This window comes from Tamlana sp. 2_MG-2023 (assembly GCF_030548465.1).
Lineage (GTDB): Bacteria > Bacteroidota > Bacteroidia > Flavobacteriales > Flavobacteriaceae > Pseudotamlana.
The window spans coordinates 1-56,861 of the sequence record NZ_JAUOSF010000012.1; the positions used below are offsets into that span (position 1 = coordinate 1).

45 protein-coding genes are annotated in these 56,861 nt (G+C 34.1%); 24 read left to right on the top strand and 21 right to left on the bottom strand.

Translation table 11 applies throughout. The features are described 5' to 3' along the window. Positions 1 to 171 precede the first annotated feature (171 nt). A complete protein-coding gene (locus tag Q4566_RS14915; RefSeq protein WP_303422896.1) occupies positions 172 to 960 on the bottom strand; it encodes a DUF6090 family protein in 789 nt (262 codons plus the stop codon). A gap of 547 nt (positions 961 to 1,507) precedes the next feature. On the opposite strand from Q4566_RS14915, the gene Q4566_RS14920 reads away from it, so the two are divergent. Beyond that, positions 1,508 to 2,311 (top strand): SDR family oxidoreductase, encoded by an 804-nt coding sequence (locus Q4566_RS14920; protein ID WP_303422899.1) that lies wholly within the window; start codon positions 1,508 to 1,510, stop codon positions 2,309 to 2,311. Between the two features lies 1 nt (position 2,312). Here Q4566_RS14920 and Q4566_RS14925 read toward each other — a convergent pair whose 3' ends face one another. Further along, complete coding sequence (locus Q4566_RS14925; protein WP_303422901.1) at positions 2,313 to 3,734, bottom strand: hypothetical protein; 1,422 nt, start codon at positions 3,732 to 3,734, stop codon at positions 2,313 to 2,315. A gap of 182 nt (positions 3,735 to 3,916) precedes the next feature. On the opposite strand from Q4566_RS14925, the gene Q4566_RS14930 reads away from it, so the two are divergent. Next, on the top strand, positions 3,917 to 5,536 hold the full coding sequence (locus tag Q4566_RS14930) for an ABC-F family ATP-binding cassette domain-containing protein (RefSeq protein ID WP_303422902.1): 1,620 nt from the start codon (positions 3,917 to 3,919) through the stop codon (positions 5,534 to 5,536). Between the two features lie 837 nt (positions 5,537 to 6,373). On the opposite strand, the gene Q4566_RS14935 is transcribed toward Q4566_RS14930, so the two are convergent. From Q4566_RS14935 to nhaC, 4 genes are all read right to left on the bottom strand, one after another. Further along, on the bottom strand, positions 6,374 to 6,631 hold the full coding sequence (locus Q4566_RS14935) for a DUF6952 family protein (RefSeq protein ID WP_303422905.1): 258 nt from the start codon (positions 6,629 to 6,631) through the stop codon (positions 6,374 to 6,376). Next, positions 6,612 to 6,926 carry a co-chaperone YbbN gene (locus Q4566_RS14940; protein ID WP_303422908.1) on the bottom strand — a complete coding sequence of 105 codons (315 nt, stop codon included), beginning with the start codon at positions 6,924 to 6,926 and terminating at the stop codon, positions 6,612 to 6,614. Before Q4566_RS14940 ends, Q4566_RS14935 begins: the two co-directional genes overlap by 20 nt. A gap of 14 nt (positions 6,927 to 6,940) precedes the next feature. After that, positions 6,941 to 7,579 carry a peroxiredoxin gene (locus Q4566_RS14945; protein WP_150937908.1) on the bottom strand — a complete coding sequence of 213 codons (639 nt, stop codon included), beginning with the start codon at positions 7,577 to 7,579 and terminating at the stop codon, positions 6,941 to 6,943. Positions 7,580 to 7,717: 138 nt separating this feature from the next. After that, entirely contained in the window at positions 7,718 to 9,184 is a 1,467-nt protein-coding gene (nhaC, locus tag Q4566_RS14950) for a Na+/H+ antiporter NhaC (protein WP_303422918.1), read from the bottom strand. 1,012 nt (positions 9,185 to 10,196) lie between these two features. On the opposite strand from nhaC, the gene Q4566_RS14955 reads away from it, so the two are divergent. The 4 genes from Q4566_RS14955 to Q4566_RS14970 all read left to right on the top strand — a co-directional run bounded on the left by Q4566_RS14955 (position 10,197) and on the right by Q4566_RS14970 (position 13,562). Beyond that, positions 10,197 to 10,712, top strand: a complete 516-nt coding sequence (locus tag Q4566_RS14955; RefSeq protein ID WP_303422921.1) for a hypothetical protein — start codon at positions 10,197 to 10,199, stop codon at positions 10,710 to 10,712. Positions 10,713 to 10,721: 9 nt separating this feature from the next. Continuing rightward, complete coding sequence (locus Q4566_RS14960) at positions 10,722 to 11,447, top strand: hypothetical protein (RefSeq protein ID WP_303422924.1); 726 nt, start codon at positions 10,722 to 10,724, stop codon at positions 11,445 to 11,447. A 51-nt stretch (positions 11,448 to 11,498) separates the two neighbouring features. Beyond that, a complete protein-coding gene (locus Q4566_RS14965; protein ID WP_303422927.1) occupies positions 11,499 to 11,990 on the top strand; it encodes a hypothetical protein in 492 nt (163 codons plus the stop codon). A 747-nt stretch (positions 11,991 to 12,737) separates the two neighbouring features. Next, positions 12,738 to 13,562 carry a sensor histidine kinase gene (locus tag Q4566_RS14970; RefSeq protein ID WP_303422931.1) on the top strand — a complete coding sequence of 275 codons (825 nt, stop codon included), beginning with the start codon at positions 12,738 to 12,740 and terminating at the stop codon, positions 13,560 to 13,562. A gap of 352 nt (positions 13,563 to 13,914) precedes the next feature. Here Q4566_RS14970 and Q4566_RS14975 read toward each other — a convergent pair whose 3' ends face one another. The 4 genes from Q4566_RS14975 to Q4566_RS14990 form a co-directional block, all read right to left on the bottom strand. Then, the gene (locus tag Q4566_RS14975) at positions 13,915 to 14,619 is read right to left on the bottom strand and encodes an RluA family pseudouridine synthase (protein ID WP_303422934.1); all 705 of its coding nucleotides are present in this window, start codon (positions 14,617 to 14,619) and stop codon (positions 13,915 to 13,917) included. A 218-nt stretch (positions 14,620 to 14,837) separates the two neighbouring features. Next, positions 14,838 to 15,656: a 3-methyl-2-oxobutanoate hydroxymethyltransferase gene (gene panB, locus Q4566_RS14980; RefSeq protein WP_303422937.1), complete on the bottom strand. Its 819-nt coding sequence runs from the start codon at positions 15,654 to 15,656 to the stop codon at positions 14,838 to 14,840. A gap of 169 nt (positions 15,657 to 15,825) precedes the next feature. After that, the gene (locus tag Q4566_RS14985; protein ID WP_303422941.1) at positions 15,826 to 17,247 is read right to left on the bottom strand and encodes an L-serine ammonia-lyase; all 1,422 of its coding nucleotides are present in this window, start codon (positions 17,245 to 17,247) and stop codon (positions 15,826 to 15,828) included. Positions 17,248 to 17,494: 247 nt separating this feature from the next. Continuing rightward, positions 17,495 to 21,352, bottom strand: a complete 3,858-nt coding sequence (locus Q4566_RS14990) for a T9SS type A sorting domain-containing protein (protein ID WP_303422944.1) — start codon at positions 21,350 to 21,352, stop codon at positions 17,495 to 17,497. 239 nt (positions 21,353 to 21,591) lie between these two features. Between Q4566_RS14990 and Q4566_RS14995 the strand changes: the two genes are divergently transcribed. Beyond that, entirely contained in the window at positions 21,592 to 22,050 is a 459-nt protein-coding gene (locus Q4566_RS14995) for a hypothetical protein (protein WP_303422947.1), read from the top strand. 1 nt (position 22,051) lies between these two features. After that, positions 22,052 to 23,347, top strand: coding sequence for a type VI secretion system contractile sheath protein TssC (locus Q4566_RS15000; protein WP_303422950.1), 1,296 nt, complete (start codon positions 22,052 to 22,054; stop codon positions 23,345 to 23,347). A gap of 27 nt (positions 23,348 to 23,374) precedes the next feature. On the opposite strand, the gene Q4566_RS15005 is transcribed toward Q4566_RS15000, so the two are convergent. The 11 genes from Q4566_RS15005 to Q4566_RS15055 all read right to left on the bottom strand — a co-directional run bounded on the left by Q4566_RS15005 (position 23,375) and on the right by Q4566_RS15055 (position 36,205). Beyond that, complete coding sequence (locus tag Q4566_RS15005) at positions 23,375 to 23,950, bottom strand: hypothetical protein (protein ID WP_303422953.1); 576 nt, start codon at positions 23,948 to 23,950, stop codon at positions 23,375 to 23,377. A 6-nt stretch (positions 23,951 to 23,956) separates the two neighbouring features. Further along, positions 23,957 to 24,784 (bottom strand): hypothetical protein, encoded by an 828-nt coding sequence (locus Q4566_RS15010; protein ID WP_303422956.1) that lies wholly within the window; start codon positions 24,782 to 24,784, stop codon positions 23,957 to 23,959. Positions 24,785 to 24,808: 24 nt separating this feature from the next. After that, positions 24,809 to 25,288: a hypothetical protein gene (locus tag Q4566_RS15015; protein WP_303422959.1), complete on the bottom strand. Its 480-nt coding sequence runs from the start codon at positions 25,286 to 25,288 to the stop codon at positions 24,809 to 24,811. Beyond that, positions 25,285 to 25,917: a hypothetical protein gene (locus Q4566_RS15020; RefSeq protein ID WP_303422962.1), complete on the bottom strand. Its 633-nt coding sequence runs from the start codon at positions 25,915 to 25,917 to the stop codon at positions 25,285 to 25,287. Before Q4566_RS15020 ends, Q4566_RS15015 begins: the two co-directional genes overlap by 4 nt. A gap of 1 nt (position 25,918) precedes the next feature. Beyond that, positions 25,919 to 26,173, bottom strand: coding sequence for a hypothetical protein (locus Q4566_RS15025; protein WP_303422965.1), 255 nt, complete (start codon positions 26,171 to 26,173; stop codon positions 25,919 to 25,921). 181 nt (positions 26,174 to 26,354) lie between these two features. Next, on the bottom strand, positions 26,355 to 26,930 hold the full coding sequence (locus Q4566_RS15030) for a hypothetical protein (protein WP_303422968.1): 576 nt from the start codon (positions 26,928 to 26,930) through the stop codon (positions 26,355 to 26,357). A gap of 8 nt (positions 26,931 to 26,938) precedes the next feature. Continuing rightward, positions 26,939 to 28,348 (bottom strand): hypothetical protein, encoded by a 1,410-nt coding sequence (locus Q4566_RS15035; RefSeq protein WP_303422971.1) that lies wholly within the window; start codon positions 28,346 to 28,348, stop codon positions 26,939 to 26,941. Between the two features lie 3 nt (positions 28,349 to 28,351). Beyond that, complete coding sequence (gene tssD, locus Q4566_RS15040; RefSeq protein WP_303422974.1) at positions 28,352 to 29,047, bottom strand: type VI secretion system tube protein TssD; 696 nt, start codon at positions 29,045 to 29,047, stop codon at positions 28,352 to 28,354. Positions 29,048 to 29,148: 101 nt separating this feature from the next. Beyond that, positions 29,149 to 30,585, bottom strand: a complete 1,437-nt coding sequence (locus Q4566_RS15045) for a DUF5689 domain-containing protein (protein ID WP_303422977.1) — start codon at positions 30,583 to 30,585, stop codon at positions 29,149 to 29,151. Between the two features lie 12 nt (positions 30,586 to 30,597). Beyond that, complete coding sequence (locus Q4566_RS15050; protein WP_303422980.1) at positions 30,598 to 33,717, bottom strand: carboxypeptidase regulatory-like domain-containing protein; 3,120 nt, start codon at positions 33,715 to 33,717, stop codon at positions 30,598 to 30,600. Between the two features lie 43 nt (positions 33,718 to 33,760). Beyond that, complete coding sequence (locus Q4566_RS15055) at positions 33,761 to 36,205, bottom strand: AAA family ATPase (protein ID WP_303422983.1); 2,445 nt, start codon at positions 36,203 to 36,205, stop codon at positions 33,761 to 33,763. Between the two features lie 281 nt (positions 36,206 to 36,486). Between Q4566_RS15055 and tssD (Q4566_RS15060) the strand changes: the two genes are divergently transcribed. The 16 genes from tssD (Q4566_RS15060) to Q4566_RS15135 all read left to right on the top strand — a co-directional run. Beyond that, positions 36,487 to 36,876 carry a type VI secretion system tube protein TssD gene (gene tssD, locus Q4566_RS15060; RefSeq protein ID WP_303422986.1) on the top strand — a complete coding sequence of 130 codons (390 nt, stop codon included), beginning with the start codon at positions 36,487 to 36,489 and terminating at the stop codon, positions 36,874 to 36,876. Positions 36,877 to 37,026: 150 nt separating this feature from the next. Next, positions 37,027 to 37,479 carry a hypothetical protein gene (locus tag Q4566_RS15065; RefSeq protein ID WP_303422988.1) on the top strand — a complete coding sequence of 151 codons (453 nt, stop codon included), beginning with the start codon at positions 37,027 to 37,029 and terminating at the stop codon, positions 37,477 to 37,479. A gap of 13 nt (positions 37,480 to 37,492) precedes the next feature. Continuing rightward, the gene (locus Q4566_RS15070; RefSeq protein WP_303422990.1) at positions 37,493 to 38,845 is read left to right on the top strand and encodes a DUF5458 family protein; all 1,353 of its coding nucleotides are present in this window, start codon (positions 37,493 to 37,495) and stop codon (positions 38,843 to 38,845) included. A gap of 111 nt (positions 38,846 to 38,956) precedes the next feature. Then, a complete protein-coding gene (locus tag Q4566_RS15075; protein ID WP_303422993.1) occupies positions 38,957 to 39,388 on the top strand; it encodes a GPW/gp25 family protein in 432 nt (143 codons plus the stop codon). 5 nt (positions 39,389 to 39,393) lie between these two features. Beyond that, positions 39,394 to 41,232: a type VI secretion system baseplate subunit TssF gene (locus Q4566_RS15080; protein ID WP_303422996.1), complete on the top strand. Its 1,839-nt coding sequence runs from the start codon at positions 39,394 to 39,396 to the stop codon at positions 41,230 to 41,232. A 14-nt stretch (positions 41,233 to 41,246) separates the two neighbouring features. Then, a complete protein-coding gene (locus tag Q4566_RS15085) occupies positions 41,247 to 42,236 on the top strand; it encodes a PKD domain-containing protein (protein WP_303423000.1) in 990 nt (329 codons plus the stop codon). Continuing rightward, on the top strand, positions 42,236 to 43,387 hold the full coding sequence (locus tag Q4566_RS15090; protein WP_303423003.1) for a hypothetical protein: 1,152 nt from the start codon (positions 42,236 to 42,238) through the stop codon (positions 43,385 to 43,387). The genes Q4566_RS15085 and Q4566_RS15090 overlap by 1 nt, the downstream gene beginning before the upstream one ends. A 39-nt stretch (positions 43,388 to 43,426) precedes the next feature. Next, complete coding sequence (tssO, locus tag Q4566_RS15095) at positions 43,427 to 43,936, top strand: type VI secretion system TssO (RefSeq protein ID WP_303423006.1); 510 nt, start codon at positions 43,427 to 43,429, stop codon at positions 43,934 to 43,936. 27 nt (positions 43,937 to 43,963) lie between these two features. After that, complete coding sequence (locus Q4566_RS15100; RefSeq protein WP_303423009.1) at positions 43,964 to 45,790, top strand: type VI secretion system Vgr family protein; 1,827 nt, start codon at positions 43,964 to 43,966, stop codon at positions 45,788 to 45,790. A 279-nt stretch (positions 45,791 to 46,069) separates the two neighbouring features. Then, positions 46,070 to 46,669 carry a cytochrome c nitrite reductase small subunit gene (gene nrfH / locus Q4566_RS15105; RefSeq protein WP_303423012.1) on the top strand — a complete coding sequence of 200 codons (600 nt, stop codon included), beginning with the start codon at positions 46,070 to 46,072 and terminating at the stop codon, positions 46,667 to 46,669. 14 nt (positions 46,670 to 46,683) lie between these two features. Further along, a complete protein-coding gene (nrfA, locus tag Q4566_RS15110) occupies positions 46,684 to 48,180 on the top strand; it encodes an ammonia-forming cytochrome c nitrite reductase (RefSeq protein ID WP_303423014.1) in 1,497 nt (498 codons plus the stop codon). A 94-nt stretch (positions 48,181 to 48,274) separates the two neighbouring features. Next, positions 48,275 to 51,424 carry a cytochrome c biogenesis protein gene (gene ccsA, locus Q4566_RS15115; protein WP_303423017.1) on the top strand — a complete coding sequence of 1,050 codons (3,150 nt, stop codon included), beginning with the start codon at positions 48,275 to 48,277 and terminating at the stop codon, positions 51,422 to 51,424. A 147-nt stretch (positions 51,425 to 51,571) separates the two neighbouring features. Continuing rightward, positions 51,572 to 52,015: a hypothetical protein gene (locus Q4566_RS15120; RefSeq protein WP_303423020.1), complete on the top strand. Its 444-nt coding sequence runs from the start codon at positions 51,572 to 51,574 to the stop codon at positions 52,013 to 52,015. A gap of 372 nt (positions 52,016 to 52,387) precedes the next feature. Continuing rightward, on the top strand, positions 52,388 to 53,704 hold the full coding sequence (locus tag Q4566_RS15125) for a hypothetical protein (RefSeq protein WP_303423023.1): 1,317 nt from the start codon (positions 52,388 to 52,390) through the stop codon (positions 53,702 to 53,704). 215 nt (positions 53,705 to 53,919) lie between these two features. Next, positions 53,920 to 55,389: a gliding motility-associated C-terminal domain-containing protein gene (locus Q4566_RS15130; protein ID WP_303423025.1), complete on the top strand. Its 1,470-nt coding sequence runs from the start codon at positions 53,920 to 53,922 to the stop codon at positions 55,387 to 55,389. Between the two features lies 1 nt (position 55,390). Continuing rightward, positions 55,391 to 56,861, top strand: a 1,471-nt coding sequence (locus Q4566_RS15135) for a PorP/SprF family type IX secretion system membrane protein (RefSeq protein WP_303423028.1), incomplete at its 3' end; no start/stop codon positions are given.

The window sequence follows — 56,861 nt, forward strand, 5'->3', positions numbered from 1 at the left end:
CTTCGTCTCATAATACTGTTCAAATTTAAAAATTATTATTCTACTTTTAAACAGTTCGATTTTAGGGGAAGCTTACAGAGGAGTAGACTTCCCCTTTTTAGGACACGTTAAAAATTCGATAAATAATTATTGTTTAGCCTGGGTTTAATGAAGAATTTAAATTTTTTAAACTTAAAGAGTCGCTATTTCTTTTTCGGTGAGTGCTATTAATTTTTTATTTCTTTCCTTTGAGTTGATAGCGCTTAAAATAGTCCACCCAGATTCCCGTATCATGCGTTTTATTATGCCTATTCTTCCTGGGTTATTTCTTATTAAACTAATGGGGTCAGCTAATTTATTTGTATCGGTAGTTATATAACCATCCTTTGCTAAAGATACTTGAAAATCTAAAGCCAAAGATTGTACTTTGCCATTAAAATCATTTTGTTTGAATGCGTAATAGTTGTTGATTGCTATTTTTAATTTGGGGTTAATTCGAGAATACATTCCCGTGCTTTTTAACTCTTCTAAAGTAGCTCCTTCCATGGGTGGAAATTGTGCCCTATGCATCATACTATAAGTCAGTTGAATGAATTCTTCATCATAGACCGTGGGTATTTTTTTGTTCCAATATGGAATGGGTTTAAAAGGGGGGATTTCCGTTTTACGATCTGCTACTGGGTCATACATATTGGTGCCTTCCATAATTAATAAATATTTCATTGAATAATATTTAAAACTATGACTTTCAACAAAAAATTCTAGCACACGTTGCTCATTGGTTAACTCATCGATTAAATTATTTAGATATGTTTTAACGGCTATGTTATTTAATCTATTTTCATTCCAATTATTTATTTGAAGGGCTATAACTATTCCAATAACCACCAAAATAATTTCACCAATAGCATATTTTAAGTACTTTCCAGTCTTACCTTCCATGAGTAAGTTCTTTCTAATTTTTCTGAAGAATTTTATCATCTTTATTAAGTGATTATATGGTTAAGTAACGGTTTGTGACGTCACTTAAGCCGCTAATTTTGAATATTAAACGGAATAAATAAAAGGCACCGTTTTAAACGCCTTTAAATGGGTTTAATATCTAGTACAGGTTGACTGTATCACGTGTTGCAAATAATTATAAAAAGAGATAGGGAGAAGTTGTTAATAATCTTGATAACAGATTATTATAGTTAAATGTAGTTAAAATTTTTAAATGAAACTGATTTTGTGATGATTTTAATGGACGAAAAATAAAATGTAATTAGGGAGACTTGATTCTAATGATAGAGATTAGTAGCTAGTTATATACTTTTAAGTTGATTTTTACACTTTGCTAATCTAAAGCAGCGCAGTCAAAATCGATTAGATGTAAAAAGTTACTAATTTTATCTGAGTAGGATTTGACATTCTACTTAAAATTCAATTTTAGAATACCAAACTAACTACTGATTTCTAAACCTATTTTTACTAAATGCTCCTCCTAAATAATTATTGTATTTTTACGGCTTCAAAATTTTAGAATTGCATGGCGAAAGTTGTTTTGATTACTGGAGGATCTTCAGGTATTGGTAAATCCATAGGGATATTTTTAAGTGAGAAAGGATTTGTAGTTTACGGAACTAGTAGAAGTCCTGAAAAGTATACAGAAAGTCCGTTTCCAATTTTAGGCTTAGATGTTAAAGACAATCAAACCATTAACCAAACCGTTGAAACCATCATTCAAAATGAGGGAAGACTCGATGTTGTTGTTAACAACGCCGGTGCGGGGATTACAGGGCCTATTGAAGAAATTCCTGAAGCCGAGATTAAAAATAATTTTGAAACTAATTTTTTCGGACCCATACGTGTTATTAAAGCGGTGCTTCCACACATGCGAAAGCAGGGGGAAGGTTTAATTATCAATATAACTTCTATTGCAGGGTATATGGGCTTGCCTTATCGAGGTGTTTATAGTGCGAGCAAAGGTGCTTTAGAGTTGCTTACTGAAGCTTATAGAATGGAATTGAAAGATTTTAATATTGAAATGACCAATGTAGCACCCGGAGATTTTGCCACTAATATCGCTGCAGGGCGTTATCATGCACCACTTTTAGAGGATTCGCCATATAAAAAACCTTATGGTCATACTTTAGATTTAATGAATACGCATGTTGACCATGGAAGCAATCCAAATATGATGGCCGAAGCGGTTTACAAAGTCATTCAAACTAAAAAGCCTAAAGTACACTATAAAATAGGCGCTTTTATGCAGAAATTCTCCATCGTTTTAAAGCGTATTTTACCAGATACGGTTTATGAAAAGCTTCTAATGAATCATTATAAGTTGTAGATTATCTATTGATTAGCCCTAATAAATTATCTTCAAATTTATAAGAGAAAATATTAGAATTACTATCAATAATCTTCTTGTCTTTATCTACAATGATCACTTTAGTAATAGGGTAGATAATAAGTTTTTCTGAGGCCACTTCAGAATTTTCAAATTGATATTCTTCCGCGTGGTTGAAATTAAAAGTGTCCAATATTTTCTTTGCCTTAGCTATACCAAAGTCATTAATGTTTATTGAAATGAAATTTACATCAGGATATTTAATTTTTAATTCCTTGATTTTATAATGACTGTCTTTAAAGTGTTCGTAATAAACATTAGACCAAAAAGTAATAACGGTTAGTTCTTTAATCACCGAATTTAAAGTTAAAGCATTATTGTTGTAATCTACAAGGTTAACCGTGGGAAGGGTAGACCCGTTTTTTAAACGGTGAATAGATTGTGCATAGCGTGACATGCGTTCTTTTTCAGAAGCATTACTACTTTTAGCTCTATAAAAATTTAGAATTTTCTTGTTATTTTCTTCGTTATCGCTTTTCGATAAGTATTTTAAAGTAAAATGATATAGTAAATCATCTTTAATCAAACTATTTGTAACTAGGCTATCTACCAATTTTAAACGGCCATAATTATAACAAAAGGCATGGGCTTCACGTGATTTTCCTGGATCGTGATTTTTGTGTACTTTGAGTGCAAGATTACTTAAATTATGCTTTAAAAACGTCTGGTAATTCGGGTAGTCACTAAAAACAGTATCATTGTAATTAATCGTTTTTCTATAGTTATAGAAATCGGCGGGTAAGCCTTTTAAGTTTTTTGCTTTATTTCTTCCATGGTGCGCAAATGGATAAACCTCTTTATTGCTATAGTAACTGTACCTATTATTAGCTTCTATGATTTGAACAAATAGCGGAGACGGTTCATATTTACTAATAAATCTTTCTAAATTAGTATCCTTAATTGCTTTTATAGAATCAATTTTCTTCTCGTATTCCAAAGGAGGTAACTGACTTAATCTTACGATATCTTTTTCTTCTTTTTCATGAAAAAGAAAGTCTTCAATTAGGTAGTTGTTTTTCTTGTCACCTTTTCCTGTAAAAACTAAAGATTCATCAAAATCTAGAGTATTTAATCTGAAAAACACACTGTCTTTAGGTTCTAATAAAACAATTTGTGATTCAAGCCCATGTTTAAAAGTGTAAAGTCCAGGCTGTAGTGAGTCAATTTTATAAATAAATCGATTAACACCATTAAGTTTTACCGTATCAAGAATGGATTGATTTTTAGATAAAACCACATAATTCGTACTCGGGTTAATAATTTCACCCCCAATATACGCACAACTATTTGCCGCATTATCAGCATTTTTTTCACAGCTAAAAAAGGCAAGTAGTAAAACTATAAATGAAAAATAAAATCTCATAAATGTATTAGGTGTCTTTGGATGTGGCAAAAGTATACCATGTAAAGGGATTCGGCTGTTAAGAGGCTGTTAAAAGTTGATTTTCCTACAATTTTAGACACATTCTACACAATAAAATTGAGGGTTTTAAGTTTCGTCTTACCGATTCATTTTTCTACTTTTGCAAAAATTTAATTTAAGTTATGTTATCAGTATCAAATCTTTCTGTCCAATTTGGAAAACGCGTGCTTTTTGATGAAGTGAATACCACTTTTAATAATGGCAACTGCTACGGTATTATTGGAGCCAATGGTTCAGGGAAATCAACGTTTTTAAAGATTATTTCTGGAAAAATGGATCCTACCTCAGGACATGTGTCTTTAGAATCCGGAAAACGTATGTCGGTACTAGAGCAAAATCATAATTTATATGATGAGCATACGGTTTTAGAAACCATTTTAATGGGAAATAAGCCGTTGTTTAAAATTAAAACTGAAATTGATGCGCTTTACGCAGATTATTCTGATGAAAACGCCGAAAAAATAGGGGAGTTACAAGTTCAATTTGAGGAAATGGACGGGTGGAATGCCGATAGTAATGCGGCTTCTATGCTATCGAACTTAGGAATTAAAGAAGAATTTCACCACGCCATGATGGCCGATTTGGATGGTAAACAAAAAGTACGTGTGTTATTAGCACAGGCTTTATTTGGAAATCCAGATGTGCTTATTATGGATGAGCCTACCAACGACTTGGATTACGAAACCATTTCTTGGTTAGAAAATTTCTTAGCTAATTATGACAATTGTGTGATTGTGGTATCTCACGATAGACACTTTTTAGATGCGGTTTGTACACATATTTCTGATATTGACTTCGGAAAAATAAACCACTACTCTGGAAACTATACGTTTTGGTATGAGTCTTCGCAATTAGCAGCAAGACAACATGCACAGCAAAACAAAAAAGCTGAAGAGAAGAAAAAAGAATTAGAAGAATTTATACGTCGTTTTTCTGCCAACGTAGCAAAAAGTAAACAAGCTACCAGTAGAAAGAAAATGATTGATAAATTGAATATTGCCGATATCCGTCGTACCAGTCGTAGATATCCTGCTATTATTTTTGAACGTGAAAGAGAAGCAGGTGATCAAATATTAAATGTTGAAGGTTTAGCGGCTTCTATCGATGGCGAAACTTTATTTAAGGATATTGATTTAAACCTTGCAAAAGGCGATAAAGTGGTGGTGTTTTCTAGAGATTCTAGAGCTACAACTGCTTTTTATCAAATTTTAAATGATAATGAAAAAGCTGATGCTGGTAAATTCATGTGGGGTGTGACGACAACACAGTCGTATTTACCACTAGATAATAGTGAGTTTTTTGATAACGACTTAACGCTTATTGATTGGTTACGCCGATGGGCAACGACTGAAGAAGAGCGTGAAGAAGTTAATATTCGTGGTTTCCTTGGGAAAATGATTTTTAGTGGAGAAGAAGCCTTTAAAAAATCGTCTGTACTATCAGGGGGAGAAAAAGTAAGATGTATGTTATCTCGAATGATGATGATGCGTGCTAACGTATTACAACTTGATGAGCCAACCAATCACTTAGACTTAGAAAGTATTACCGCTTTTAATAACTCATTAAAAAACTTTAAAGGCACCATCTTGTTTACAACACACGATCATGAGTTTGCACAAACGGTTGCTAACCGTGTTGTAGAATTAACTCCAAATGGCGTTATTGACCGTTACACCACGTTCGACGAGTACATGCAAAACCCAAAGATTAAAGAGTTACGTAATAAAATGTATACTGTTTAGGTTTTATTAAAGTTATAAATTATAAAGAGGGTTGGACTAGTTTTAGTTTGACCCTTTTTTTTTGAATGAAAAGTGAATAATTAAAAATGAAAAATTGACGGGAGACCGAAGACGGAATGCTGAAGTTGTCGTTCGCGACGAAAGACGGTATTTATTAAATTAATAATTAAAAAGGAACAGTTAAAAATTTAACCATTCTAAAGTCGGTTACACGAATAAACAATTCAACATACAGAAAGATAACCTTATTGATTCCAAAGGCTATACAAAAATATGAACAAAACCGGTGTTCAAGCGGAGACGAGAAGGTGTCATTAATTGTAATACAACAGCTGAACTTTTAGACGTACAAGAAGTCAATGGTCAACAGTCAAAGGTCAACAGTTAATTTGGAGTTTTCAGTCATAGTTAAACAAACAAACATTTCTACAATTAATAATTAAAAAGTAAAAGTTAAAAATTTTAACGTCGGTTACACGATTGAATACTTAAACAAATAAACGTAATCCAAATAATCAATAATAACTAATCAATATTCAATTTCACGTTCAACCCTCTTCTGTCATCCGTCATCGGTCAAAATTAATCAATCTTCAATCCGTACAACTTTCATCAACTTCAACGTCGGTTACACGGTTAAACAATTCAACAAATAAACATTCCCCAAATAATCAATAAAAAATAATCAATTTTCAATTCCTAGGTCTTCGGTCAAAAATCCACAAAAAAAACAGCCCAGAAATAAATTCCAGGCTGTTTTAATAAAATGTTTGATAAGTTTCGAAAATTAATTTTCAGGATAGCGATAAATAATCACCACTTTTGTTTCCCTGAAAACTAACTATCTATCGATCCCATAACACGCTTCATAAAGCCGTTTAGAGCTTCTTTTTTAGGCGTGCCTTCTTTGATCATTTTGTTAACTTCAACGGCTCCGTACATGTTAGAAATAAGCTCGCCAATAACGTCCAATTCTTCGTCTTTTAAAGAAGGTACTTCGGTTAAAGCTTCTAGCGTTTCGATGGTTTCAATTACGAAATCCTCGTCATTCTCCTCAATAAATTGAGTAAGATGTTTAATTACTGGTAACTTCATCGACTAATTCTTTTAAGACGTCAAACTTGTTCGTTTGAACTTGGTTTAAAAATGCTCCATTTTTGAAAGTGGCAAAAGTTGGTAAATTATCCACGTTTGCTAATTTTCTTGATTCTGGAAATTTTTCAGCATCGGCAATAACAAAAGAAACGTTTTCATTTTCTGTTGCTAACTTCTTAAATTTAGGTTTCATAATGCGGCAGTTACCACACCAAGTGGCAGAGAACTGTACGACTACAGTATCATTACTTGAAACTAATTCGCCTAAATTATCTTTATCTAATTCTTGAACCATGAGATTTATTTTTTTTAGTGAGAAGCTAAATATTCAGCAGTACCCTTAGCGTTAGCTTGCATAGCATCTTTTCCTTCTTCCCAGTTTGCAGGACAAACTTCACCTTTTTCTTGAACATGCGTTAAAGCATCTACTAAACGAATGTACTCGCCAACATTTCTTCCTAAAGGCATGTTGTTGATGCTTTCGTGTTGCACCACACCATCTTCGTCAATAATGTAAGTTGCTCTGTATGTTACGTTATCACCTTCAACTTGTACAGTACCTGTAGCTTCGTCAAAAGTTTCGTTTGTAATATCTAAAATACCTAAAATACTAGAAAGGTTACGGTTGCTATCTGCAAGAATAGGGTAAGTAACACCTTCAATTCCACCGTTGTCTTTTGAAGCACTTAACCATGCAAAGTGTACTTCTGGCGTATCACAAGAAGCACCGATAACAATAGTGTTACGTTTTTCAAATTCTGGTAAAGCTGCTTGAAAAGCATGTAATTCTGTCGGACAAACAAAAGTAAAATCTTTTGGGTACCAAAATAAAACTACTTTTTTCTTGTTGTTTTTTGCTTCTTCTAGAACGTTTACTTTAAAAGTATCGCCCATTTCATTCATGGCGTCTACGTTTAAATCTGGGAAAGTTTTTCCTACTAATGACATATTTTTGTATTTAAATTATTAATTGTTTTCTCTTGCAAATTTAGCACAGTTATTAGATTTTTTAGGAATATAAAATCCTAAAAATTTATTAAAGTATAGATTTTAATTATAGTGTTTTTTAAACTGAATAGTTTTCAGTTATTTAGAAGAAAGTTGCTTGATTTTAATATTTAAAGCCGCGAATAATAAAGTGGTAAACGGACTCAACCAATTGAAAATAGCATACATAAAATATTCACCCACACCCACGCCTAAAACACCAGATTGGTAGGCCCCACAGGTATTCCAAGGAATTAAAACAGAAGTTACCGTACCAGAATCTTCCAAAGTACGACTTAAATTTTCTGGCGCCAGTTTTTTATCTTCGTAAGCTTGTTTAAACATTTTACCAGGAATTACGATGGCTAAATATTGATCGGAAGCAATAATGTTTAAACCCAAACAGCTTAAAACAGTACTTGCAAATAATCCGAAAATTGAAGAAGCTACAGATAGTAAGGCCTTTGTAATACGCGCCAATGCTCCAATGCCGTCCATAACGCCACCAAAAACCATGGCGCATATAATTAAACAGATGGTCCATAGCATGCCTTTCATACCACCAGAAGCAAAAAGCTCGTTTAATTTTTCATTTTCAGTTGTGATTTGAATATCGGTTAGAATGGAGGTGATAATCGTGGAAATTTTAGAATCGCCTAAATCATTTAAAACATGCGGTTGAAAAACAAACGCAAAAATAGCAGCTAGTAAGACGCCAGTTAATAAAGCAACCAATGGTTTTGTTTTAAGTAAAATAAGCCCAACGACAACCACAGGTACGGCAAATAACCAAGGTGTAATGTTGAATGTTGTTTCTATGGTGTCTAATAAATTACTAACATCGGCATTACCAGTGGTTTCTGTGGTAGCACTTAAAATACCGAAAACAATTAAGGTTACCACTATCGTGGGAATGGTGGTAATGGCCATATAACGAATATGGGTAAACAAATCGGTTCCAGCCATAGCAGGAGCGAGGTTGGTGGTATCACTTAAAGGCGACATTTTATCACCAAAATAGGCGCCTGAAATCACAGCACCAGCAATCATACCAGGGTTGATGCCTAAAGCAGTACCGATGCCCACTAAAGCAATACCCACGGTTGCCGAAGTGGTCCATGAACTTCCCGTTGCAATAGAAATCACTGCAGCAATAACGACCGAGGCCGGTAAAAATATTTGCGGACTTAAAACCTGTAAACCATAATACACCATAGCGGGAATCACACCACTAACAAGCCAAGTACCTGCCAGTGCACCCACTAAAAAGAGAATCATAATTGGCACAAAAACACTTTTTAGGTTTTCCCAAATTTCTTGTAGCATGCGTTTAAAAGTCACTTTATTAAAAAAGCCTACTAAAGCCGCCACAAAGGCACCAATTAAAAGAATGTATTGGTTGGAATATGCGCCAAACATTTCACCATCGGCGAAAAAAATGTTGTAAGCTAAAAAGCCCATTAGAATCACCACAGGAATTATAGCTTCAGTGAAATTAAGGGCTTTATTATCTATAATATGTTGTCCGTCAGCATTAATTTCTGAAATATTCTTATCGTCTTCCATAGGGTGATTTTAGCACCGTAATGTTACGATTTTCGTAGATGTTATGCAAGATTCCTGTTTCAAGATTCAAGTTTGAAGATTCAAGTTAAGGCGTTGCCAGTCGCAGTCGCAGTCTCAGTTTTCAGTTATACGAATAAACATTTCAACAATTAATAATTAAAAAGGAAAAGTTAAAAATTCAACGGAAGGTCAACAGTCACAGTCACAGTCACAGTCACAGTTGTCATTCCGACGCTAGGAGGAATCTTGCTTCAACTTTAGTACCGGTTACACGATTCAACAAATAAACAATTTTGCCGTCAACAGTCAAAGGTCAAAGGTAAACAGTCAAAGGTCAACAGTCAAAGGTCAAGAGTCAAAGGTCAACAGTCAAAGGTCAAAGGCCAACAGTCAATAGTCAAAGGCCAACAGTTTATTTATAGTTTTCAGTCACAGTCACAGTTTCCAGTTGTCATTCCGACGCTAGGAGGAATCTTGCTCCAACTTTGTACCGGTTACACGATTAAACGATTCAACAAATAAACAATTTTGCCGTCTTCCGTCAACAGTCAACAGTCAAAGGTCAAAGGTCAAAGGTCAAAAGTCAACAGTCAAAGGTCAAAGGTCAACAGTCAAAGGTCAACAGTTTATTTATAGTTTTCAGTCACAGTCACAGTCACAGTCGCGGTTTCCAGTTGTCATTCCGATGCTAGGAGGAATCTTGCTTCAACTTTGTACTGGTTACACGATTAAACAAATAAACAATTTTGCCGTCTTCCATGTTCGGTCAACAGTCAAAGGTCAAAGGTCAACAGCCAAAGGTCAAAGGTCAAAGGTCAAAGGTCAAGAGTCAAAGGTCAGAGGTCAACAGTCAACAGTCAACAGTCAACAGTCAACAGTCAACAGTCAACAGTCAACAGTCAACAGTCAACAGTCAACAGTCAAAGATCAACTGTTAACAATCAAAACCTTACAAAATAGAATCTTTTTATTACTTTTAGCATTTATTAACCAAACCAAAATTATTTTACAAATGAAAAAATTAGTACTAGTGGTGTTGGGCTTTATATTAGGAGCCGCAATTACTTATTATTTTTGTCCGCGACCTTTAGAAGAATCAGTTGAAGAAACTAAAATCGTAAAACCAAATGGTTTAATTACGATTGACGAAGCTAAAGATTTAAACAACAACTGGACGAAGTTTAGAAAAGGAGCTGTTGATTCTGCATCTGCAAAGCAGGGCAGAAAAAAAGACACCCGTTCTACAAGTTGGGATTTAGAAGAAGTTGAAAACTACATCGCTTACGCGAAAAACCAAGCTGATAGTTTAGGTTACGACATGACAGGTTTACGTGTATACCTAGGGGTTTATGGTAAAAACCAAGGCCAAGCCAAGAAAAATTTATCAACTATGTTTATGGTGCCAACAGGAAAAAAGAATCAAGCTAAAGCAAGTACAATAGGCTTAAGTCTGCAAAATGGTGGAGGTACTATACCTATAGAAGCATTGAACAAAAGTTCTGGAGGTAGTGATGGTTTTCCTGATTAATTTTTTTCTGTGATTGAATTTTTACATCAAAATTATTTATACCTCGCACTTGGTGTTGAGTTTTTGGCAGCTGCTATAGGGTTGCTGTTGTATAAACACTATGCTCATACGGCTGCCAAATATTTTATTATATTCTTAGTTTATATATTTATTGTTGATTTATTAGGTGTATACACGCATTTTGTTAAAGAAAATAAAGTATTAAGTTTTTTATTAGACACTGTTTATGAGAAAAACTATTGGTTATTCACTTTAACTTGGGATATAGGTGCTGTTTTATTTTACAGCCTTTATTACCGTAAAATTTTACAAAATAGACTGTCTAAAATAATTGTTGTAGGAATTTCTATTCTCTTTTTTTTATTCTCTTTAATGTATATAACTAGCCATTGGAATTCTTTTTTTACTGGGTTTTATGACAGTATCATAGTGTTTGGAGGCTTTGTTATTGTAGTATGTACTTCACTTTATTTTATAGAAATTCTACTGAGTGAAAAGATATTGTATTTTTATAAAGATTTAAATTTTTATATCAGTGTTGCTATTTTTGTATGGTGGATTGTCATTACCCCCTTAACCTTTTATGATGTGTATTATACCTATGAGGTTGGTAGTAAAGTTAGGGACTGGGATTATGTTCATTTAAGGCATCAAATTTACATTCTCGCCAATTTATTCATGTACCTCACATTCACGTTTGCTTTAATTTGGTGTAAACCGCCAAAACAAGATTAGTTTTTGTAAGTTTATTTTTGTTAAATTTGTTATAACTAAATAAATTAATTGATGAAACGTATTTTAAAATTAAGTATGGTAGGTCTTGTGGCCTGCGGGGTATTATGGTCTTGTTCGCAAGATGAAACAGTAGCAACCGAAACCGCTAACTATTACATTCCTGATGGGGTAATTAGCACCGATTACGCGAAAAGTTTAAACCAAGCTTGGAACGCAAAAAATGCTGCTATTTACAGTAAAGCAGGCATGACCAAGACAGACGAAAACCAATCGTTCTGGTGGTCTCTAGAAGACTTACGCAATTATTTGGCTTACGCCGAACAAGAAGCTAAAGAAAAAGGGTATCAAATGGATGGTGTACGCGTGTATTTAGCCGCTTACCCAGAAAAAGGGAATGAGAACACCTTGTTTTTTGCACCAACAGGTTATGAAACAGCTGCAAAAGCAAGTTTTTTAAATTTTAGTTTCCAAAATGGTGGAGGTACTATACCTATAGAACCATTGAACAGAGGTGGTGGAGGTACTGATGGTTTTCCTAATTAAGAGCATTGTTTTAGAGCGATAAGGTAGTTAAAACCGTAAATAAAAGAAGTCCTATTTTCAAAATGTTAAGTTTTGTTTGTTGGGCTTTTTTTTGTGTTAGTTTTCAGTCACAGTCTCAGTATCAGTCTCAGTTTCAGTTTTCAGTTGCACGATTCAACATTTCTACAATTAATAATAAAAGTTAAAAATTCACCATTCTAACGTCCGTTACACGATTAAAACAATTCCATAAATAAACAATTTTGCCGTCATCGGTCAATAATCAATAATAACTAGTCAATATTCAATTTCAAGGTCTCCTGTCTTCTGTCATCCGTCAAAATACCACCAACTAAAAAAATCTGTGCAAATCTGTGAAATCTGTGTCTAAAAAACGCTCTGTGAGTCTCTTGCTTTTTTTTACTCTTGGTGACACTTGTTAAAAACGAGCGCTAGCGTAGGATTCAACAATTAATAATTAAAAAGGAAAAGTTAAAAATTTACTATTCTAACGTCGGTTACACGAATAAACGATTCCACAACTAAACAATTTTGCTGTCATCGGTCAATAATCAATAACAACTAGTCAATATTCAATTTCAAGGACTCCTGTCATCCGTCATCGGTCAAAATACCACCAACTAATAATAACCAATTTTATTCGATATATTTACACGCGTTATTAAAATCCCTAAATAACTAAATTGATATTACAGCAGAACCTCATGTTTTTAAGAGGCAAAGCGAAACAGGTTAAATGATACACTTATGCTCTTTATAGTAATCACCGAAGCTGGAGAACGTTTAGCAAGTACATCTGCCGAACGTTATCTGTTAATCTATATGGTTAACGTTATCGCAGTAATTGTGATGCTTTTTATAACGTTTTTCGTGATGTTTAATATTAGGAAAAACAAACTACTTCAAGAACAACTGCGCCAAAAACAAGCTTTTGAGTCGGAAATAGCAAACGCTAAAGCTGAAACACAAGAACAAATTCTAAAGGATATAGGTTGGGAGTTACACGATAGTGTTGGGCAATTATTAATTTTAGGTAATATGCAAATTGGTCCTGTTGGTATGAAGATGCCAGAGGAGTTTCAGCACCATGTGGCTGAGTTACAACACACTTTAAAATCTAGTTTAAGCGAAGTTCGATCGCTATCTAAAAGCTTAAATGGTGAAGTTGTTTTAGATGCCGGTTTTGTAAAGTCCATAAAAAATGAGCTTGATCGCCTTGAAAGAATGCGTTTTGATACTGCCAGATTGCATGTTGTTGGAGATCAAGTGCCCATGACCAAAAACAAGGACGAAGTGGTGCTTTTTAGAATTATTCAAGAATTTTTATCGAACTCTGTAAAATACTCCAAGGCTAAAAATATAAACATTATTTTAGATTATGAACACGATTATTTAGTTGTAAGAGCTTTTGATGACGGTGAAGGTTTTGATATTAAAAAAATAGAAAAGGGGTCTGGCTTAATAAATATGCAAAGCCGAGCGAAACTTATAAATGCGGAACTCGAACTTCATAGTGAACCTGGAAATGGCGTGGAGTTGATGATACGTTATCCTTTGGCTGTTGACTTTTGACTTTTGACCCTTGACTCTTGACTGTTGACTATTGACTATTGACTATTGACTTTTGACCCTTGACCATTGACCATTGACTGTTGGCTATTGACCTTTGACGGAGGATTTTCAAATTGATTATTTGGGGTGATGTTTATTTGTTGAATTGTGTAAGCGGTACTTAATCGGGGAGATTCCTCCTAGCGTCGGAATGACAACTGGAAACTGGGACTGCGACTGTTGAGCTTTGACCTTTGACTATTGACTATTGACTGTTGACTATTGACGGAAGAGCGTGAAAATGATTACTTCTTTCATTGGAACAAATTAACCTCAAACTAGAAACTAAAAACCAATAACTATCAACCAACAACTAATTGTCGCAAGCCTTCCAAATTACGTCTTCTGGCAAAGGTGCATCAACGGCTATAGGTTCTTTTTTTACGGGATGGATAAACGCTATATGTTTCGCATGTAAATGGATGCTGGCATCTTTGTTACTACGGTCGAAACCATATTTTAAATCGCCTTTTATGGCGCAGCCTATGGTTGACAGTTGGGAACGGATTTGATGATGCCTTCCGGTTTCTAAATTGATTTCAAGTAAAAAGTAACGGTCTAGTTTTTTTATCACTTCGTAATGAAGTATTGCTTTTTTGCTGCCTGTTACTTCGTTACGGTGTGCTTTAGACTTGTTGTTTTTAGGATTTTTAACTAACCAATGGGTTAGGGTGTCGGCCGTTTTTGGCGGGGCGTTTTTTACAACCGCCCAATAGGTTTTTTGAATATCTTTTGAAAGGAATAATTTATTAAGCCTTGGTAACACCTTACTTGTTTTTGCAAAAATAACCACTCCCGTTGTTGGACGGTCTAAGCGGTGCACGGTGCCTAAATACACGTTTCCAGGCTTGTTGTATTTGTCTTTTATGTATTCCTTAACGACATCACTTAAAGGTTTGTCGCCCGTTTTATCGCCTTGTACAATATCGCCAGCACGTTTGTTAACGATAATAATGTGATTGTCTTCGAAAAGTACTTGAAGATTGGATTTATTAGAAAGTATTTTTTCGGTTTTCAAGGGTGGAGCGTTTTAAAGCTAATAGTTTGTTGTACGAGTCGTTTAAAGTTTTTTAAGCTAGTATGCTTGAAGCGTTCTCGACTGCGCTCGAACTGACAGAGTCGTTATTACTTTGTTTACTTTTAAATGGTATGTCAAATCGAGCGCAGTCGAGATTGTTTTTCAGGTATTAATTTCAGTATTATATGTGTTTGAAAATCTTAACTTCTAGGCCAATTTTAATATTTTTCCTCTTGATTTGGGAAATCCTGAGTTTTTACATCATCAACATATTGTCCGATTGCTGAAGTCATATCGTCGTATAAATTTAAATAACGACGTAAAAATCTTGGGTGAAATTCGTGGGTCATGCCTAACATATCGTGAAGGACTAATACTTGTCCGTCTACATCTGGACCAGCACCAATACCTATAATTGGAATGTTTACACTTTCGGCAACTTCTTTAGCCAGAGTTGCAGGTATTTTTTCTAGAACGATAGCATAACAACCAATACGCTCTAACATTTTAGCATCGGCGATAAGGCGTTTTGCTTCTTCTTCCTCTTTAGCACGTACGGTATAAGTTCCGAATTTATAAATGGATTGGGGCGTTAAACCTAAATGCCCCATTACAGGAATTCCGGCGTTTAATATACGTTTTATCGATTCTTTAATTTCTTTACCACCTTCTAGTTTTACAGAATGCGCACGACTTTCTTTCATGATTCTAATGGCAGAGCGCAGGGCTTCTTTAGGATCACTTTGGTAGCTTCCAAAAGGTAAATCGACCACAATTAAGGCACGATTTGCAGCACGAACTACTGAAGAGCCGTGGTAAATCATTTGGTCTAAAGTAATGGGCAAGGTGGTTTCGTAACCTGCCATCACATTACTTGCAGAGTCTCCAACTAAAATAACATCAACGCCAGCGCCGTCAACAATTTTGGCCATGGTGTAATCGTATGCGGTAAGCATCGATATTTTTTCGCCACGGGCTTTCATATCTACCAATGTTTTTACGGTAACGCGTTTGTATTCTTTTTTTGCTGTAGACATTTTTCTATATAAATTTTATGAAGTGTAAAAATACTAAATAAAGCAGATATGGCTAAACTTTTCTTAGTAAACCTCGTCGCGCAAGGGATAGGAGTGGAAAGCCCACAGGGAGGTACGACCGCGGACTTGCAGCGTATAGCCCGACCCTTGTGGTTGCGCCCAAATGCTTTTAACAATCGGTTAAGTTAACACCTACTGCTAAACCACCTTCGCTAGTTTCTTTGTATTTGCTGCTCATGTCTTTGGCGGTTTCCCACATGGTTGAAACCACTTTATCTAGAGGCACTTTTACGTTTTCGGGGTTGGTGTCTAGAGCTAATTCGGCAGCGTTAATGGCTTTTATGGCGCCCATGGCATTGCGCTCGATACAAGGGATTTGTACGAGGCCGCCAATAGGATCGCAGGTAAGGCCCAGGTGGTGTTCCATGGCAATTTCGGCAGCCACAAGCACTTGCTCGGGTGATCCGCCAAGAAGCTCACACAAAGCGCCGGCAGCCATAGCTGATGATACACCTATTTCGGCTTGACAACCTCCCATGGCGGCACTTATGGTCGCACCTTTTTTAAAGATGCTGCCAATTTCGCCTGCAACGAGTAAAAAACGTTTGATGTCTTCAAAATTACCATCGTGATTTTCGATAACCAAATAATACATAAGCACTGATGGAATGACACCTGCGCTTCCGTTTGTTGGTGCTGTAACCACACGCCCTAGCGCGGCATTCACCTCGTTAACGGCTAAAGCAAAACAGCTCACCCATTTTAGGATTTGGCGGAATTTGACTTCGGTTTGCCTGATGGAATAAATCCATTCGACTGGCGTGGTGTAAGGCGCACTGCCTTTTATATTTTTATGGATGTCGAAGGCGCGTCGTTGCACGTTTAAACCTCCAGGAAGTTTACCTTCGGTATGGCAGCCCAGATACATGCTCTCAAGCATGGTATCCCAAATGCGCTTTAATTCGAAGTCAATAGCTTCTTCGCTGCGTATTGATTTTTCATTTTCTAAAACAATTTCTGAAATGGATTTATTCCAGGTTTTACAAAACTCAAGCAGTTCCGTGCCTTTATCGACAGGATAAGGAAAACTACATTTTATTTCGAAATTCTTTTTTGAATTGTTTTTGGTTTCCTTCACTACAAACCCACCACCAATGGAGTAGAAGGTAGAGCGGTGTTTTTTACCATTTATAACTGTTGAAAATGTAAGTCCGTTAGCATGAAATGGCAGGAACTTTTTATTGAATACGATATCGGTGCTCGGGTTGAAATCTATCGTTTTTTCATTGTTTAAAACCAGGGTATTGCTGCTTTTAATATCTGCAATGATTTGATTGATATTTTCAGTAGGCATGGTTTCTGGGTTAGCACCAGTAAGCCCTAACATGACCGCGAAATCTGTGGCATGACCTTTCCCAGTTAGGGATAAGGAACCGTATAAATCAATTTTTATGCTGTCTATGTTTTCAAATAAATTGGCTTTTTTTAGCTCGGCAATCCATTGTTCGGCAGCACGCCAAGGCCCCAAAGTATGGGAGCTAGAAGGACCAACACCAATTTTAAGCATGTCAAAAACAGAGATACATTCCATAGGGCAGCATTTTTCTGCAAATATATTGTTTTTAAAAGGGATTTCAGTCTGTAAAATTTGCTGTGATTAGTAAAATGCGTGAAAAATGAAAGAGACTGTCTTGGAAGTAGAATTTTCGTCAACCTGAACTTGTTTCAGGTTCTCATAATGATAAGTAATCAGTATGATGAGATTCTGAAACAAGTTCAGAATGACGTGATTCGTTACTCCTTAGACAGTCTCTTCTAAGTAAAATCTATTAAGTTGCTTATTTCTTCACAATCTTAATCGCTTTATTTAACGCTGCAATACGTAAAATATAGATTCCAGAAGGTAGGTTTGATACAAAATCAAGTGTTGTTTTTCCACTTGAAAGTTCCATAGTTTGGTTATAAACCGAAGTTCCTAAAATATCTATAATTTGAACGTTTGATGTTACAGGCGCTTGTAAGTTTAACTGAAGGTGTAAAGCATCGTTAAACGGTACAGGGAATACTTTTACGGTATTCAATTCTGCGATGTTTTCTTTATGGCTTAATAGTGGTCCTTGATTTCCTGGAGAACCTACAGCGGCTTCGTTAGCATCGTTTACTGCAGTTGCTACAGAGAAATAAGCAGCTTCAGCGATTACGCTAAAGGCTCCTTTTTCAACGTTGTATGATTTTCCTGGAGCAGAAGCCGTGTCTGGAAAAGCTTGAGCATCTACTATATTCCCAACAGTTGTTGGATCTCCAATCCATAGGGTAACGGTATCGCCACCGCCACCAAGACCGGCACCAGCATAAGTTCCAATTTGCACATCAGTAAGGTTATAAACACCACCCCAAACGGCTATAAATTCATCAGCATTGGAATCATCAATAGCAATTACCGATTCACCAGGTTGGATAGACGTTATACCATTAATTAACACAGCAGATGCAGGATCTTGAGAATCATCGTCAAAATATAAACCACCAGAAGCTGGAGTCCATGCTAGTGGCCCGTTGTTTGTGATTTCGAACCAGTCTGCAGTTAAGTTACTTCCTTGGTCGTTTCCAGCCCAGATTTCTGTAATACTTAAGATAGGTCCAACAAGTTTGTTATTAGCAAGACGTGTATTTAGTGATTCACCTTCTACTGGTGTTCCTGTGAAACCTGTAAAACCTTCACCATCAAAATCATTCCTTACCCAGTCGCTAGCGCTATCAGTATCTAATCCATTCGGGATACGTGAGGCACCACCAACAGTTGAGGCATCGCCATCATAATTTGGCATTAAAGCTACAGCATAGGTATATTCATTTGCACCACCGTTTGAAATAGCGATACCATCTACAATCGTTGTCCAATATGTCGCATCAATAACACCATTATCGGTAGTATCGATATCGTCACCATAGGTTCCTGTGTAGTTTTCAACAAGTAAAAGGGTAATGGTTCCGTTTTCAATGTCATCATTTAGGAACGCTGTAGACCAAAAACCATTTTCGTCTGTAGTTCCTAAGTTGTGAGCCGTACTAATCGTTCCTGTATTCCCTGCTTCGCCGTTAACAATTAGTAGACTGTAAGCTGAATAATCGGTAAAAGGCGCACCAAATATTTCAATAAACTCAGCGGTATTATTACCAACATGGTTTGCTACGAATTCGTTAATTACAGGCGTTTGGATGACTGGTTGCGCTACAGGGCCTAAAGTCACAATATCTGTTCTAAATTTTTTCCACTCTTCGCGTTGGCCTTTATTCTCTTCACCATCGTTATAGATTACGGTAGCACCAAGATCTACTAATAACTTAATACTATCTGTATCACCATCGACTCCTAAAAAAGTAGAACTAGGTAAGCTGGCAATACCTTCAAAAGAACCCTGTGTATTTAATGCCGTTAAATCGGCGCTACGCATTTCTGGAGCATCTGTGGCAACACCCGTCCACGTGTATAATTTAAAATCAGATTGAATGTTAAAAGGACCACCAATTAAAACACAACCACCATCGTTACACTCCATACTTCTTAAAGATCTTCCGTTAAGGTCTAAAAATATTGGCGTACCGAAAGTAGCTGAACCAGCAGCCATACCTGGTAAACTTGTAAAGTTCGTTACCGGAATAACAATCGCTTTGTTTTCTGAAGTAGAACTTCTTAAACCTAAATAAGCTGTTGTTGTACTGTTTGGAGCTAAGGCTAAAGCTTCAATTTCTATTACGTTAGTTAACCCGAAGTAATTCGCACCTAAACCATGATCGTTGTTGGTATCCCAAGCCACTAAATCGTCGTGTAGGCTGTTGTATTTATCGCCGTAAGTTAGGTTTGAATTCGCTCCTGAACCAGAAACTTCGGTAGTAAAGATTACAGATCTATCAGCTTCTGAAGTAGAACCCGTCCAAAAAATGGTATTGTTTAATCTGAAAGAACCTTCTAAATCAGCTTCTTCAGTAGAACCTAAATCGGCATTGAAATCTATTGATTTTAAAGGTAAACCTGATTGTGTGCCATCGTATAATCTGATGGTTTGATCTTCATCATCACCAATCCAGATGTAGTCATCTTCAACTGTAATTCCGGTAGATCCATCAGAAGCCCCAGTATAAAAACGACTTGTGCTAGGTGAAACAGAAGCCTCAGAAGCCGCATAATTGATGGTGTAAGTAGCCGTGTTTAAATCGGTATCTTGAACCGTAACAGTAATGGTAGTAAATCCTAAAGCTATAGGTGTAATTTTTAATAAATGATTGGCATCAGCACCAGTTAAAACTAAATTTGCATTAGGAACCACTGACTCGTCACTACTAGAAACCGACACTTGTAAATCGGCCACAGGCGTTTCAATATCTGAGATAATAAAAGGAATTCCGTAAATGCTAGTAGGATCTGTAGGATCGTTTACCACACCACTCGCAGAACCTATATTTTGTTCTGGTAAATCTAAGAAGTTAGAAAGCTTAGCTGTATCAACCGTAATCGTTAATGTAGGGATAGTAAATGCTAAAGGTCCTTGATTTCCAGGAGAAGCGATTGCCGCTTGACCTTCGTTATTAACGGTTGTGTTGGTTGCACCAGCGTTAGATGTATTACCAACAGTACTATACGTACCAAATTCAACATCGTATGATTGTCCTCCAAAACCTGCTGTGCTTGGGTAAGTGGCATAATCAATAATGTTTGCAGTTGCCAAAGGATCACCTAAGAAAAGGGTCACACCATCGCCGTTCTTACCTAATCCGGAACCGTCGTTAAATCCGACTTGAATATCGGTCATGTCATAATCTAATGTCCAAAGGTTTTTAAAATCGTTGGCTTTAGTAGCGTCACCTAAAATCACGATAACACGTTCACCAGGTTGAATCGATGCAATACCTTCAATGATAGCCGCATTAGCAGGATCTTGAGAATCGTCGTCATAATATAGGTTACCATCAGTACTGGCTACCCATGCTGTTAAACCGTTGTTTTTGATTTCAAACCAGTCTTCTGTTAAATTACCACCAGGATTGTTTCCAGGCCAGATTTCTGTTACGATTAAATCGAAACCAGCAGCTAAAGGCCCTTGGTTACAAGGAGACCCGATAGCCGATTGGCCTTCGTTGTTTTTTGTTTGTGTCGTAGCAGCAGCATTGTTAGCGTTTGCAGCCGTACTAAAAGCAGCTAAAGCTACATCATATGATTGTCCGCCATTTGCATCAGCATTAGGGTAAGCTTGAAAGTCAATGATGTTACTTGTTACTGTAGGATCACCTAAGAATAAAGTCACAGCATCACCGCCACCACCAAGACCAGAGCCATCTGTAAATCCGATTTCAATACCAGATAAGTTGTAGTCTTTAGACCATACAGCGCTAAATTCAGTAATATCAGTACTTTTTCCTATAATCACTATAACGTGGGCACCAGGTTGAATTTGTGAAATACCTTCGATAATTGCAGCTTTAGTAGGGTCTTGCGAATCATCGTCATAATATAAATCGGCATCAACACTAGATAACCAAGCTGTTGATCCTGTATTGGTTATTTCAAACCAATCTGAGGTTAAATTATCACCCGGTTCGTTACCTGGCCAGATTTCGGTTACTTTTAAAGAGGCTTGGGAAACCCCAATAAAACATGTAAGCAAAAGCATGCTTAGTAGCGTAATTTTTTTATTCATTTTTATGTTTTTTGGTTAAGGGCGCAATGTAGGTTAGCAAGTTTATGGTTATAAAAACTAAAGATTACAATACGGTTACTAGTTGCGTGTAAACGTTAATTTAATGTTTGGAATTTGACTTAAAAGTGAACTTTGACACAACACTGAATTTACATGTATGAATTATATTATAAACAGTAGGAGATTTTTTATTAATCAATACGAATACCATATATTTAGGGTTTTAAAATTTAAAGCATATGGCAATTGGATATGGTTTAGAACGTAATGCTAAACATAAAGAAGGGGTTCAAGAATTACCCCCAAATAGAACACTTTTGGTACAGAAGTTTACAGATTTAGCGCCGCTACTTCCTAAGGTTGTAGTAGGATTGCAAACTCCACAAGCTGTTTTTGATTATTATAAACCAAATATTCATATGGTTTTTGAAGATTTGGAAGGTAGACAGGTAAAGGAAAGGATAGATTTTAGTAATGTGTCAGATTTCGAACCGGCCAGTATTACCTCAAGAAGTACTTTTTTAAAAAGGCTGGAACAAAAGAAAATGAATTATTTTGATATGTTAAAGGCACTGCAAAGTGATGAGACCCTAAAGCAGGTTTTTCAGGATAGTGCTTCTAAAAATTTGCTTTTACAGCGGATAAAAGCACTTAAAGTAGAATTAAAAGGCGGCAACTCTGAAAGAACATACGAATAGCATGATTGAAAACGTACACTTAGAAGAAGTTAATTACAAATTTCTAGAAACGCATATTCCTAATTTAAAATATATGGATGCTGAAAAGCCTTTGGAAAAACATCATTTTTTAACTTCAAGAGAAAATCAAGAGACTAGAGCGGAACTTTTAGAAACTTTAGAGTTTTGGGAGGATATTCTAGAAAGTCATGAAGCACTTGAAGACATAGTCGCTTCTACAAAAGAGAAAATTATTAGCACTGAAAGTATTTACCAAAAGAACTTAAAGCGTGTTGTAAATCGCGCGAATGATTTGGAAGTGGCTTATAAAGGGCTGACTTTATTTTTTGAAAACGCTCAAGCTGAAAAAATAAATAATTTAAGTATTCTTAATGCCGATTTAGACCAGCTGAAGGACTTAGATAATCCCATATTTATCGAAGTCGTTCGTGATGCTTTTGTTGACGCTTACGATCGTTTAGATTTGTGTGATCATTATGCGCTTTTAGTAATTCCAGGCTATTTAGGAAGTCCGATGGTATTAGATAAATGGTCTAAAATTGCCCATGACAATAAAGTGTTATTGGTTACCGATTTTGCTCATTTGGACACTCCAGACGATGTTGTTGAAGTTTTTGAAACTATAGATCATGTTCGTGCTGACACCTATTTATCTAATACGATTATGACATGTAATTGGCTAGTGGGGCGCGGAAAATATGATGCTATTAGTGAGCATGATGATTTGTTCCTGCCGCCATCGTCATCTTTATCAGGGAAAATTTATAGTAATAAAATGTCACAAGCTAGTGCGGGTATTAAATTTGGAGCGTTAAGTCAGGTGGGAGGTGTTAGTTTTGATCTTAAGAAAAATGACTTAGCTGCTTTGGAACGGCTTGGCTTAATTCCTATGGTATATAAAAACGGAGAGATTATAGCCTATTCTGCTAAAACCTTGTTTAATGGTGATAATTTAGGCTTACAGACGTACTCCGTAGTGCGTGTGTTTGATTATGTGAGTAAGGTACTCATCGATTATTTTAATAGGAAAACCTTTGAAAACTTTAATGTACGTACCCGTAGGGCACTCATGCAAGACATTGTAGATTTTTTAGATCGCAACACGGGACCACAAAAACTTATTGAAAGCTTCGCTATAAAACGTCTAGAGCAAGATATGCAACAAAAGGACCGCGTACATTTAGAATTGCATATGGAACCTTATTTTCCTGCTAAAAACTTTTTAATCCGTATGGATGGTAAAATTGGAGATTCAGGAAAAGCGAATTCTTGGGAAGCTGCTTATGAGCAGGGGTAAAAGGCTTTAAGTGTCTAGTTTATAAGGTTATTTCACTTTTAATTTATATTGATAAAATTTAGGGTTTTCTTCAGCTATCATCGGTTTTATAGTATCCAGTGAATTTTCTTTTAAGATTACATCGTAGATATAATCTTGAGGTGTATCTTCTTTCGCAATAGGAAATACAATTTCTTTTGATTTTGGAAGGTATTCAAAAGTGATATCTCTAAGTCTTTTATCATTAGAAATAAGTACATAGTATTTTAATATTTTATTTTTTTTAATAAAAACTAGATGAAGCTCAGTACCAAGGCTAGTATCCCCGCCAACACCAATTAACATGTAAATATTTGTTGTTATATGTTTTATATGGCGTGCTGAAAATGAATTATCTATCGGGCTGTAGCCATTATCTTCTATAAAGTTATATAAAGGGGTGTCATTTAAGAATTTTAGTTTATACTTTTGGTTTCTAACAATAACACTATCTATACCTTCTCCAAAACCAATAAAGTTTTCAGCGATTACTTTGCCGTCATTTGATTTTATTTCATAACTTCTTTGCGCATGAGTTGTAAAAAAGTTTATAGCTAAAATGAGGGTCAGAATTATTTTTTTCATTTTAGATCAATCTAATTTTACATTTATAGAATCAAGGTAATGTAGATTTAATTTACTCAAGTTTAGTTTGAAACTGATAAAATTTTTATCACATTTTAATAAATCATACATGATGATATTTTTGTCAGTAGTTTGAGGATTTTTGAAATTAGCATGTATACTATTTCTGAAATTTAAAATAAGTGTGTCGTTTAATATGAGATTGTATTTTGTGATGTTGTCAATACTTTTTCTTGGTTTTACAGTTATTAATATTGAATCAACTTTTGACGGCGATTTTGAAATATTTTTAAATCGCACATTATTTTTTATAAAGGCCTTGTAATCTAAGTAGGTTTTATCAACTCCAAGAATTGATTTTGATTCATTGTAAAAATATGAGCTAGATTTAAGTAAGTTTCTTTTATTTTCTGATTTCTCAAAACTAATAGTTTTTAAATCTATTAAATTTATTGAATCTAAAAATGGGGATTTAAAAGCATATTCCAATTGTAATAAGTAAGAGTTCTCTTTTTTTAAAATTGACGTTTGCTTTCCTGGAATAATTATATTAATTAATGTATCGGGATGAAAACCTAATTTTATAACGACATCATTTAAGTCTGTAGTGTCTTTTAAATTTCCTGATCTATCGTCTAATAAAACAAATAATTTTATTTTATTTATTTTGCATTCAGAGTTGAAATAAACTGAGGAAAGTATTTCTGAATTGAAAAAAGTTGTGTCTTTTGATATAAAATTATTCTTTTTACAAGACACAATATTGATATCTCTATTTTTTTTACAAGATAGTAGTGTTATTAACGTTATTAGTAAAATACAAGATAATTTCATTTACTTAGTTAGATTTGTAGGTTGCTAAATTTCAATAAGTTCATTAATTATCAATAATTTGGTTTCTTTTGTTTCTTGGAAAAAGGTATATATACTTGATTTAATTAAAACACTATCGTTTTCTTTTAAACAATTTACTTTATTTCTTCCATTAAAAAAGACGGTGTCTTTATTAATTATGATACTATGAGCGGTGTTTGTGTTGAAATTAGTGTTGTTTTCTTTTAATATTTTAGATATTTTTTTGCTGAGACCTCCTTTAAAGCAATAAATATATTTTCCTCTTATATTTTTATTCTGTTGTGAAAACGAATCAATTGATTTTTGTGGAAAAAAATTACTTACAACTTTAACCGTATCTCCGTTTTCAAACTTTAGCGTATAAGAACCTCTAATGTCATCTTTATTTGATGTTTCAAGTTTTGAATTGATTGCGGAGTTATTTTGTGCATGAGTAGTAAAAAAACACACGGACAAAATTAGGGTAAAAGCTATTTTTTTCATGATTTATTTAACCTCAAACCTCTATACACACATGCATTGAATCTATGACATTCAATAACATCGCTGTTGATATTTTTGTATAGGGTTTCTTCTAGCTCTATAATCAATTTTAGAGGGTTTAATTTTTCTGGAATGTCTATCAAATTAGCCTCTTTATCATTTTTCATAGCAAAAATTAAGACACGGTTTTGAGTATAACCTTCGGTAGTTTTTCCTTGAGCATGCTCTAAAAACGGTTTTATAGAAATTGAATCGTTTAGGTGGCTTAGTGTATGTAAGTAGAATGTACAGTCTTTTTTGTATGTATAGCTAGTAGTTTTTAGTTGAAATAAACCTGAATCAAGTTCAATTAAATCTGAAAAGACAAAACTATAATCACTCACCCAATCCTTATGTTTGTTTTTGGTGTGTTTTATACTTTTTAAGGCTTTTAATGTTTTTGAAAAATCTCTAGTCGCAATTAATTTCGGGCTTTCCTTTGTAGTATTGGTCGTATCTGTTTTTGTTTGAGCGTTAATGCTATCAATAATGATTTCTTTGGTTATACTAGAGGCTATTCTATTTGCCTTCTTTTTACAATTTAAAAAAAGTAAACTAAACGATAGAAAAATAATTTTATATGTTTTCATCTTATTTCTTTTTATTACGTAATTGATAAAGTTCTAGTTGCATTGGGAAGTTAGATCTATAAAGCCTTATGTTTTGTAATAATTTCACGTTTTCTAAATTATTTTCTTGATATTCCATAACCCCAACTATCTGATCTATAAACTGAAATTTAAAAGTTTCATTGTCTTTGTTTACTATTATTGTAAAGTAGTGATAATCTGCATTATAAGCACCGATAAAAGCGTAATAACCATCATCTGGGTATTTACTTTTCATATATTCAATAGGGCTTACTTTAAAACTCTTTAGAACATTATCTGTATTTCCGGCTCTACCGGTCCTCGTTAAAACTTCTTAATTCGTATGGATGGGAAAATAGGAGATTCAGGAAAAGCTAATACCTGGGAAGCGGCTTATGAGCAGGGGTAGGGGAAACCAAAGTATGTAGTTTGTAAGGTTATTTCACTTTTAATTTATATTGATAAAATTTAGAGTCTTTTTCAGCTTTCATCGGTTTTATTGTATCCAGTGAATTTTCTTTTAAGATTACATCGTAGATATAATCTTGAGGTGTATATTCTTTTGTAATAGGAAAAATAATTTCTTTTGTTTTTGGAAGGTATTCAAAAGTGATATCTCTAAGTCTTTTATCATTAGAAACAATCACATAGTATTTTAATATTTTATTTTTTTTAATAAAAACTAAATGAAGCTCAGTTTCAAGATTAGTATTTCCGCCAACTCCAATTAACAAATAAATATTTGTTGTTATATGTTTTATATGGCGTGCAGAAAATGAAATATCTATAGGACTATAGCCATTATCTTCTTTAAAGTCGAATAGTGGGGTATGATATGAAAACTTTAGTTTATAGCCTTTGTTTCTAACAATAACGCTATCTCTACCTTCTCCAAAACCAATAAAGTTTTCAGCGATTACTTTGCCGTCATTTGATTTTATTTCATAACTTCTTTGCGCATGAGTTGTAAAAAAGTTTATAGCTAAAATGAGGGTCAGAATTATTTTTTTCATGGTATGATTTATTTTGTAAAATGTTTGCCTAATAAAATATAACGCCAAGCTACCCATCTATGATAACATTTGTTTTTGATGAGATTTAAGTCATTATCAGAATCAGTATAATCCTCATCTAAAAAATTAGCATTAGATTTTTTTCTATACCGGTTAATTTCTGCATTTCCTTGTTCGCTGGTTTTTTGTATTTTAATATAACCGAAAAACACCTGTTGGTTAAGGGTTAATTTGCCCCAACCTATATTCTGAGCACTTTTGGCGGTATAATCAAAAGCATTGGCATATATAGCACAAGCTCCTTCTATCGCAGCATCCATGTTTTTAAAAATAACAGGGTAAACATTAATTATTTTTTCGTTATCAGCATCCTCACTTCGAGTTCTAGTAGAGCCATCTGGAAATCTCGTTATGGCATATTTACCATTAAAAGGTGTTGGTATAGTGAAACCGTTTGTTTCTTTCACGATGGTTCCAGCAGAGTTAAATGTATTATCCAAATAGCCTTTGTTTCTTAGAGTAACAACTTGCTTCTCAAAAAAATCTAATCCAAAAGCTATAAAAGAATCTACTTTAGCATCTAAGTTTGTACTAGAGCCTTGACTACAGGTTGCATTCATACCTTCTCCAACAGCATAGGTATATAATACAGAAGGAGGGATGTTATATTTATTTCCTGCTTTTTCAAAAGCCGCAATTATTCTTTTTCTGTTTTTTTCATTTCCAAATTCTCCTCTTATAGACCATTTGAAGAGGTAAGTTAGGTATACGCTATTAAAATAACTATCTATTTGTTTTTTATCAGAAAAATCTAACTCTTCAGAATCATCTTCAAACCATTTTTGATATTTTAAGATATCTAATCGTTCTCCACTGGTATAAGCGATTTTTTTTCCATTTTCATTTTTCTCTAATAAATAGCCTTTCTCTTTATCAATTTTAAATTCGTCTGGTTTTCCAAATCCTATAGGCTTTAATTGGTCTTCAGTTTCAGCAGGCAAATTTTCTTTAATAATAGTGTTTTCATCTTTCATTTTAAGATTAAAAAAGTAGGTGAGCGGCGCTTCTTTATCAAACCATTTTGGATTTACATAGAAGTGCTCAAACGTCGTTTTGTTTGAAGCTGTTTTTGCTGTTATTTTGATAGTTTCTTCGTTATCATCCTTAATATCAACAGTTGCTCCTTCATCATTTTTAGCAAAAACCTCTATTTCAAGCTCAGTCTCATCGTCTATGCCTTCAGTTTCAACCACGATCTTTAAGTTTTCACCATAAAATGCTGTTTTTGTACTTCCGTCTTCTTGTTTCTGTACTTTATCTATTGAATCTAGCCACACACTAGATTTAACATCTATAATTTCAAAAGTTGTAGTCGCTACAACCTCATTGTTTTCAACGAGTTCTAAAGTGTTTTTCATGATTTAATTTTGCTTTACAACTTCTAATTCAATGGTTTCGTCATTACTCTCTATTTTATAATCCATTGAGTCGTTTTCTAGAAGTACACCTTGATATTTGAAATCTTTTATTTTATCTTTTAAGTTGATCTTAATAATGTCACCTATCTTGTTTTCTGATTTTATAATGACATTGATAATGTCTCCAATATTATATTTTTGAACCCTATTCCCTTGCTTATTTGTGGTATAAAAATCAATAATTTTTGGAATTGGTTCTTCTGTATTATTTAAAAGAGTAGGTTCAACTTCGGGACGTAAAAATGTCTCTCTCCAAGTCGCAGAATAAACCCCTTCAGAGGAAGAAGCTTCAACACCAGCACTTGTAATTTCTAAAGTTTCAGCCATGGGTTCTGAGCCGCTTGAAGAAAAGGCATTTTTCCAATTAACTAGATGGCAATCGTAAAAATAAAGTTTACGAGTTTTTCCGCCTAAAATAATAGGGTAGATATGTATTTCTATTTGTTTCGGTTGGTTAGGTGCAAATGACCAATCGGCGAGTTCTAAATCTTTTCTTGTTTCGATTTTAAGGCTTAAACCTATGAAAACTGGTTTCTGTGAAGGTCTGCCACTACGGTCTGCTTGTTGGTTAAATCCGAAGTTAAACCAAAGAATGTTTACTTCTTTTCTGTCTATTATTAATTTTGCATGTACACTCATACTAGCTTAAAATAATGCACTTTAATTTATTAGCTTATAATCTTTCCAAAAAGAAAAAAACCTCCTAATCTAAACAGATAGGAGGTTTGATTTTCATAGTATTACTGAATAGGATCTTCTGTTACTAAGATATTATCAATTTGATATTCTGTAGTAGCGGCAGTACTACCTTTCTTATATCTAAAACCTATTCTGAAATGCTCTAAATCTTGTGGAATCGTGATGGTAGTTTCTATGGGAATAAAACCGTTAGTTTCATTTAAAGGCACTACATCTTCAATTTCATTGGCTTCATCAAAATTAATAGTTTGTCCTGTAACATCATCAATTATAAATAGTTTTAGGTTATCACTGTTGTGTTTATTAACGTTAATGTCGAAAGCTAATTTTAATGTACGCGTTTGATCAATTGTAATGGCTTCAGTAATTAACCAAGCATCATAGATTGAGCTTGGACCACCTTGTTCTATTTCGGCAAAAATATTATCATCAGTTATTTGTGCCTTCCAAAAGAGTAGCAGCTCAGGGTTGGATATATTGATGTTTTCCCATTGGTTTAGAACAAATACATCGTCAATGTTGTTAACGTTTTGAAAATCTTCAGAAAGTAGGACACCTGGTGCTAAAACCGCTTCTTCGATTACACATCGAGGTCCATCAAACACAATATCATCACGATCTCTAATCACTAAAGTGTTTGAAGACAGAATGGCTGTTATACTACCTTGTCCTTCAGGAAATACTCTAGAATTAAAGTTTGAACTGGTACTATTTTGTAAGTCAATTGAAAGTCCAGTGTCACAATCGGTTAAGGCTTTAATAACATGGGTGCCATCAACACTAATTGTGTTATCTGTACCAGCATAAGTACTCTCTAATAGGTCTTCTCTTAATTGGATGTTTTCTAAAGTTACTAAAATTGTTGGAAGCGTTCCTTGTTGTATTTGCTCGATAGTTAGCAGTTTTGGTACAATGCTTTGAATATTTTGTGTAGCAATAATAAAATCTTCAAAATTTTCACTAGAAATAGGGGTTATTGACTGGCTAGCTTGATCATAAGTTCCAATATGAATGGTGTTTCCTATTTTTTGCATGCCAAGACCGTTTAGTTTAACTTGTACCTCTTGACCAACACTTAGGGTACGATAAATGTCATCAACATCCACATCGATAACAACACCACGGGTAGGTTCATTGGCTTTATCTTGAATGTATATTTGATGATTTATATTTCTATCATAATCACTAGAGATCACAAATCCCGAAGTCATTAATTGTTCAGGTAATAACGTCGTTTCAGCAAAAGCGATGACATCTTCGGTATAAAAACCCTCGATTTCTGATAGATCGGTAACCGTAAAGTTTGTAATTTCTTCTTTGTTTTCCTCGTCATCAACATCTTCATCAGTATCTTCGTCAATAGTCTCTTCATTTTCAATGTCTAGATCGGGGATTGAAATATCGTCATCCGCACATGAAATAACGGTTGTAATGATAATAAAAAGGGCAATAATTGGTTTTAATAGGTTGTTTTTCATTGTTTTTTTTATTTAAAATCTATAATATATGTTTACAAAATAAGTAGCGCCGTACCCTTTCCAGAAGCGATTTCCGTATAAAGGTTGTTGGCGTTTAGCATCTTCTAAAAGGGTGTCGTATTTTAATTGACCTTTGGTTTCAAACCCTGCGATGTTATGATTTTGACCTAAGGCATTGTTTACTCCAGCCTTAAACCCAATTTGGTTTTCTTTAATTTTCCAATATTTTCCACCAAAAAGATTTATGGTGAGGTAGTTTTCTATGGTGTTTTGTTTTAATATATAAGCAGCATACTCCGGATTGTAATTAGAGAAAATAGCATCGTTTGTATCTAAGAAGAAGTCACGTGTTCTTAGATATGGGTTAACATCAAGGTAGTTATCGGCGAAATAATTTCCCATCACTTCAAACCACCAATGGTCTTCATCTCTGTATTCAAAACCAAGAGAAAATACCTGAGTTGGTGTGCTAGACACATGATAGTCTTGTAAAAAAGCCTCACCTAAATCAAGTACTCCACTCCCTGAAATGATATAATGTAGTTCTGGGTTATTTGTATATATAAAATTACCCATAGCCACGGCAGTTTTTAATTTGAGTGATTTAAGAATGGGGTATGAAGCACCTATTTCTATGCCCATATATCTTTTATCTATATTTGTTAGTACTTCTTGAATGGTTGAGGAGGCTTCGTTATTAATGCTATTTCCTGCAAAAGTTTTATTAGAAATACCACCTGATTGAGTATTTAAATAACCTGCTACCTGGGCGTTGAATTTAGCACCGTTGTATGTGTATTTTAATTCGGAAGAAAAGTTACTAGATTGATCAATTTCAATAAGTTCAGGAGCTTGGATTAAATCTGATACTGTTGATATGCCATGAAGATCTCGGGGGTTATCACTTTCCCTAGCATTTAAAAACATGTGGTTTAGCATAGGTGCGTTGTTGCCGTATAATGCACGAAGGCCAATGCTGTGTTTCGGATTTAATTTGACACTTAAACCTCCTTTGAAATTGTAATCTAAAAACGTGTAAGTGTTTCCTTTTCCGTAGGATAAATATGGAGATCTCCCATTTTGATATTTGCCCACTCTATAGTTGTTAGAATGGGTGATATCTGCGCCTAAAAAAGCATCAAATTGTTCATATTTGTAACGGGCTTGAATAAAAGCATTAAAGGCTCTTCGGTTTAATTCATAATGATATCTAAAAGTTTCATTGGCTTGAACAATTCTATTTGGATTCAATAAATCGGATTGTATCGCATCTCCTGTTCCGTCACTAGTATTAACATCCAAATAACCTGATCCTCCTAATAGGTTATCCATTTGCGCGTATTGATTGGTAACGTAACTAGAATACCCAAAAGCGGCATTTAAGTTTATTAAGCTGTTTATTCTTATATCAGCGATCGAATTGATATTGAAATTGGAATGTTTAACGACCTCATCATATAGGGCGTAAGTTGAGGTGTTTAAACCACTATTTATGTTATATTGAAATAGTTCAATCCAGTTAATTTGTCCATCTTGTTGGAATGCTTGTTGAGCCAAAACAGCGCCTTCATAATCCGGATTGTTTTCATCGGCTAAGAAAAAACTAGGAAGTTTTGTATAAAAACTGGGGTCGGGGTTTTCTCCATTAGAAGGTGTAATTTGATTGGATCCATCGATACTAGCGCCTAGAAAATCAATACTACTTCTTGAATTAGTGCCAAAATTATAGGAGATATTCGTTTGTACTTTAACACGGGCACCAACATTAAGATAGTGGTTCAACATTAAATAAGGCTGAGAGATCTTCTGCTTTGTAGAATTTGTAATGTCATCATTTAATTCGCCCCAGTAACTGTTGTATTTGTGATCTTTTAGATGAAATACTTCGTTAGTATTTGCAGATCTTCCGCTGCGACTGGTGCTATTAAAAAAGCCTGTAAAATTAATAGCGTTGCTGCTGTTTATTTGTTTTTCTGCACTTATTAGAAATGAGTTAGAATCATAAGGTGTTCCGTCAAAATAACCCTCATTAAAAGCAGTTCTTTTTGATGCTGAAACGGCTAGTGAAAAGCCTTTAGGAGACACTCCGGTAGCGTAAGTGGCTTGAATGCCGTGTGAATAACGTCTGTTAGATGATAAGTATGCAATTTTACCGCCTTGTCTTTGTGCTGAAGCTCTCGTATTCATGTTTAAGCTTCCCAGGTTACCACCTAAACTGTAGTTAGAAGCTTCTAAACCGTAGCTTAAATCGTTATCTTGAAATATTTCATCGAGTCCCCCAATACCATTCCAATCTGCCGAACCGCTTAACGGACTGTTATAAGTGATACCGTTAATTAGGACATCTCCTTCCGAAAAATCTTGTCCTCGTGCTTTAAAGAAAGCAGAACTGAATTGATAAGACGCTGTTCTTAAGAAGGTTGAATTTGAGGATTGGTAAAAAGTAGCATTGTTCGTTATAGTTGCATTACCATCGAACAATTGATCCTCTGCAAAAGTGTTTATTTGTTGATTTTCTATATCGTAAAGATCATTACCTAAAGTTATGCCGTCTATGTTTGCAATTTTTCCTGAACTAATAAATACATAGTATTTTTTAGAGGTATATCCATCCTTAGATATTTTTAATACGATAGGCCCGTCAGGAACTTGACCATTAAAAACGAACCTGCCATTTTCATCAGTTTTAGTAGTCATGTAGGCATCCACTATACTCACTCTGGCATCTGAAATAACAGCTCTTGTTTGTTTATGCGTAATAATTCCAGTGAGAGAGGTTCCTGTTAGTTTTAAATTTTCTTTTTCTGCTTTTGGCTTTTTTCTAGGGTATAATTTTATGTTTTTCACAGAAGCTTGTTTACCTTCCAGTATTTCTATATCAAATTTTCGTGAAGAGTAACCCAGCATTTCTATGACGACTGTTATTTTACCTAATGGCACATTTTCTTCTAATATAAATTCTCCGAGTTCGTTAGTTTTTTGATTAGTAGTGGTATCCTCAATATATACAAGGGCATTAACTACTGGTTTTTTAGTGGTATTATCAATAATATTACCTTTTATTGAAGCTTCTTGTGACCAGCTTGAGCAAAAAATGCCCATAAATAAAAGGGTGTAAAAAAATCTTGTCATTCGTAAATTTTATGATGTATTTTGGTTTGTTATTAATTTGAAACTAAACCTGAGGATTAAAGGCGATCAGATCATCTTCTAATCTTACTTCCACAACTTGTGGTGGTTTTATGGTATCTGAAATAATCATTTTAGCTAATGGTCTTTTTAACTGATTGCGAATCACACCTTTTAGTGGTCGTACTCCGTAGACAGGAGAAAAACCATTTAATGCCAAGTATTTTCTGGTGTCATTATCAATATTGATGGTAATACCCAACTGTTCTGCTGTATTAAGTAGTTCTTTTTGCAGGTGTAAATTAAAAATGGATACGGCATTATTTTCAGAGATAGGAGCGAAGGGAACGATTTCGGTAATACGTCCTAAAAACTCCGGACGGAAATAATTGGCCATGATTTCAGTGAGCTGATTTGACGTTGGTACTTCACCTTTCTCCATGCTTTTGGATATAAAATCGGAACCAATGTTGGAAGTGAATAAAATAACTGCATTAGCAAAATCACCAACTTTGCCTAAACGATCATGAAGTTTACCTTCATCTAAAATTTGTAGAAAAACATCAAAAACTGATTGATGCGCTTTTTCAATTTCATCAAAAAGGACAATCGAATAAGGTTTTTGACGAATCTTATTCACCAAAACACCACCTTCTTCATAACCTACATACCCTGGAGGAGCACCGTATAAAAGAGCTGCAGAATGTTCTTCCTTAAATTCAGACATATCAAAACGAATGATGGCATTTTCATCGTTAAATAAAAATTCAGCTAAGGATTTCGCGAGTTCTGTTTTACCTGTTCCCGTAGGGCCAGAAAAAAAGAATGAGCCTATAGGTTGTCCAGGCTTTGATAATCCAGATCTAGATTCAACAATAGCATCAGCAATGGTTTTTATAGCAGAATCTTGACCAATAACCCGTTTTCTTAAAATAGCTTCCATGTCAAGTAAGCGCTCTTTTTCTTGAGTTTGTACTTTTCCAGCAGGAATTCCTGTTATAATTGAAACCATGGCTGCAAGATCACTTTCTGTGATCGCTGTGATGTCTTTTTCTGAATGCTCCTGAATTTTTTCTAATACAGATATGATATAAGCTGTCTTTGCCTTCGAAGTTTTATGTTTTTTGTAGTCTTCCTCTAAATATTGATCCAATATAATGGCACTAATTTTATGGTTGAGGTTGAGGTAAAACGCATCAAGAGCTTCCAAATCATTTGCCTCAGTATTATCCGAATACCTTTTTTGTATTTCTTCAAATTCTAATTGTAAAGCACTAATTTCCTTAGGAAGAGATTGTTTAGAAACCTTAACAGCCGACATGGTTCTATCGATTAAGTCTATGGCAGAGTCGGGGAGGCATTTCTCTTTTAAATAACGTTTTGCTAAACGTATAATTTCTTTTATGGCATGATCAGAAATGTTAAGCTCATGGTGCTTCGTATAAATTTCAGCATGGTTTTTTATCATTCTAAACGCTAGTGCATCATCGGGCTCTTCAATATTAACTTTTTCCATGCGTCGTTCTAGAGCCTCGTCTATAGCAATGAGTTTTCTGTAGTTTTCGGAAGTTGTTGCCGTGATAAGTGTGATTCCGCCAGTGTTAAGTTCCGATTTAATTGTATTGGCAATACTTTTAATAGTGGATTTATCTTCTAAAAGGGTATGGAAATCATCAATAAAAATTATGGGTTTTTCGTATTGTCTAGAATCTTTAAATATGCTTACTAAACGGTCTTCAATCTCCCCTTTATAAGCAGCGGCTGATAACAATGCTGCGGTATTAATTTCGAAAAGCTTAGCGTTTTTTAAGCTATCTACAATTTTTTTGTTGTGTATTGCAGCAGCAAAGCATTTTATAAAAGCTGTTTTTCCAACACCCGATTCTCCTAAAATAATAACATGCGGTTTCGATTTTCTGTTTAGAATTTCTGAAACTTGTTTTATTTCACGATCACGTCCAATAATAACATCATAAGCACCTTCCGAAGCATCTAAAACCAAATTTCTAGTATAATTAGTTAGATTGTTAGTGCGCGTTGTTGCTTCAATTTCTGATTTATTCTTCTGGTTCGATGTTGAGTTTTGATTAAAAAGTGTAATTACTTGTGTGTGTGTAACGGGTAAGGATTTTAGTTGGTCAAAACTAAAACCTACACCTGGTGTTATGGCTGCAATAAAAATACTTAGGTGTGGTTTGTATTCAGTAGTAAGAGTTAAGTTTAAGTCTTCGGCTTCTTCTAATACTGCTTGCGCTTGATTATCAGCTGAAATGGCATGGCTAACGCTGGATCGTTTGGGGTAATTTTCCAAATGGACACAGCTCCATTCTTCAATAAAGTAAACGTCAACGTCGTGGTTAAATAACGACCTAAAAATCGGGAAATCCTTGTGTAGTAGTGCCTTTATTATGTGAACAGGTCCATAGCTTTCATGCTGGTATTCTTTAGCAATTTGCGTGGCAATATGGATGATTTTATCGAGTTCTGACATGTATGTAAATGATTGGTTTCATCTGAAAAAGGATGAATTAAAAAATTAAAATTTGCCAAATGTAATATTAAATTGTAAGAATTATCATTTAAAATTATAACTATTTATTCTTACTAACGAAATGTTTTTCTTACTAATTGAAAGTCAAAGAGTTAGGTTTTTATTTACAATTTGTGAAATAAAATTCTTGCAAAACTTGTTATTTTTTATAGTTTTGTAGCTGGCTTTTATGCCGTTATATATATTTAATCAGGTATTATTTACCACAAAAACAAGTTATTATGGCTTTTAAAACAAAGTTAAAAGTAGGCGGAAATGAGTACAACGTATTAAGTTGTAGTTATGCGCTTAAGCAAGAAACTGATGCAACAGGTAGACCATCTTCTGTAACTAGAGGCGGTGAAGTTAAAGTTGTTATTGAATCAACCGGAGGAACCGAATTATTCGAATGGCAATGCAGTAGTTTTGAGCGTAGAGATGGCTCAATTGAATTTACAAAAAGAGACACTGACGCTAAACTAAAAGAAATCAATTTTGAAGAAGGGTATTTAACGTACTACAGAGAAGATTTCGATGCAAACGGAAGCAATCCACTAACTCAAACGTTTACAATTTCTGCTAAAGTACTATCTAGCGGAGGAGGTATTCATGAAAATGAGTGGCCTGTTTAATTTCAGTGATTAGACCTTTTAAAAGTCTATGGAAATGATTTTACAAAAAGGGGGTGTTCATGGTTTTCATGCATGCTCTTTTTGTTCTTTTTTATATAAAACATGAAGCCGTTTTGGCGAGGTAAAAAAATAAATTTTAAATATATAATTATGGCATCCAATAAAGTAGGACTTGGTGGTAATGTAACAGATATTGATGCAAGTGAAGCATTAAATGAAATTCCACAAAACAGAACGCTTATAGCTGGGAAATTAACACCGAATACACCAATTAAACCCGTCGCTGTTGAAGGTTTAAGAACTGTAGAAGCTGTTTTTGAACATTTTAAGCCAGAGTTGAACATCGCTTATGAAGATAAAGAAGGTGGGACAATTAATGAAGTAACCAAGTTTAATCATTTAGGTGATTTTGGAAAGAAAGGCATTACTGAAAATAGTGACTTTTTAAAAGGACTTGAGATAGAAGGTGAGCAATACAACAAGATTATTAAGCAACTTAAAACCAATAAAGTTTTAAAACAGGCTTTGCAAGATGAAACTTCAAAAGCAGGATTAATAAGTACTTTGGAATTGTTAATCGAAGAGTTAAGCGCTTCTAAATAAAGAAATACAAGTTATGGCACAAATAGAAAATAGTCAGCAAGGTTTACTTGAAAAACCTTATGCAGAGCAGATATTAGAGAAATCTGATGCATTAGCTAAATTTGGCGGATTTGATCTTTTAGAGTCTGCAATTGATGATATTCAAAATTTAAATCCTGAGCGTAAAGCACGTCGTAAAATTTTTCTAACAGAGAATAATAAAAAACAAGAACGTAACGAGTTGCTAAAGGTTTTAAAACTATGGAAAGAGACCTTAAGTTCCGACGGAGATTTAATAGATCTTGTTGAAAAAACGAATGAAAAGGAAATCCATGCGAAGCAGGTTTTAAAAAAGAATTTAAAAATTGCATTAAATGAAACAAGAGAATTGGAAGGATCCTACCGTTCGGTAGCCTTATTTTATAAAAACACAGATGAATCGGCAATAAAAAACGCAACGATTGTTAATGCTGAATTGGAGCAATTAGCTGATTTGGATAACACGCGATTTTTTGATTACATCCGAGAGGAAATTGTATCTAGTTATGACCGTTTAGATTTAAGAGATAATTATGCACTATTGGTAGTTCCGGGATACTTAGGGAGCAAATCTGTAGTTGATAAATGGGCTAAAATGGCACATGCCAATAAAGTAACCATGGTTACCGATTTTGCGCACCTAGATGAGCCAGATGACGTTATGGAGCTTTTTGAAAGTGCCAATTTGGCGAGTGGAGATGCTTATCTTTCTAATACGATTATGACTTGTAATTGGTTAGTTGGTAGGCAAAAGGAAGTTGAATTAGGTGAAGAGGAAGATCTTTTTGTTCCACCTTCAGGTGCTTTAGCAGGAACGATGTATAAAACGTTGATGTCTCAGGTTACCGCAGGTAAAAAACATGGTGGATTAAGTGAAGTGGAGGCAGTAAGTTTTGACTTAAAAAAGAGTGAGATCGCCATTTTGGAAAATCTAGGATTAGTACCAATGGTTAACGAATATGGTAAGGTAATGGCCTTTTCTGCCAAGACGTTATTTAACGGAGATAATATTGGGTTACAAACGTACTCTGTAGTTCGGGTGTTTGATTACATTTCTAAAGTCTTAATGGATTTTTTAAATCGTCGTGCTTTTGAAAACTTCAATACTAAAACTAGAAATGAAATTTTAAAGCAGATTGTGAAATTTTTAGATGGTGTTACAGGACCAGATAAACTTATTGAAAATTTTGATATTAAACGATTTGAACAAGATCAAGTTCAAAAGGATAAAATTCATGTTGACATCCGTTTAAAACCATATTTTCCAGCAAAAAACTTCCTTATTTCTATGGATGGTCAAAAAGGTGATGAAGGCGCAGAATGGGATACCGATTATGCTGAACAATAAAGTTTAGGTTATAAAACATAAAAAGCTGCCTATAAATAATTTAGGGAGCTTTTTTGGTTTATGTTTTATAAAAATAACGAACTCTAAAAATATCACTTTTTTTAAATAGAAATGCAACATAAGTATTATAAGTTACCTCTAAATGCTACGGCGTTAATTCAAAATAGGTCGATTGAAAAAGTAAATATTGAGGTATCTATAGCCAATTATATTCATTTGATTATGACGACTCGTTTTGGAGAATGTCACTTCGATACTTCTTTTGGAAGTGCAATCTGGGATGTGGACTTCAATAATATAGGATCGGATAATAAGTTACGGGCAATTGTGTCAGAATCACTTATAAAATCATTAAAAACATATGAAACACGACTTTCAAATCTTGAATTTGAAGTCCATATTGAACAGGAGGAAATCAATCTTAGGCGTGAAAAAAGTAGAATTAAAAAGGGTGTATATATATCAGTTAAAGGTGTTATAAAAAAAATCAATGAAGCTTTTAGTTATAGAGAACATTTTTTCATCGCTCCATTATCGTATTAAAAGTTATGAGTTATAACACTAAGGAGGACATTAAGAATCGTATGATGAAAAAGGCTGCTAGCCTTTGGGATATTCCTGTTAATGAAGTCTCAGATTCATTCGATCCTATAATTTCATTATTGCTTTCTGCTTGTGCTTCTGAGATCGAAAAGCTTTCTGGAGATATTAATGATTCTCAAAATAGAATTACCGAGCGTCTTATACAATTAATGACGCCTTTATCAACTTTCGATGTAAAACCAGCCCATGCGATTGCGTATTGTGAATCGGTAGAACCGAAAAGTATTATTACCCCAGAACATCAATTATATTATAAAAAAAAGAATACTTCCGCGAATAATACCGAAGGTGCTAAAGATGTGTTTTTTACGCCAACACAAGAAATGAATCTGCTAGATGCCAGATTAAAGTATGTGATTACCGGTGATAAATTAATTACTTTTTCTAATCGAAAATCAAAGGACTTAACGAGTATTTTAAAAGCAAAATTTGATTCTAATCAGACTACACTATTTCTAGGGATTGAAAGTGATCAAAAACAAATTAATTTGAATGATATTTCATTTTATTTTGAACATTTAGGGGTATCTAATAGTGAGCTTTTTTATCATCACCTGCATAATGCTTCATGGTATATAGGAGATAAAAAAATAAAAACCATTAATGGTTATCATAATAGTGATACTGTTAATTGTGCCGAATTAGATCATATTATTGATGGGGTTTCAAGTAAGTCTAATTTGCTAAGTGCCGAAGTTAATCAGTATTATCAAAAGCATTTTGTCACTTTAAAGTTGGATAATACAATTTACGATTTCCCTAAATACCCTGAATTAGAAGAGTTAGAGGTAGAAGGTCAAGAGGCGTTTTTAGTAAAAAATATTTTGTGGATTAAAGTACAATTTTCAAGTATAATTAGTTCAAAATCATTAGAACAATTGTATTGCACAATTAATGCTTTCCCTGTATTGAATAGAAAAAGGAATCATTTTACTTATCAAATGCGTAACTTCATTGACATTATTCCAATTCTTTCTGAAGATCCGTTTTTTGATGTACAGACCATTGAAAACACTTCAGGACAAATCTATAAAAATGATGGTGCCAATGCTACAGATGGTTATCTAGGAAGTTATTTTTTAAGAAGTGACAACGTAGGTAAACTAGACTCTAGAAAAGCTCAGGCTTATATCGTGCATTTGTTAGAATTACTTAAGGACGAAAGTGCAGCCTTTACTTTTTTTAATCACGAATTTCTACAGAATAACTTAAATACTTTAAATCAAACCATTGCCTCCATAGAAAAGAAGCTTAATGAAGTGGTTAATGATGGTGTTTATACGAATTACATTTACTTAAACCCCTTTACGAGCAATGAGAATGTTAAAGTTGTGTACTGGACGACTAATGGGGAAGAAGCGAATCATATAAAGTCAGGAAGAAGCCTTGAGATTTATAAAGGTTCTCATTTAAAACCTAAAAGCAGTTATTTAATAAGGCCTGTTTTTGGTGGCAGTAATAGTCTTTCTATGGAGCAGCGCCTGCAAGCTTATAGACGTATTACTTTAACAAAAAACCGAATTGTTACAGAGGAAGATTTAAAAGCACTTTGTTATGAGTTGTACACAGATAATATCAAATCTATTGAAATAAAAAAAGGGTTTACTACAGATTTATCTGTAAACAAAGGTGTGTTGCAATGTATTGAAATTATTCTTACGCCAAGTGAACATAACTCATTGAAAACCTATGAATGGGATTATCTAAATGAAAATTTATTAGCTGTTTTAAAAAAACAATCTGTAAATATTTTTCCTTATAAAATTATAAATAAAGCGTCTTAATAGCAAATAAAAAAATGAATAAGAATAGTAATGAAACTATAATAAAATATCTAGATAAGAATGTCATTGTGCTTTTTTTATCTGTTTTTCTAGCATCAGGAACGGTCTTAGCATATAGAGTTTTTACAGATTTTCCGTGTGAACAAATTGTAATAGATGTAAATGCTAGAGCGTATCGAGTAGGTGAATTGGTAAAGTTTACTGACCTCACCGAACATAGCGAAAGTTGGCAATGGCATTTTGGAGATAGTTCAGCAGTTTCTAATAAAAGAGAGGCTTTACATGTGTATTCGAAACCTGGGAAATATGAAGTTAAGCTTAAAGTAAATAACAGTTGTGAAACAACTCAGACAGTAATTATTAAAGAAAAAAAGTTTGTTTTAAATCCAAATAAAATTCCAAAACTTATCGTGCCAGATAGCATTACGGTGGGGCAAAAATTGATTCTAAGCGATAGCACCCCAGGAGCTTATAGTTGGGAATGGCGTTTTGGTGAAACAGCAAATGCTAATGCGATTACGAAAACGGCTGAATATACTTACACGGATTTCGGTTTAAAAACGATTACGTTAGTAGTTAATGGAGATGTCAATCATATGGCTAAACAGCGTATAAGAGTTTATGCTGAAGCAATTGAAGAGCAACCCTTAGAACGTATTAGGCCTGAACAAAGGGAAATAGGTTGGGATATCCCTTATGAACCAGAGGTTGAAAAAACGGAGGAAAAGAAGAAGAAAGAAATCCCTTTTATTAGTGAATCAGATTTTGAAGTGGAACTTATAAAAGTTTCAGATGAAAAGATTACAGAGAAGGAATTGGAAGTTTATTTCTGTGGAAATATTAATAAGTCAATAGTTGTAAATGGAAAAAACACCACGTTTTTAGTTTTTTGTCAGAAAATTAGAGGGAAGAACATACGAATAAAACGAATAACTATTTTTAGGAATGAAGGCTCTAACTGTATTGAAAATATTAACCTAGAGTATAATAGAAAAATTCTTTGATGATGGAGTTTAAACATAGATTAAATTGGGTAGATGGCATGAAAATCAATAAGGATCATTTTATTGATTTTGAAGATTCTATGATGCAACAATTAATGGTGATGCATAGCAATTATGTGCATCAAAATAATTATGGGTTATTGCCTAGTCCAGGAGATCGAGAGTTACCAGTAAAGTTGTCTATTTCTATGGACGGCCCAGAAAGTTTGTTGATTACCGTAAGTAAATGTTTAGCTGTTACCTTAGGAGGTTATCAGATAATTATTAATGATGAGATTAATACTTTCTTAGAACAATCTGGACACATCATTAAAAATAAATTTGCGCTCAATGTTGAAAATAAGACATGGTATATTGTACTATCGGTAAACCCCTTTAAACGGATTCCTATAGGTTATTCAAATCCGGAAGAGGAGCCCGTTAGAAAGCCATTTGTCATTGGTGCGTATCAAATTTCATTAGTGTCCGAAAGCGAAATAAATAATCAAGAAGTTGGGTTGAATAGTGTAACAATTGGTAAGGTGTATACAGATGGAGATCATGCTCGATTAATTGAAGATTTTATTCCGCCATGTACCTCTGTGCAAAGTCATCCCGATTTGCGATATGCATTTTTAGAAGTAGATACTTTTTTTAATGGCATGGAACTTTATTGTACACAAGTGATTCAAAAAATTTATCAAAAGAAACAAGCCAATGATTTAGCCAAAATGGTTCTAGCATTATCTAACGATGTGCTAACTTATCTAAGAGCTGTGATAACAACTTATCGCATTAATGATAAATATGCTTCCCCTGTTGAAATGATTATAAAGCTTGTTAGTTTGGCGAGAACCATTAAAGGAAGTTTGGATTTGCATGTAGGAACGGGAAAAGAGAACTTACTAAACTACCTTACAGATTGGTGTGATGTAAATCAAGGAGCTTTTGAAAATGTTTTAGATGATATGATTAGCCTCGAATATTTGCATAACGATATTAATGTGGCGCTTCAAAAAGTATCTGGATTTACAGCTTTAATGTCCTCTTTGTTTAAGAAGTTAAACGAATTAGAATATATAGGAAAGAAATCTGACTCTAACATTTTTGTAAAAGAAGATGTTATTGTTGAAGAACAAGTAAAAAAACGTAGACGCTTTTTTATGGAATAATTAAATATTTATAATTAAACAATTAAAATAAAACCCAACATGAAACCTAAAAATATAAAGGAACGAAGATCTAGTTTTATCAAGTTTTTACTCTTATTCTTATTAACTACAACAACTGTGGTTATGGCTGTTTTTTTTAATTTTAGTATACCTCAAAAGGAAAATGCTTTACTAAAAGAACGTGCTAAAAATATTGAAAGAGAAATGTCTTACCAAAGGGAGTTTGCTGTAGAAGTTAGTGGTGTGCAGGCTATGATAGATTCTTTAGATACACCTGGGCAAAATTTACCATTCACGAATACATTAATTCATAGTAGACTTGCTGACTTACAAAGTTCTATTCCGCGAAAAGATTCTACCTACCGCTATAACATGTATGCCGGCATAATTGAAACTCTTGTAGACCTACAGGCTACAAAAAATGAATTGCACAGTTTGGACGATGCTAAAACACGTATTGCAGAGTATAAAGAAGTTTTAGAGCAAACCAGAAACGAATTGGAACAAACAAAACGAGATCTTGATATTTTAAGGATATCTAGAAACTAATAACCCAAACTTCAAATACTCAATTTTATGGCTTTACAATCAATTACAGAAATTTATATTGGCAATACGGCCATAACTTCATTTAAGCGTTTTACATTAGACCAAGGTGTAAATGAGCACCATGTATTATATTTAGAGTGTAGAACGGATGTTTTAGAAAGTATTCAAGGTGAAGTTTCCAGTACCACAAAAAAATATTTAGGAGAAACTTTAACCTTAAAAGTTTCTTCTTTTTCAGAGCATTCAGCCTATAAAACCCTCGAATTTAAAGGTGTTGTAACCTCTGTAGGGAATAAAAGAGGTAAAAACAGTGAGCATATTGTAGTTATTCAGGCATTAAGTCCAACAGTTTTGTGTGATCATGGACCACATTATAACTCTTTTTTAGATCACAGCTTATCAGACATCATATCAGAGACTTTACAAGGCTATGATACGTCTAAGTTAAGCCTGTTGATTAATCCGGAAAACACAGCGACTTTACATTATACTGTGCAGCATAAAGAAAGTAATTGGACATACGTAAGTCGATTGGCTATGCAGTATAGTGAATGGTTATATTATGATGGGAAGAGATTGGTTTTTGGAACACCAGAAGAAGGTGAAGATATAATACTTACTTATGGGCATGACTTACAAGGTTTTTCTCTGGATTTAGTGCCACTACCTAATAAGTTTAGTTATTTCTCAAACGATTATCTAGCAGATGAAAATCACAAGAAAAAAACGACAGAAGTTAATACAGGAGCAAATGGGTATCATGGGTTTGTAAGCGAAAGAGGTGACGCCTTGTATGCGAAGGAAACTAGTGTTTGGATAAACGGTTTTGATGCTCCAGAGTTGAAGCAACGTATGGATACCCAGGTAGAACAGCAAAAAAAAGCTGTAGAAAGCAAGCAAGTATGTCTAAAAGGAGATAGTGACAATCCAGGGGTTGGAGTTGGTAAGATTATCGATATTAAAGATGAAACAGGAAGTCAAGGTCGTTATCGCGTAATTAAAGTGAATCATTCTAATAACGAAAACGGTCAATATCATAATACTTTCGAAGCTTTAAGTGTTGATATCGATGTGTTTCCATATACAAATCTTGAAGCGACCCCTAAAAGTGATACGCAATCAGGGGTTGTTATTGAAAATGCAGATCCAGAGAGTTTAGCACGTGTTAAAGTTCAATTTCCTTGGCAAAAGATAACGGGTGAAACCACCCCTTGGATTCGAATAGTTACACCACACGGTGGAAGTGAAAAGGGGTTTCACTTTATTCCTGAAATAGGAGAAGAAGTGTTAGTTGGTTTTGAAGGAGGAAATGCAGAACGACCATATATGTTGGGTAGCTTGTATAACGGAAATAAAAAACCTGAATCATGGAAAACAGATGCTAATGATATTAAAGCCATTCGCACGCGTAGTGGGCATACCATAGAACTGAATGACACGGATGGTGCTGAAAAAATTAATATATATGATAATGAAGGTAGTATTATTACTTTCGATACACAGGCAAAATCTTTGTTTATTTCAGCTACCGAAAACTTGGAATTTCAAGCTAAAAATATAAAAATGATTGCTGAAGAAAATATTGAATTGGAAGCTCAAGGTGAGATTAAGACAGCTTCTGAAGGAGATACTTCTATTGTTTCTCAAGGAGATACAAATATTCAGTCTGAAAGTGATACCAATTTAAGTAGTGGTGCTAATATAACTATTGAAGCAACTACAAATGCGGTGTTAAAAGGACAAAATATAACTGCTGAAAGTCAGGTTAGTACAGAAATTAAAGGACAACAAACCAAAGTTCAAGGGCAAATTACGGCGTTACAAGGCGCTTCTGGTAAGGTAGAAATTATATAGAGGAACTATTGTACCTGCCGTTGTGTGTTTTTGAAGTGATTTATAGGGTTCATTATGAGTTAGTTGCGATATTATTTCATGCTTGTTATTTGTAACAGTTCTTGATTATGCTAGAAATGTAGTTTTAACCTCATTAAAGTTTGAGTAGAAATAGAAATTAACTAAATTTAACATACTTTAAGAAGTGTGATTTTATGAATCTTCCGGTTCTCATTTTAGAATAGTTAGATTAAGGTAAAATTAGAATTTATTATTGTTAATTTCTAGACCAACTTTAAATTGATACGTAAAAAGAATATATTACCTCCAAAGAGTTCCAAATGGCGAACAACGGCAGTGTTCTTTATTGCCGTAATTATTGGTTTAGCGCTTTTCATGGCTAGAGAATCTAAAATAGTCTCATATATGTCTGATGATCCTCAGGCCTGTGTAAACTGTCATGTCATGACCCCAGTTTATAATAGTTGGATGCACAGTTCGCACCGAGAATGGGCGAATTGTAATGATTGCCACGTACCACACGATAACGTTTTCAATAAATATTATTTTAAAGCTAAGGATGGTTTGTATCACGCTTCGGTATTTACCATGCGTGCAGAACCCGATGTGATAGAAATGAAAGAAGCTTCTCAAGAAGTGGTTCAAAGCAATTGTATTCGCTGTCATGTTCAACAGGTTACTCAGGTGAAGTATGATGGTTGGATTGAAGGACACAGAGAGAATAGAACGGGACGACAATGCTGGAGCTGCCATAAGCAGGTGCCGCATGGGAATGTTCACGGATTATCAACCATAAAGTTTAATATAGCACCAATACCCACTGATCGCGAGGACGAACTTGTTATCCCTGAGTGGATGCAAGAGCAGATTAAAGAATAATAAAAGTACAGCAGATGAAAAACAAAGTCTTATTTATCGTAACCATTATTGTCGTATTCCTATTGGGGCTTTTAGCTTCAAGTATTGTCAATAGAAAATCTGAAGCGAAATATAAATATGTGCCTCAGGTAAATATCGCTGAAAACGAACCAAGAAATGAAGTCTGGGGAGAAAATTTTCCTTTAGAGTATCAGTCTTACATGCAAACTTTAGATACTACTTTTGCTTCTATGCAAGGTGGTTCAGCTATGCGAGATGTGCTTGAGGAAGATCCTAATTTAGTTGTTTTATTTGCTGGATATGCGTTTTCTAAGGAATATAATCAAGGTAGAGGTCATGCCTATGCTATTGATGATATTCGTAATATTTTAAGAACAGGAGGGCCAAAAGGCGAAGGTGACGGACCAATGCCAGCAACTTGTTGGACTTGTAAAAGTCCTGATGTACCACGCTTGATGAATGAAATTGGAGTTGCAGAATTTTATAGTGGAAAATGGGCAGATAAAGGAGATGAAATTGTAAACCCAATTGGCTGTGCCGATTGTCATAACCCGGAAACCATGAAACTTCGTATTACAAGACCAGCTCTAGTTGAAGCTTTTGATGCTATGGGGAAAGATATCAATCAAGCGACGCATAATGAAATGCGTTCTTTAGTATGTGCGCAATGTCACGTAGAATACTATTTTGATAAAACGATTCCAGGAAAAGAAGGAGTACCATATTTAGTGTTCCCTTGGAAAGATGGTACAACCGTGGAAGACATGGAGAATTATTACGATAATATTGAGTTTTCAGATTGGACGCATCAATTAAGTAAAACGCCTATGTTAAAAGCACAGCACCCAGGTTACGAAACGTTTACTACAGGTGTGCATGCCGATCGTGGGGTGTCTTGCGCCGATTGCCATATGCCATATAAGAGTGAAGGTGGACAGAAATTTACAGACCACCACATTCAATCACCTTTAAATAATACATCAAATGCTTGCCAGGTTTGTCATAGAGAAGAATCTAGTAAGTTAATCGCTAATGTTTATGAGCGTCAAAGGAAAGCTTCAGAAAACCGTTTGAAACTAGAAGGTTTGTTAGTTAAAGCACATGTTGAAGCTAAAAAATGTTGGGATTTAGGAGCCACTGAAGAACAAATGAAACCGATATTAACAGATATTCGTCACGGGCAATGGCGTTGGGATTATTCAGCTGCCGCACATGGGGCATCTTTTCACTCACCAGTTGAAACTGCAAGAGTTATTGGAGGTGGTTTGGTTATCGCTCAGGAAGCTCGTGTAAAATTAGCACGTTTATTAGCAGAATTGGGACATAATAGCCCAGTAGAAATGCCGGATATTTCAACAAAAGCAAAAGCTCAAGAGTATATTGGTTTAGATATGGAAAAATTGAAAGCCGAAAAAGCCGAGTTTAAAAAGAACTTGTTACCAAAATGGCTTGAAGCTGCTAAAGAGCGAGAAGATAAAATGCCTATAAATACGGTTTCTTCAGTAAATTAAAAAATCAAAGAAACACATAATGATTGAATACAAGAAAGATACCTTATCTAATAAATAAGGTATCTTTCCCTTTAATAAGCCATCCTAACTCTATATGAATAAATTATATCGCTTTTTCGCATCTCCTATTTTAGCAGTATTACTTTTATTCATTTTTGCAGTGTCTATGGCTTCTGCTACTTTCGTGGAAAACGATTTTGGAACGGCCACCGCTTGGAGAATGATTTATGATACTTGGTGGTTTGAAGTCGTGATGCTAGGCTTAGGTTTGTGTTTTATAATGAATATTTATAAATATAAACTATGGCGATTGGAAAAATGGCCGCTACTTACTTTTCATTTAGCCTTTATCATCATTTTATTAGGGGCAGGAATAACCAGATATGCTTCCTACGGCGGGATAATGCGAATTAGAGAAGGCGCAACTTCTAACGTGATTATCTCAACAAATAATTACTTGCATGTGAACCTTTCAAAGGAAACTGAAACAAAAACAGTTCGTAAAAAAATAAACTTTTCACCATTAAGTAATAATGATTTTGAGCTTAATACAGATTTCGAAGGAAATAATGTTTCTGTTTCATTTAACGAATTCATAGCTGATGCTGTACCTGAAATTGTTGATGATGCAGAAGACGGAAAGCCACTCATTCAAATGGTGGTTTCAGCAGGGAATGGTAGAGAAACTGTTTATTTAGAAAAGGGAGAAATCGAGTCTATTGGTCAGCATCAACATAAGATTGGTTTTGATGTTGATCAAGAAGGTGTCATAAATATCATCGAAAATGATGGTATTTTTCAGATTTTATCTCCTAGAAATTTAAGCACGTTTGTTATGGCAACCGAAACGGCAGGTACTATAGTTAAAGATAGTTTACATACTATTAGTTTAAGAACATTGTATCGTGATGGTGATGCTTCATTTGTTCCGTTATCATACCACCCGAAAGGAAAAATTTCTTTAGTTAGTGTTTCAGAAAAGCCAAAAGATAATGATGAACAGAAGGATGATGCCTTAATTGTTAATGTTCAAGTAGGAGAAAAAAAAGAAACTTCTACCTTATTATATAGACAAGGTTTTTTGCCAACAACTCATGATATTGATTTAGGAGGAGTGAAAGTGACGTTGTCCTATGGAGCGGAACCTATAATTACGCCGTTTTCTGTTAAGCTCAATGATTTTCAATTAGAACGTTATCCAGGTTCTACCAGTCCGTCTGCTTATGCTAGTGAGGTTACCGTGATAGATGGTGATCAAGAAATGCCACATCGTATTTATATGAATAATGTATTAGATTATAAGGGGTATCGTTTTTTTCAAGCCAGTTATGATACTGATGAACTAGGTACAGTATTAGCCGTTAACCATGATGCTCTAGGGACAAATATTACCTATTTAGGATATTTTTTAATGATGATTGGTATGTTTTTCACACTATTCAGTAAGTCATCACGATTTACGTTAGTTAATAAAAAACTTAAAAAGTTGAAATTAAAAACAGTCACTGTAATTGTTGCGTTGTTAAGTTTTTCGGCCGTTGGTTTTTCTCAAAATAAAACTCCGGAAATAAATATAAATACTATTGAACAATTACGTGTCGATGATCAGCATGCCGAAATGTTTGGTCGATTAATGGTACAGGATTTAGACGGGCGTATAAAACCGATGAACACATTGGCTTCAGAGTTTTTAAGAAAGCTAACTCGGAAACCATATTTTAAATTTACAGAAAAAGGAGAGAGCATTAAATTTAATGCAAATCAAGCTTTTTTGGCCATGCAATCAGCCTCTAATATTTGGCAATTTATTCCATTAATTAAAGTAGATGTTGAAAAAGGCGGGGCGTTGTTTCGTAATTTAAAAGTGAGTGAGGATGATCTAGTTCCTTTTGTGGGATTATTAGATGAAAATGGAAAATATATATTGGGAGAGGTTGTAGAAAAAGCAAATAAAAAGAAACCAGCAGAGCGCAATGAATTTGACAAGGAAGTTATTAAGGTTGATGAACGTTTTAATATACTGTACAATGTATTTTCAGGAAACTATCTTAAAATATTTCCAAACAGTAATGATGAAAACAACAAATGGCACAGTCAAACACATGACTTTTTAGATTTTCCACCAGAAGATGCACAGTTCGCTCAAAAAATTGTTCCAACCTATTTTAATGATGTTAATAAAAAGAACTGGATTGCTGCTAGTGAAAAATTAGAATACATAAAAACATTTCAAGACGTTTTGGGTAAGGATATCATTCCTTCAAGAAAAAGAATTGAAGCTGAATTATGGTACAATCAGCTAAACTTAAATTTTTGGTTATTTCAGGTATACTTTATTTTAGGTTTATTTCTATTAGTTTTAGCGATTTCTAGAATTTTTGCAAAAAAGAAAATAATAGAAGTATTATGGAATTTAGGAGTACTAATAACCCTTATTACTTTTATTGCTTTTTCAGGGAATATTATACTTAGATGGTACGTAGCGCAGCATGCACCATGGAGTAATGGTTACGAAATGCTTGTGTTTGTGTCTTGGGTTTTATTACTCTGTGGACTACTAACTTTTCGGAAGTCAGATTTTGCATTACCACTCGCTACATTATTTTCTGGAGCGTTACTGTTTGTGAGTTACTTAGATTGGCTCAGCCCAGAAATAACAAATTTAATGCCTGTTTTAAAATCTTATTGGTTAAAGATTCATGTAGCAACTATAGTTAGTAGTTATGCGCCATTGGCACTTTCGGCTGTTTTAGGGTTTATGGCCTTGTTATTAATGATCTTTAAAACTGAAAAAACTAAGAAAGAAATTGATATTAGAATAAAAGAACTGACATATATTAACGAAATATCCATGACCATTGGGTTATTCGTTTTGGCTGTTGGTACTTTTCTTGGAGGTATTTGGGCTAATGAATCTTGGGGGCGCTATTGGGCCTGGGATCCTAAAGAAACTTGGGCACTAATAAGTATTATCGTTTATGCGATTGTATTGCATTTAAGATTAATACCTAAACTGAAAAGTAATTATGTGCTGAATACGGCTAGTGTTTTTGCTTTTGGATCAATAATAATGACTTCCTTCGGTGTGAATTATTATTTATCAGGCCTACACAGTTATGCAGCCGGAGATCCTTTGCCGATACCAAAGTTTATTTACGTTTTAATCGTTTTAGTTGTTTTGGTGTCTGTGTTAGCTTTTTTTAGGAAAAATAAATTTCAAAAAATTAAAAAGAACCAACTATAACGATTTTCATCTATGATTATTGTGATTTAATCGGTTTTTCCTAAATAGTATGGTAGAATTCGTAAAAAAAAATAAAAAAACCGACAAAACGCTTGTAAATTTCGGTTAATTACATAAATTTGTTGCACTAACCCTAAAATCTTAAACATGAAAATAAAATTATTTTTATTAGTTTTTTGTCTCTCACTTGTTTCTAGCATTGGCTTTGCTCAAAAAGATGGTCCAAAAAGTATTATTAGTGATAAAGTTAAGATAAAGAAATATCATAACATTGAGGAGCTAGAACGTATGCCAAAAGGAGAGGTGTTAGCGCTTTATAGAGAAAGAAATACGGTTTTAACTAGAATATTACCATATATTGCTTTTGCAACTAAACCAGGGGTTACAATGGTTACTTTAGGTATACCTACTAATAGTGATAATGTAAAGGCGCTTGATAGTCAATTAGAAGCTGCGGATGATTATGTTAATAGTACTACTTTTTTCCTAAATGAATATTTACCATATGCTGATACTAGAAACTTAATTTCTGGTATTTTATTTTACGAAGAAATCATGAAGTCATTACATACGTTTAACGAATATCGTTAAGTCGTATAATCGATAAAATATTGTTGAAATAAATTAATGCTATTAGAGTGTTTAAACTTTTATGTTTGAAATGCTTTAATAGCATTTTTTTGTGAGCCAAAACTATGTTTTATAAATATTTTTTATTTCATGAAAAAAATAAAATAATGAATTAGTTATTGTAAATATTTTTTTCTAAAATTGTCTAAAATGAAAAATTTAAGAACTTAGAGGTGCATAAGTGTGCATTTCGTCGATAGATTTTCCTTGCAAAAGCACTTATTTCGTGTATTTAATCGAAATAATTGGTATTTCGTGGATTTTTTGTTAAATTTGATTAATTATTGATTCAAAAACTATACTTTAGGTTCTAACCCCCAAATCGATTAAACTATGAAAAAATTTACCCTTACTGTTTTCATATTCCTATTTGCATTAGCAAATGTTGTTGCTCAACAAGAAAAAGGAATTATAGGAAAAGATAACTGGCTTAATAATTGGACGGATTTTCAATCAAGTAACCAAGATGATCATGTGGAACCCACACAGATTTTAACAGGTAACATTACTGAGGATAAAAGATTGATAAAAAGGCATGTGTATTTGTTAGTGGGAAGTATATTTGTTACTAATAATGCGGTGTTAACTATAGAGCCAGGTACTGTTATTATTGGAGATTATGCAAGTAAAGCTTCATTAACTATAGCTAAAGGTTCTAGCATAGTAGCATCAGGTTTAGAAACAGATCCAATCATTTTTACTTCTAATAGACGTGTTAAAAAAGCTGGAGACTGGGGTGGTTTGATTATCCTAGGTGATGCAGCAACTAATAGATTTGGAAACGGATCAGTATCTCCATATTATACAAGACTTGCACCAGCAAATTATGCTTTTACAAACTTTGGAGGTGAAAATCCTAATGCGAACTCAGGCTTATTGAAATATGTTAGAATTGAATATGCAGGGAGCCGTGTAAAAACAGGATTAAACTTTAATGGTTTATTGTTAGCAGGTGTAGGAAGAGAAACTGTTTTAGAGAATGTAATGGTTAGTAACTCAGCAGGAAATTCTGTTGAAGTATGGGGTGGAAATGTAAATTTAAACAAGTTCGTTTCGTACAAATCGAATCAGACAGATTATAAATTTAATTACGGAGTTCAAGGTGAGTTGATTAATTCATTAGCTGTTAGATCTCCATATGTTTCTAGTAGTAGTGGAGCAAGAAGTTTGGAGGTTGTAGCTTATACGGAAAGACAAGAGGTTGATTTCTCAAAACCATCAACATCTGTTAAAGCTGAAAATCTTACAATTTTAAATTCCTCTAAAGACTTAAGAGAAGATATTAGAATGGGACTTGTTAAGGAAGGTGTTTATGTTGGGGAGCATGCATCACTTGATATGAATAAAAGTGTTATTTCTGGTTTTAATCCAGCAGTTATTTTTGAAAGCAAAATTCAAATTAATCAAGAGAGTTTGGATAAGATTAGATTTACAAATATGTATTTCAATAATTGTAATGGTAATATTTTTGTTGAAAATAGTTCTAATAATGAGGATTTAGAAAACTGGTATGGTAATCATGCGTTCTTTAATGTTTATTCAAAAGGACATGATGCTGAAACATTTATCGAAATAAATAATCCTAGAAGACCAGATTACAGATTACGTATAAATAAAATTATTGCTTCAAATGAAGTTGATGCAAACTAATAAATTACTATAAATATTATTAAAATATTTCTTTAAGGTAATATCGTAGATTACAAACTAACTAACCCAAATCACTTACTCTACACATTTATCTAAAACTTAGAACCTACATAATATAATTTGTGAATAACAAATTATATTATGTAGAGTTTATCCTTATACTTTCTTCAAAGATTTATGGTAAGTTTTATGGCTTTTCTGTGGAAAAACTACAAATGAAAAATTTCACTTTAATACATATTGTTGCTTTTTTCCTTTATATATTTTCGAATTTAGCTCAGGGGCAGGTGGTTATTACTAAACCTAATTTAGTTAATTTTAATCAAGCCTGTGCTAGTGCAAGTTTTAATGAATACAATGTTACTTTTTCATTTAGTCCAGAATCAGATCTAAGTGCTTCAAATCAATTTATTTTAGAACTTTCTGGTGCAGATGGTAGTTTTGTTAATAGTGAAGTAGTTTATACATCTGCAGAAGGCGCTATTGCAACTTCTCCTGCAACTATTAAGTTTTCAGTTCCAGAGACGGTTTCTGGTGAAAATTATAAGGTTAGAGTTAAAAGTACGGCTCCAGCAGCAACAAGTCAATCATCTACTGCATTTCCAGCATATTATAAACTTCAAGATACTCCATTTACAATTAATAATTTAAAAGCGTCTGCTAATTTTTGTTCGGGAGGTAGTTATCTTTTAACTATTGATGATCCTGGGGATGTAAATAACGACTCACCTTTACAATACCCTTCTTTAACTTATAGATGGTATAAAGAAACCAGTGCTACTACGAAGCAATTTGTAGCAGATGGTTCTAGTTTGGAGGTAACTAGTGCGGGTAAATATTTTGTAGAAACTAATTATGGTACTTGTACCTCAAATTCTTATTCTAACAGAGTAACGGTAAACGAAATTTCAACAGGTGTTATAGTATCGATAAATTCAAGTTTGGGCAACCCATACTGTATGAGCGATGGCCCAACGACATTAACGGCAACTCAGGGAAATAGTTATCAATGGAGTAAGGATGGAATACTTATAGATACTGCAACCGAACAAACTTATACTACGAATGAATCTGGAGATTATACGGTAAATGTAGACCTAGGGAGTTGTACGTCCTCAGCATCTATACTTTTAGATAATTCCGGTTTTAATAGTGCTATTGAAGGCGTAAGTGTTGATGAAGATAATATTTTAGAAGATGAAGAGTCTTTTCTAGCTACAATAGTAACAGATGCTTCAAATCCTACATATACTTGGTATAAAGATGATGCTCAAATTTCGGGTGAAACTAGTGAGAGTCTATTTATTGATGAATTTGGAAATTATAGAGGCGTAGTTTCTCAACCTTCATCAACAGGAAATTGTGTCGCTTCTGCTGAATTTACCTTTATTGTTTCGGGAGGTGAAAACTATTTTCCAGATGTACCTGAAATTCCAAATATTGTAAGCCCAAACGGAGATGGTGTTAATGATACCTGGATTGTTCCCAAAGAATATGTTTCTGGTACAGAAACTGAAGTACTAATTATTAGTTCGGTAGGGAAAGTAGTTTTTCAAAGTAAGAATTATTTGAATAATTGGCCAGAAGATGCCCTTAATTTTGACAATGTAAATCCCGTATATTATTACATCATTACAACTTCCACAGGCAGTACAAGAAAAGGCTCTATAACGGTAATAAAATAACATGAAAAAATATTTATTCTACATTCTGTTGTTTTTCAGTATCATCTACCAGTCTTCTGCTCAAGATGATGGCGTTGTAGCTTTAAATATACCCGTTAGAAACTCATTAAAATTTAATAGAACATTTATAAATCCAACTTTTAGCTTTGTAAGAGAAGGTCATCGATATATTTCCTTTAATAATAAAAGAGATTGGACACAATTTGAAAATGCACCAGAAACATATTTGTTTGGATATTCTGGTCGATTTAGAGAAAGTATGGGAGCTGGAATTAGTTTATTTCAGCAAAACTATGGAGCTTTAACAACTTTTGGAGGTATGGCTAACTTTGCATACAATGTTGTGGTTAATCGTTCTGGAAATTTAACCTTTGGTATGAACCTTGGGTTTTACAGAAGTACAATTAACGATGGCGCTATCATTTCTAATACACCCGACCCTTCCTTAGACAATATACCTTCAAATTCTATTGTAACTATCAACCCTGGCATTAATTATGGTACCGAGTTTTTTGATTTTGGTGTATCCTTAAACAATATTGTAGCTTATAATTTGACTTCTACTTCAATGATAGCCGAGAATCCAGAACAAGGCATACAGGTGCATGGTATGTATACCGGTTATGTAAGCAACTATGGTTATTTTAGAGATAGTAGGTTTTCTACTTTAATACGATCCGAATTTAAAAAGGAGGAATTAATATTTTCTGGGCTCATGATGTTTACAGTTCCTAAAGGATTTTGGGGACAAGCGGGATATAACTCATTTTATGGAATTTCAGCAGGTATAGGTTTAAATATCTCACCTCAAATTGCTATTGAATATAATTTTGAAAAGGCTGTTGGGAATATTTCAGCATTAGGCAATTCACACGATATTACTTTAGCTTATAGATTTAAATCTAAAGATAATTATGACTATTTTGGTGATGAAGACGAGGACGGATTATTTATTTCTGATAGTAAAAATAGAAATTCGCGTAAAGTAACACAAAGTGCAACACCAAAAAATTTACCGCGTAAATCGGATGCATTAGAAAAGAAACGAGCGGCAGAAGCGGCTGCAGCTGCAGCATTTGCTAAAGAAAAGCGAGCATCAGAAGCTGCTGCATTAAATGGTATAGCCGAGGCGGATCGCTTAGCAGAAAAGGCTGAAGCAGATCGTATTGCTGAGGAAGCTCGTGCAAAAGCAGCTAAGCAAGAAGCGCTATTAGCCGAAGAAAGACGAGTTGAAGAAGAAAAAGCGGCTTTAGCCTTAGCTGAAGAAGAACGATTAAGAAAGGCAGAAGAGAACAGAATAGCTGAAGAAGCTAGACGTAAAGCCGAACAAGAAGCTGTAGCGTTGGCAGAAGCAGAACGTTTAAGAAAAGAGAAGGAAGCTGAACAAGAAGCTCAATTAGCAGAAGAAAGACGACTTCAAGAAGAACAAGCAGCATTGGCCTTAGCAGAAGAAGAGCGATTAAGAAAAGCAG

Coding starts and splice junctions, on each gene's coding strand:
- Q4566_RS14915 (WP_303422896.1), bottom strand. CDS start 960: ATGATAAAATTCTTCAGAAAAATTAGAAAGAACTTACTCATGGAAGGT.
- Q4566_RS14920 (WP_303422899.1), top strand. CDS start 1,508: ATGGCGAAAGTTGTTTTGATTACTGGAGGATCTTCAGGTATTGGTAAA.
- Q4566_RS14925 (WP_303422901.1), bottom strand. CDS start 3,734: ATGAGATTTTATTTTTCATTTATAGTTTTACTACTTGCCTTTTTTAGC.
- Q4566_RS14930 (WP_303422902.1), top strand. CDS start 3,917: ATGTTATCAGTATCAAATCTTTCTGTCCAATTTGGAAAACGCGTGCTT.
- Q4566_RS14935 (WP_303422905.1), bottom strand. CDS start 6,631: ATGAAGTTACCAGTAATTAAACATCTTACTCAATTTATTGAGGAGAAT.
- Q4566_RS14940 (WP_303422908.1), bottom strand. CDS start 6,926: ATGGTTCAAGAATTAGATAAAGATAATTTAGGCGAATTAGTTTCAAGT.
- Q4566_RS14945 (WP_150937908.1), bottom strand. CDS start 7,579: ATGTCATTAGTAGGAAAAACTTTCCCAGATTTAAACGTAGACGCCATG.
- nhaC (WP_303422918.1), bottom strand. CDS start 9,184: ATGGAAGACGATAAGAATATTTCAGAAATTAATGCTGACGGACAACAT.
- Q4566_RS14955 (WP_303422921.1), top strand. CDS start 10,197: ATGAAAAAATTAGTACTAGTGGTGTTGGGCTTTATATTAGGAGCCGCA.
- Q4566_RS14965 (WP_303422927.1), top strand. CDS start 11,499: ATGAAACGTATTTTAAAATTAAGTATGGTAGGTCTTGTGGCCTGCGGG.
- Q4566_RS14970 (WP_303422931.1), top strand. CDS start 12,738: ATGCTCTTTATAGTAATCACCGAAGCTGGAGAACGTTTAGCAAGTACA.
- panB (WP_303422937.1), bottom strand. CDS start 15,656: ATGTCTACAGCAAAAAAAGAATACAAACGCGTTACCGTAAAAACATTG.
- Q4566_RS14985 (WP_303422941.1), bottom strand. CDS start 17,247: ATGGAATGTATCTCTGTTTTTGACATGCTTAAAATTGGTGTTGGTCCT.
- Q4566_RS14990 (WP_303422944.1), bottom strand. CDS start 21,352: ATGAATAAAAAAATTACGCTACTAAGCATGCTTTTGCTTACATGTTTT.
- Q4566_RS14995 (WP_303422947.1), top strand. CDS start 21,592: ATGGCAATTGGATATGGTTTAGAACGTAATGCTAAACATAAAGAAGGG.
- Q4566_RS15000 (WP_303422950.1), top strand. CDS start 22,052: ATGATTGAAAACGTACACTTAGAAGAAGTTAATTACAAATTTCTAGAA.
- Q4566_RS15005 (WP_303422953.1), bottom strand. CDS start 23,950: ATGAAAAAAATAATTCTGACCCTCATTTTAGCTATAAACTTTTTTACA.
- Q4566_RS15010 (WP_303422956.1), bottom strand. CDS start 24,784: ATGAAATTATCTTGTATTTTACTAATAACGTTAATAACACTACTATCT.
- Q4566_RS15015 (WP_303422959.1), bottom strand. CDS start 25,288: ATGAAAAAAATAGCTTTTACCCTAATTTTGTCCGTGTGTTTTTTTACT.
- Q4566_RS15020 (WP_303422962.1), bottom strand. CDS start 25,917: ATGAAAACATATAAAATTATTTTTCTATCGTTTAGTTTACTTTTTTTA.
- Q4566_RS15025 (WP_303422965.1), bottom strand. CDS start 26,173: ATGAAAAGTAAATACCCAGATGATGGTTATTACGCTTTTATCGGTGCT.
- Q4566_RS15030 (WP_303422968.1), bottom strand. CDS start 26,930: ATGAAAAAAATAATTCTGACCCTCATTTTAGCTATAAACTTTTTTACA.
- Q4566_RS15035 (WP_303422971.1), bottom strand. CDS start 28,348: ATGAAAAACACTTTAGAACTCGTTGAAAACAATGAGGTTGTAGCGACT.
- tssD (WP_303422974.1), bottom strand. CDS start 29,047: ATGAGTGTACATGCAAAATTAATAATAGACAGAAAAGAAGTAAACATT.
- Q4566_RS15045 (WP_303422977.1), bottom strand. CDS start 30,585: ATGAAAAACAACCTATTAAAACCAATTATTGCCCTTTTTATTATCATT.
- Q4566_RS15050 (WP_303422980.1), bottom strand. CDS start 33,717: ATGACAAGATTTTTTTACACCCTTTTATTTATGGGCATTTTTTGCTCA.
- Q4566_RS15055 (WP_303422983.1), bottom strand. CDS start 36,205: ATGTCAGAACTCGATAAAATCATCCATATTGCCACGCAAATTGCTAAA.
- tssD (WP_303422986.1), top strand. CDS start 36,487: ATGGCTTTTAAAACAAAGTTAAAAGTAGGCGGAAATGAGTACAACGTA.
- Q4566_RS15065 (WP_303422988.1), top strand. CDS start 37,027: ATGGCATCCAATAAAGTAGGACTTGGTGGTAATGTAACAGATATTGAT.
- Q4566_RS15070 (WP_303422990.1), top strand. CDS start 37,493: ATGGCACAAATAGAAAATAGTCAGCAAGGTTTACTTGAAAAACCTTAT.
- Q4566_RS15075 (WP_303422993.1), top strand. CDS start 38,957: ATGCAACATAAGTATTATAAGTTACCTCTAAATGCTACGGCGTTAATT.
- Q4566_RS15080 (WP_303422996.1), top strand. CDS start 39,394: ATGAGTTATAACACTAAGGAGGACATTAAGAATCGTATGATGAAAAAG.
- Q4566_RS15085 (WP_303423000.1), top strand. CDS start 41,247: ATGAATAAGAATAGTAATGAAACTATAATAAAATATCTAGATAAGAAT.
- Q4566_RS15090 (WP_303423003.1), top strand. CDS start 42,236: ATGATGGAGTTTAAACATAGATTAAATTGGGTAGATGGCATGAAAATC.
- tssO (WP_303423006.1), top strand. CDS start 43,427: ATGAAACCTAAAAATATAAAGGAACGAAGATCTAGTTTTATCAAGTTT.
- Q4566_RS15100 (WP_303423009.1), top strand. CDS start 43,964: ATGGCTTTACAATCAATTACAGAAATTTATATTGGCAATACGGCCATA.
- nrfA (WP_303423014.1), top strand. CDS start 46,684: ATGAAAAACAAAGTCTTATTTATCGTAACCATTATTGTCGTATTCCTA.
- ccsA (WP_303423017.1), top strand. CDS start 48,275: ATGAATAAATTATATCGCTTTTTCGCATCTCCTATTTTAGCAGTATTA.
- Q4566_RS15120 (WP_303423020.1), top strand. CDS start 51,572: ATGAAAATAAAATTATTTTTATTAGTTTTTTGTCTCTCACTTGTTTCT.
- Q4566_RS15125 (WP_303423023.1), top strand. CDS start 52,388: ATGAAAAAATTTACCCTTACTGTTTTCATATTCCTATTTGCATTAGCA.
- Q4566_RS15130 (WP_303423025.1), top strand. CDS start 53,920: ATGAAAAATTTCACTTTAATACATATTGTTGCTTTTTTCCTTTATATA.